The sequence below is a fragment of the Clostridium perfringens ATCC 13124 genome (assembly GCF_000013285.1).
Taxonomy (GTDB): domain Bacteria; phylum Bacillota; class Clostridia; order Clostridiales; family Clostridiaceae; genus Sarcina; species Sarcina perfringens.
Genome location: NC_008261.1, coordinates 2,710,559 through 2,768,229, shown reverse-complemented (window position 1 = coordinate 2,768,229; position 57,671 = coordinate 2,710,559). Strand labels below are relative to the sequence as shown.

The following is a 57,671-nucleotide window of genomic DNA, read 5'->3' as shown; positions in this document are numbered from 1 at the left end:
GATAATGCAATAAAAACTTGTAAGATGAGAAAGGCAGATAAAATAGCCATTGCAGGTGGAGTTGCTTCTAATAGTGCTTTAAGAGAAAATCTTCTTAGAGAAGGAGAAAAGAGAGGAATAAAGGTTTTATTCCCATCACCAATACTTTGTACAGATAATGCTGCCATGATAGGAAGTGCTGCATATTTTGAATTATTAAAGGGAAATGTATCTGAAATGAGTCTTAACGCAAAACCTAATTTAAGATTAGGAGAAAGATAGGGGCTGAATTATCAATGAGGTTTATTCCGTACTCAAATGGATTTCATAAAATGAACAAGAATATAAAAATAAAGCCTATAAACGTAATTAGGAATATTTTTATATTTATATTAGCTCTAGTATTTATAGGCTTTGCTTATCAAATGATATTAAACAAAATCGATAGTAAAAAAATAGAACCAGATACCAAGTATGTAAGAATTGATAGTAAAAAAAATTATTATAATTTCCAAGGAGAAAGTAAACCAACTATAATAATGAGTTCTGATATAGGTTTAGGATTAAGTGAATGGAGTAAGGTTCAAGAGCTTATAGAAAAGGAATATGGGTATAGAACTTTTTCTTATGATAGACCAGGATATGGTTTTTCAGAATCAGTAAAGGATGATGGTGTTAAAGAACAAGCTCAGCATCTTAGAATGATTCTTAAAAAATCAGGTATTGGTGGACCATACATACTTGTTGGAGAAGGATATGGTGGATTAGTAATGTGTAACTTTGCTGAACTTTATCCTGACTTAGTTCAAGGAGTTATTCTCGTAGATCCAATAAGTGAAGAAGCTTTAAGTAAAAATAAAGACTATATGAAACAGTATTCAAGTCAAAAAATCAGTAGATTTATACAAAAGTATGGTTCATACTTTGGATTAACATCAATAATGAATAAATTTGGTATGTTAAAAAATCCAAATGGTTTAGGGGAAAATTTAAGTAATGAAAATCTTAAGGTTTATAATATTTTAAGAACAAAAAGTGATTATAATAGTGGATACTATAGTGAGCTTACAAATATTTTAGAGCAAAGTAGTAATTCACAAAAATCTGGTTTATTAAATGGTAAACCTTTGAGCATAATAGTTAATGATAATGCTTTTACTAAGGAGCAAGAAAGTTTAAAGAAACTCACTTTAGACAATAAAGTTCAAATAATAAATGCTAAGAATAAGACAGATGTTATACCTTTAGAAAAGCCAGAATTATTTTTAGATAGCATAAGATTTATTCAAGATAATAGCTTGGAAGAGCAGAATTAGCCTAAGAATATAGACATATCCTATGACATAGAAATGACATAAACATGACATATAAATGACACAAAAAATGGTTATTATAAACATGTGGAAAACAAATGTTTAGGAGGGTATGAACAATGAGTGATTTCAATAAAAAAGATGAAAACTTAAATGACTACTTTGGTTTTGATGATAAAGAAAATAAAACTTTAGATTCAGATAAGGACATAAAAGACAAAGAAAATATAGAGTCAAATAATGATACGAAGCAAACTAACATAGATGAAACTCAGCAATTAAATATAGATAATGAAATTAATTCAAAAGATGAAGTTAAAAAAGAGGATGATAAAAACTTCTCTGACGTAAAATCAAAAAGCTCAAAAGAATCTAATGATAATAGTAAAAACAAAAAAGTAAAGAAAAAGAGTGGATTTAAAAGAGGAATAGCTCTAGTAGCAGGTGCTGTCATAGTTGCTATAATAGGAGGAGCTATAGGTGCTGGCGGAGTTTATTATGCTTTTAAAAATAGCATACCAGTAAGTACACTAGAGAATAATAGTAATACCTCAGTTAATCCACCAGCCTTTAAAGGGGAAGATGGAGCATTAACTGTTCCACAAGTAGTTGAAAAAGTTACACCTGCCGTTGTAGGAGTATCCACAAAGAGCTTAGTAAGAGACCAATTCTTTAATGTAAAAGAACAAGAAGGATTAGGATCTGGATTTATAATAAATGAAGATGGATATGTAGTTACAAATTACCATGTTATAAATGGAGCTCAAGAAGTTAAAGTAATATTCTCTGATGGAAAAGAAGTAAATGCTAAGGTTGTAAATTACGATGCAGAAAGAGATATCGCAGTAATAAAAATAACAGACGATGTTAAAATGCCTGGAATAGCACAATTAGGAGATTCATCTACAGTTAAAGCTGGTGAAGAAGTAATTGCTATAGGAAATCCTCTAGGAAAAGAATTTAGTTCAACAGTAACTAAGGGTATAGTAAGTTCACCAAATAGAAAGATGAAGACTGAAAACGGAAATGTATTAGATTATATACAAACAGATGCAGCTATTAACCCTGGTAATAGTGGTGGTCCATTAATAAACTCTAAGGGAGAAGTTATTGGAATAAACACTGCTAAAAAAGTTGGTGAAGATATTGAAGGTATAGGATTTGCAATTCCTATAAATGAAGTTAAAACAAGATTAGGTTCATTATCAAAGCCAATATTAAAACTTGGTATTACAGCTAGAACTGTTACTCCAGAATTAGCAAAAGAAAATAAGCTAGAAGAAGGAGTTTATGTTGTAGGAGTACAAGAGTTTAGTCCAGCAGAAAAAGCAGGATTAAAAATAGGTGACTTAATAGTTGAATTTGGTGGAAAAAGAGTAAAAACTTTAGAAGAATTAAATCAAGTTAAAAGTCAATATAATGATGGAGATTCAGTACCAGTTGAAATAATTAGAGATGGTAAGAAAGTAAACTTAAATTTAACATTAGTTGCTAATTAGTTTAATAAAGGATGTATATCAAATAATTTTATTATTTTGATATACATCTTTTTTATTGAAAATAAAATGTAAAATTTTAGATAAAAATCAAATATATTCAAAGAAATTCATTGTTAATTATTATATTTGACTATAGAATAGTAGTAATAGTCATTTTAAATATATATTTTATCTAAAATAAAAATACATGGTGTAAGCAAAGAATGGTATTAGTTTAGGAGGATTATATATGAAAAAAGTAGTATTATTATGTACACTAGGAATGTCTACATCTTTATTAGTTTCTAAAATGAGAAAAGCTGCAAAGGAATTAGGAATTGATTGTTCTATAGTTGCAATAGGAGAATATGAGCTTAAAAAATATGAAAAAGAGGCAGATATAATAATGTTAGGGCCTCAAGTAAGGTATTTATTTAATAGTTTAAGAAAAAAAGTAGATAGTAATATACCAATAACTCTTATAAATAGTGCAGATTATGGAACTATGAATGGGAATAGGATTTTAAATCAAGCCTTAGCACTAATGGATAATAAGGAATTATCCACAAATAATTTGTAATAAATTTCAATAGGGAATCGTATAAGAAGTCTTTTTAAAAAGGGCCTTATACGATTTTTATTTATATATTTAATAAATTGAAAATTTAAATATATATATATTGAATTGAATAAGTTAGTCAAATATACTAAAAAAATAGTGAGGTTTTAAGGAGGAGAGTATTTGGAGAAATTAGTGCTTGGTATAATAGGTATTTTCTTTGTAATTAGTGGATTTGATTACATAAATAATAATAAATTGGGGTTGGGAGATAAATTTAAAGAGGGAATGATATCTATGGGATCAATAGCTATATCCATGGTAGGGATATATTCTCTTTCGCCTTTAATAGGAGAAGGCATAGGATTCTTATTAACTCCAATAAGCAATTTTCTAGGAATTGATTCATCCATATTTCCATCAATGTTTTTAGCTGTAGATATGGGAGCCTTAGGAATTGCAGAAAGTTTATCATCAAATATTCACATGTATTGGATTTCTGGGGTAATAATAGCTTCGACTTTAGGGGCTACCATAAGCTTTTCTATTCCCTTAGCTTTAGGAATTATAGAGGAGAAGTATCTTGAAGACCTAACAACAGGTTTATTATATGGAATAATGACTTTACCTATAGCGCCAATAGTTGCAGGTTTATTTTTAGGAGTTGATATTAAATTATTACTATTTAATATTTTGCCATTAATAATATTTGCTATATTATTAGCAGTTTTTATGAATAAGTTTAAAGATACGACAGTAAAATTCTTTATTAAATTAGGTAAGCTTATACAGCTTGTTAGTATATTGGGGCTTTTAGTTTTAGGATTTTTATCTATTATAGGAATAAAGCCTATAGGAAGTATTTTACCTATAGATGAGGCTTTAAGTGTGGTTGGTAAAATAGCTATATTCTTAGGAGGAGCATATCCTTTAATTAATTTTATAACAGAAAAGTTTTCAAAGGTCTTAAGTAAAATAGGAGAAAAGATAAATATAGATGAGTTTTCTATTGCGGCTTTTTTAGGAACTCTTGCTTCAAATATAATATTATTCCAAAGTTTTAATAAGATGAGCTCTAAGGGAAGAATAGCCTTAACTGCCTTTAGTGTAAGTGGAGCCTTTGTAATTGGAGGACAGCTAGGTTTTGTATCTCTTAAGACACCTGAGATTATAAATATTTATATAGCATCAAAATTAATAGCTGGTATAACTGCCATGGTTGTAGCTTTAATAGTACATAGAAAGACAGAAGAAAACTTAAATGATGAAAGTCAAAGTGAAGAAAATATTCCAGTTTTAGAATCTTAATTTTTTAAGGGTAAAGTCCTATAGTTTTTTTATAAACATTTAATTAGAACATAGCTTTTTATTTAAAGGAAATATTAATTTTAATAAAAAGCTATGTTTTAATAATTTATATAAATTTTTGTTTAATTTGCTATTTTAAAAGAATTATCAAGTAATTTAAAATTATTTTTTAGTCCCTTTGATATGAAGATTTCTTTAGATTTAGTTACAAAAATACCTTCTATTTCAGGAAGTGATTCAATTAACTCTAAGCCATCTGAAAGGCCCATACCAAAGGTTGAGGTTGAAAGGGCATCACCATCTATAGATTTTGAAGAAACTATGGTTACAGAAGCTAAATTATTATCATAGGGATATCCGGTTTTAGGGTTTAAAATGTGATGATATTTAGTATTATTAATTTCTAAATAACGTTCATAGATCCCAGAGGTAACTACTGATTTATTACATATACTTAAAGTTCCTAGGGGAGCACCTCTGTTTTCAAAAGGATTTTGTATTCCTATTGTCCAATTTTCATTTTTATTTTTCTCACCTAGGGCAAAAATATTGCCACCTAAGTCAATAATAGCCTTAGATACACCTTCCTCTATTAATATATCTGAAATAAGATCTGCTATATATCCCTTAGCTATAGCACCTAAGTCTAAAACCATATTTTCTTCTTTTAAAAATACAGTGGTATTTTCCTTATCTAAAATAATATTTTCATAATTTATTAATTTTATGGTATCTAATATTTCATTATTATCAGGAACTCTTGCATCTTCACTTCCTATTCCCCATAGATTAACTAAAGGCCCAATAGTTATATCAAAGTTTCCTTTAGAAGCTTTAGAGTATTCTAGTGATTTTTCTATTATGTCAAAGGTGGTTTGGGTAACCTTTACTGGTTCTATACCAGACTTTTCATTTATTTTATTAATTTCAGAGTTTTGTATATTTAAACTTAATAATGATTCAATTTCACTTATTTTATTAAATGCCTTATCTATGATTCCTTCATCAAATTTATCATATAAAGTTATATTTACTATTGTCCCCATAAAAAAACTAGATTTACTTATAGGTTCTTTTTTTATGGAGCATCCATTTAAAGTGAAAGTTAAAACCATACATAGAAAAATACAAATATGTCTTAAGTTCTCCATTTTACCCTCCTAGAAATAAGATAATATGTTTTACCTAGTCTACTAAAGTTGCTTCAGTTTTTCCCTCTTCAGCATTCTTTAATACTTTCTCAGCTAATTTTTTGAATTGATTAGAAGAACTTGTTGCTCCTGTAATAACGTCTATGTCAGAAGATTGTTTTTCTATTAAGGCTTTCTCAAGTTGAGGTTCATATTCAGCAGGTCCAATTCCTGAAACTCCTGTCATTTTTTCATTATAATCTTTATCTTCACGTTTCATAGCATTAGTTTCACCATTAAATTCATTATATTTTGCTTCAGTTATTTTACCATCTGAAACTTTTATACTTAGTTTAGCTTTATAGCCATGGTCATCAGCCTTAGCAGTTTCTACAGTATAGTCCCCATCTTTTAATTTAGAGTTGTTTGAAGCTCCACAAGCAATAAAGTTAGAAGCTACTAAAGTAGATAATATAAGAGCAAAAAATTTCTTTTTCATAAATTCCTCCTAAATAATTTTGTTACTATAAATATACTTTTTAATATTAAAAAAATTCCTTAAAGAGCAATAAAACAAATAATTTTAACTTTAAAATCATATATACATAACAAGGAACTGTTAATAGGGGAGAGTTTATTATGAAAAAGTGGGATTTGATTATAATTATAGTTTTAATAATTCTATCTTTAATGCCTATTAGACTTCTTATTTCAAGTAATAATAGTGGAGATTTAAAAAGAGTAATTATAAGTGTTAATGGAGAAGAATATGAAAGTTTAGAGCTTAAGGAAAATCTTAATAAGATTATTAAAATTGAAGAGGGATTAGAGATTAATGAGATTTGTATAAATAAAGGGCAGGTATATATGAATCATTCAAATTGTACAGATAAAGTGTGTATGAGACAAGGAAAGATAAGTAAGATAGGAGAAAGTATAGTATGCCTACCTAATAGGGTTTTTATTGAAATTAAAGGTGATGAAGAAGGAGAGTGCATATTATCTTACTAAGAAATTAAGTTTAAATCAAAAAGCTTAGGATTTAAATTTTATAATACTATAGAATTTTAGTAACAAAATTTAGTATTTAATAAAATAGAATTCTAATAAGGTGCAACAGATAAGACGACTAAGACAATGAGGTGTTTAATAAAATAAAATTCTAATTGGAGTATTAATAATTAAAAAGGGGAGTTATATATCATGAAGACTAAAAAGTTAATTTATATAGGGGTATTAGTTGCACAAGCTTTAGTTTTATATATTTTTGAAAGTATGATACCTATGCCTTTTATTACTCCAGGAGCAAAGTTAGGATTAGCTAATTTAATAGTGGTTATAGGACTATATACCTTAGACAATTATAAAGAATGCCTATGGTTAATATTTTTGAAATTAATTTTATCAACCCTTATTATGGGATCAGTTTCTACATTTATTTTTGGATTAGGAGGAACGATTTTAAGTTTCTTAGGAATGATTTTAACTAAGAATATATTAAAAGAAAAGGTGTCGGCTATTGGAGTTAGCACTGTTGGGGGAGTATTTCATAATTTAGGACAATTAATTGTTACAGCTATTGTAATTAAAAATATAGGCATATTAAGTTATCTTCCTTTTTTATCTATAGCAGGTATAGGAACTGGCATTTTTATTGGAATAACAGCTAACTACCTATTAAAGCATATGAAAGCTTTAAATAACTTAGATTATCATAGAAACATGGCAAATTAAATTGCTTTTAGGAAAAATTATAAAGTTATCAATTAAAATATCTTTATGAAAATAAAAACTTATAAATAATATTAAGAGAATATTTAAATGAATTTTAGACATTAAGCTAGTTTATAAAATAATTCTTTTAAAGGTTTTAAATTAAACTTTAGACTTTTAGTTAAAATTCATTAATTCTCCTAATATATTTATAAGTTTTATTTATTAACTATAATTTTTGAAAAAATAAATTTTTATGCTTTTATTAATGAGTTTTTAGAGATTTCTACTACCTTTTTATATACCTCTAAGGTTTTCTTTGCTGTTTTTTTCCAAGTAAATTCTTTGCTTCTTTCAAAACATATATCTTCTAAATTATTTCTAAGTTTTGAATCATTTAATAGATTTTCTAGTTTTGAAGATAATTCCTTGGGGTTATTTGGATTAACTAAGCTTTCTTTAAATGGAACTACTTCAGGAATAGAAGTTATATTTGAGGTTAAAACTGCAGTCTTACAACTCATAGCTTCTAAAGGAGGTAAACCAAAACCCTCATATAGAGAAGGATAAACAAAGAGGGTAGTTGCGTTATATAAGGTTGGTAAATATTCATCCTCTATAAATCCAGTGAAAATAACCTTATCTTTTATAGGTAAACTTTCAGTATAGGCCTTTAATTTTAATCCCTCGTCTCTTAATCCGCCTACAATTAAAAGTTTATAATTTTCATCAATATTTTTATGAATACTGTTAAAGGCATCAACTAGTCCCTTAACATTCTTTCTTAAGCTAAAGCCACCTATATACATAATAAATGGTCCATTAAAATCAAATCTCTTATTAACATCAAATAGGCATTTTTCCTTATCTAAAGGTTTATAATTTTCATTAGCTGCCAGTGGAGTTACAAAAATATTTTCAGCAGGAAAGTGTGGGAAAAATCTTAGAATATCACTTTTAGAGTATTCTGATACAGTGATTATTCCTGTTGAATTATCAATTATTTCAGGCATACTTTGAAGAAATTTTTTTAAGTAACCTTTACCAACGGTTTCAGGTAAAATGTAAGGAATTAAGTCATGAATAGTAACCAATTTTGCAAAGTTTCCTTCAGAGGAAAGTCCAAGTCCATTTTGAGGAAGGTGAAGTAAATCTATATTTTCTTTTATTCCATAGGATGGTATATAGTAATCTTCAAAAAAACGTTGATGTTTTCTAGAAGACATTATTATTTTAGTATTTTCAGTTTCAAACTCAGGTATTTTTTCTCCAGAGCATAATAAATCATAAGATGAATCCTTATCTAATTTTAATATGTTTGTTAATAGGTTATATGTGTATGTTCCTATACCTGTCCCTCTATACCAAGTTGCACCTCTTGCATCTATTAAGTTATACATTAAGATTCCACTCCTTAGAAATATAATCATTATAATTAATAATATTAATAAATAATATAAAATGTGCATGTAACAAGAAGAATTTAAGGAACATATACTAATTAAAAAGTGAAAGTAGGAGTAAGTTTATGGAACATGATTATATAAAGGATAAAATCTTACTTAACTATGGTATAGAAGTCAAAGAAGTAATAAAAGTGAAAAACACATATAAAATTATAACCAGTGATGAGGAGTATTGTTTGAAGGTAATAAAGTATCAATATCCTCATTTTTATTTTATAGTTTCTGCTCAAAAGCATCTTATAAAAAATGGCTTTAATTCAATTCCTAAAATATTAGATACTATTGATGGAAAAGATTATATAAAGCTAGGTGATAAATTAGCTTACTTAACTCCTTGGGTAAAATGTAGAGAATGTGATTATAAAAATAAATTAGATTTAAGCTTAGCCGCTGAAAAGCTTAGTGAACTACATAATAGTAGTGAAGGGTTTGTTATAAATAGAGATCTTAAGCCTAGAATAGCATGGGGTAAGTGGTATAAGATCTTTGAGACAAGGGGAGAAGAAATTCTTGATTTTAAGAAAAGAATATATCAGAAAGCATATATGTCAGACTTTGATAAGTTATATCTTTCTATTATGGATGAGGAGTTAAAAAGAGTTGAGAGAACACTTTTTCATATAAAAACTAGTGGATATTTTGACTATATGAAAAAGGAAGTTAAAAAATTAGGCTTTTGTCATCATGACTATGCAAATCATAATGTGCTTTTATTAGAAAATAATGAAATAAATATAATAGACTTTGATTACTGTATTTTAGATTCTCACTTACATGATTTAAGTAGCATATGCATTAGAACAATGAAAGAGGGGAGATGGGACTTAAATTTATTTAAATATATAATAGAGAGTTATTCAAAGAATAAAGAAGTAAGAAATGAAGATTTCCCTATTATGGCTTCTTTTATTGAATTTCCTCAAGCTTATTGGCAATTAGGACTTCAATATTATTGGGAACAACAGCCTTGGGAAGAAGAACATTTTTTAAAGAAACTAGGTAAATACGAAAAAGATAGAGAGTTTAGACAGAACTTTGTTGATGAATTAAGCAATTTTACTTTGAGGTGATTTAAATTTGAGTGAAAAATTAGAATTGTTTTTAAGAGAAAATAATATAGAGGTATTACCTAGAAAAGAAATAGAAAGAGAAAAAAGGGAATTAAGATTTTATGATCCATTAGAGTATTTAAATACTCTAAGTGAGATTCACAAGGAATTTTTAAAAGAGGAAAATAGGATAAGATTTAAATTTAGAAATGATATATGGAAACAGGTTCAAATTTTTAAACTTTGGAGTAGAAGAGTAGAGAGAATAGAAGAAAGTAATGGATTGATTAATAAGGTCTTAGATGCCTCAAAAAAAAGCTTAGAATGTATTTATAATATTAGTTATAAAGAGCTTATAAGAAGAGCTATGGAAAGGGAAGAAGTATGTATTGGTAGGATATATTATGAAGTTAAGAATGGAGATAAAAGGATTTTTATAAAAAATACAGAGGATATAAAATTTAATATGGTGGAAGATGATTATTATAACTACTTAAAAAAGATAAGAGGAAACTATAAGGATGAATTAAAGGATTTACTTCTTGAAGTAGTAGAGAAAGAAAACTTAGATTTTAAAAGTTATGTTTATATAAACTCATTGATTCAGTATCCATATAATTCAATGAGGTATTTGCAAAATAATTATATAAAGAATTTAAAGATTAAAAGTAATGAATTAGAAGAATTATTAGTTAAAGATTATCTTATATAGTAGGGGGAGAGGTTTATGAATAAGATTAGATATAAAGATGAGAAATATTTATGTAGATATGATCTAGATATTAAATTATTTGAAGCTTTAGGACTAGATATATTTGATTTAAGACCAAATAGAAATGTATTTTTATTAGATACAAAGCAAGGTAAGAAGATTTTAAAGATGATAAATTATGATGATGACAGATTAAACTTCATAATCCATTCAACAGAGTACTTAAGGGAAAGATATGATAGTATATTAAAAATAAATAAGCTTCCAAATGGAGAGTGGAGATTTAAGTGGAAGGGAAATGATTATATATTATTAGACTACTTTGAAGGAACTGAATTTAATATAGCTAATCCAATAGAATTAGAAATAATAACAGAGGCAGTAGCTAAACTTCATAATGCGGGAATGGGAATTCAAGAGGCTACTTCAAAGGAAATGAATGAAAAAAATAGTGAGCTTTTTAAGTTAAAAGATTATTTTAAAAATAGTAAAAAAGATTTAGAACGACTAAATGAAATAGTAGAGAGCTATAAGTATAAAAATGAATTTGATGAAATCTTTATAAAAGAAGTAGATTATCATTTAAGTGATGTAGAGAAATGTATAGATTTATTAGAAAAGAGTAAATATGAGGACTTATGTAGAGATAAAGAAAAAATAACTTTATGTCATAATGATCTTGCCTATCATAATATATTATTTAATCAAAATAAGGTAAGCTTTATAGACTTTGATTATTGCAATATAAATTTAAGGGTTATAGACTTATGTAATTTTATAATTAAGAGTATAAAAAGATTTGGATTTAGTTTAGAAATGTATGATTCAATTATAGAAAAGTATGATAAGTTAAATAACTTATCAAAGGAAGAAAAAGAGTTAATGTATATATATTTAAGATTCCCTCATGATTTTTATACTGTTTCAATGCAATATTATTATAAATTAAAGGATTGGAAATATGAGTCATTCTTAAATAAATTAGAGAGAAAATTAGAGTACACAAAGGAAAAGGAAATTTTATTAAATCATATAAATAAATAATAAAACTAAGAAAAAGGTACTGTATAAAATAACTAATAAAACTTATAAATTGATTCTTAGAAGTAAGAAATTCTATTAAAGTTTATAAGTTTTATGTTTAAATTTTTATACAGTACCTTTTCATTTTAAAATAATAAATTTTTTTATAAGACATATTAAAACTAAATTTTAGAGGGTATATTTTAAATTTGTGAAGAAATATGTTTGTAGACCTCAAGTGTATTATAAGCAGTCTTTTTCCAATTAAATTTACTTGAATGACTTAGCCCTTTATAAATCATAAGGGAATAAAATTTATGGTTATTTAATAAAGTCAGTATATTTTCCTTTATTTCATCAACATCATAAGGATCAACTAAAAGAGCAGCATCTTGGCATACCTCAGGCATTGAGGTTAAATTAGATGCTATTACAGGAGTACCGCAGGCCATGCATTCTATAGGAGGTAGTCCAAAGCCTTCATAAAAAGAAGGATAAACTAATGCTTTACTAGCACTATAGAATATAGGCATATCATCTATAGGAATAAATCCAGTAAAAATAACAGATGAAGATAAATTTAACTCATCTACTTTTTTTCTGTAAATTTCATATGAAGGTCCCTTAGTTCCTATAATAACAAGCTTTAAATCTCTTTTATAAGAATTTTTTACTAAGTTAAAGGCTTCAATAAGTCCTAAAATATTTTTTCTAGGACTAAAACCACCTACATATAATAAAAAATCCCTATCTATACCATAGTGTTTTTTTAGATATTGAGATGAGTGGAATTTATTTAATGGAGTATATATTTCTTCAGCGGCCAAATGAGTAACAAATATTTTTTCCTTTGGGTAGGAAAAAGTTTTACTTATATCTTCTTTAGAAAAGTTAGAAACTGTAATAATTCCATCTGTGTTATCTAAAATATTTTGTATATTTTCATTAAAAATTTTTAAAAAGGTTTCACTAACTGTATCAGGCATTTTCATAGGGATAATATCATGTAGGGTAATTACGGTCTTTATATCCTTAGGTTTTGAAAAGCCTATACCATTTTGAGGAATATGATATACATCACCTATAATATTTTCTTTAGGATTTTTTGCATTTATAAATTCCCAAAAGTTTTTCTTATCATTTGTACTTGAGGATAAATAATTAAAGTTATTCTTTTTAGGTAATTTTAGAGAGGATGCTTCTGGAGTAAGTATGTTATATTCATTTAAAAAATCTATCTGGTGTAGATTATTTATTATTTGATAAGTGTAGTTACCAATTCCAGTACCACGGTATAAGGTAGCTGCCCTTCCATCAATACATATTTTCATAGCATATGTCCTTTCAGTATAAATATATATTATTATATTTATATATGGAATAAAATGTTAATAAAACAAGAGGTTGTTACATATAAATATGGTAGGGGGTGAATAGATATGATGAGAGAGTTTGAAATAGAAAGACAATTTGATATTAAAATAGAAAAATTAAAACCTAATAAGGGTGTATATTATTTAAAGAGTAATAAGGGTGACAGGTGTTTAAAAAGGATAAACTATGGAACTCAAAAACTTCTTTTCGTTTATGGAGCAAAGGAGCATTTGGCTAAAAATGGATTTGAACATATAGATAGATATTTCTTAAATATTGAAGATGAACCTTATGCTCTAGTAAATGAGGATTTATATACTCTTTCAAATTGGATAAAGGGAAGAGAGTGTGATTTTACTAACATAGAAGAGGTTAAATTAGCTGCTAAAAAGTTAGCTGAATTACATGAAGCCAGCAAGGGATATGATCCACCAGAAAACTCAAAATTAAAAAGTGATTTAGGAAGATGGCCATATCTTATGGAGAAGAGAGGCAAAGCCTTAGAAAAAATGAGAGGAATGGCTAGAAAGAAGAATTTAAAAAAAGATTTTGACATTATTTATATAAAAAATGTTGATTTTTATAAGGAGTTAGCAATAAGAGCCACAAAAATATTAAATAATTCAAAGTATTTAAGTTTATGTGAGGAAGCAGAGGCTGAGAAAGTATTTTGTCATCATGATTATACTTATCACAATATAATAATTGGAGATGATAATGAAGTATATATAATAGACTTTGATTATTGTAAAAGAGAAATAAGAACATATGACATAGCTAACTTCATGAAGAAGGTTTTAAAAAGAGTTGACTGGAATATTGAATATGCAGAGGCCATAATAGATGCTTATAATACAGTAAGTCCATTAAGAGAAGAAGAATATGAGGTATTATATGCATACTTGTTATTCCCACAAAGATATTGGAGACTTGCAAATAGATACTATTACAATGAAGTTATGTGGGGACAAAATATCTTTATAAATAAAATAAACAACATAATTAATGAGAAAGAAAGTTATATGAAATTTATTGAAGAATTTAAAAGTAAATATAATCAAGTTGGATAATTATATTTTAGGTGCCTACTAATTAGGCACCATTTTTTATTTTGATTTATAGTTGATTTAATATTATATTGGATTTTTAATAGATATTTTTTAATTTAAATAAAAAAACAATAAATTACATGAGTATATAGTATCAGCACACTTACAAATAAATCTTCATATTATGATAATAGGACTATATAAGTTAGGAGAAGATATATGAAAGTTGGAGATTTAGTAGTAAGAAAATCATATAGTAAGGATATAACTTTTAAAATTATAGATATTAAAGAAAATGAGGAAGGAATAACTTATATTTTAAAGGGGCTTCATATAAGGATAATAGCTGACTCTAAGGGAGAGGATTTAGAAAAAGTTGAGGATGACTTTGCTGGAGATAAGGATAAATCCTTTGATTCTAAAATGAATGATATCATTAAAAAAGTAATTTTGAGTAGAGAACAGAAAAATAATCAATTAATGACAAGAGGAAGTGAAGAGGATAATTTAAAAAGGACAGAAAAAGAAAAAGGGTTGGTATTTGGAAGACCTGGGAGAATACTTCATATAGATGGAGATCCATCATATATGGAAACCTGCTTAAAGGCGTACAAGCAATTAAACTTAAATGCTGTAGGAATAGCAGTATCTGAAAGAGAACAACCTTTAAAAATTTTATCTTTAGTTAAGGAATATAATCCAGATATAGTTGTATTAACTGGCCATGATGGGGTTCTTAAAGATTCCAAGGGAATGCTTGATTTAAATAATTATAGAAACTCAAAGTATTTTATTGAATCTGTAAAGATTTTAAGAAATTATAATTCAAGTTATGATGAGCTTGTTATTTTTGCTGGTGCTTGTCAATCTTGTTATGAAAGTATTTTAGAAGCAGGGGCTAATTTTGCAAGTTCACCTAATAGAGTACTTATACATTGTTTAGATCCAGTTTTAGTATGTGAAAGAGTTGCATATACAAGAATAGATGAAATTGTTTCAATAAAAGATGTTATAGAAAATACAATAACTGGAATAAAGGGAGTTGGTGGATTACAAACTAGAGGAAAATATAGAGAAGGTTATCCAAAATCCCTATATTTAAATTAATAGAATAAAATAAGACATTTAAGTTAATAATATAATTGGATGTTTTAGTTTAAATATAGTATATTTTTGTTGACAAGACATGGACTTATATAGTAAAATTATTTATTTATTGAAAAAACATCCCCTTTAGTGTATAATGTATAATAGAAAGAGGGTGTTAAAATGAGTACCAGACTTACATTGAATTCCATCAGAAAAAGCATAGAAGATCACGTAGGTGAGAAAGTTAAGCTAAGAGCTAATGGTGGAAGAAAAAAGATTTTGGAAAATGAAGGAATACTAGAAAGTGTTCACCCAAGTATTTTTGTAGTTAGATTACAAAAAGACACCCAAAGGAAAGTGACATACAGTTATTCAGATGTACTTACAAAAACGGTTCAACTAGATTTTGTTGGTTAAATAAAAAAGTTAGCTAATTAATTAGCTAACTTTTTTGTTTTATTTATTTAACAAAAAAAAGAAAGATGGTGGGTTTCCATCTTTCAACTATGGTATAAAAGGGTATTGAGAATTTATGAGAGGTTATATGGTCAATAACCATCTTTATAATACGACATATTTTTTAGTATGTCAACACTTTTAATAAAAAAATGTCGAAAAAAGATAAAAAATTTTAATTTTACTTTAAAAAGTTATGTAAACGTTTATAAAATATGGGTTTCAATAAAAAAATAAATAAAGTATCAATAATAAGAATTATCATAAATTAATTATCATACATATATATTATAGTATTAGATTATTTAGGAGGGATACATTTGGTTAATTTAGATATTATTAAAGAAAGTCTTGGGTTTGAGAAGGTCTTAAGTGAAAACTCTTTAGATATACCTTTTAGAGAAGAATACTTAATACCAGATACTCAACCAGATGTTCATGATGTACTTTCAGTTGATACTAAAGTATATGTGCTTAACAGAGAAGTTCAAAGTGATAGAGTATTATTAGAATATGAAGTTGAGTGTAATATTATGTACTTAGCTAGAGAAGAAGAAGGTTTAGGGATAAATAGCGTTATTTATAAAGAAAAAAATTCTAGCTTTATTGATATAGCTGGGGCTGAACATAGTATGATGTGTGATATGGAATGTGATTTAGAACATATCGATGCGAACATAATCAATGAAAGAAAGATAAGAGTAGAAGGAAAACTAAGAACCAAGTACAGGGTTTATAAAGAAGAAAAAATAGATGTTGTTAAAGAATTAGATGGTTTAGGTGATTTACAAATAAAAAGAAAACCAGAAAGTATAGAGAAAAATATTACAAATATGGTTTGTTCAATGAGTGGAGAATTACCTATAAACGTAGGTATGGATAAACCTCAAATAGGAAAAATAATAAAATGTGGATATATGCTTCATAGACAAGAGATAAAATTAGGAGAAGATAAAGTACAAGCATCTTGCTTGGCTAAAATTAACGTTCTTTATAGAGCTTATGATTCTAGAGAGGTTGTAGCTTTAGAAGAGGATTTATATTTATCTAATGATGAAGAGGTTGTAGGTGTAAATTCAGATATGAATTGTAATGGATATTTTGAAATCAAAGGTCATGATGTGAAGATTTCTCAAAATGATTTAGGGGAAAGTAGAATAATAGATGTTAATTTATCTGTTGATGCAAATGTTGCAATATCAAAATTAGAATTTGCAGAAACAGTTGAGGACTTATATTCACCAACGCAAAATGTAATGCCTTTAAAGGAAGTTTGCAAGATTAATATGGCTGTTAGTGAAAATTCAAATGAATCAGTAATAAAAGGAAATATAGACTTAGGAAAAAATGGAGTAGATGCTACTCAAACAGTTGATTGTAAAGGTAAAATAGTAGATATGGAAAGCTATTTTATGGATCAAAAGGTTGTTATAAAAGGTAATTTATCTGTTGAATCAATATACAAGACAACTGATGAGGAAAAGGGACTTAATAAAGTAAGTGGAGAAATTCCTTTTGAAGTTGCTTTAGATATGCCAAATTCTCAGTCTGGTATGACTTTTGATACTAAGGCTAATTTAGAAGATTTACAATGTAGTATAGAAGGAAATAGCTTAGCAGTTAAAGCAGTAGTATATTTTTATGCTAAATGTTCAGATGTTTTTGATAAAGAATATGTTAAAGACATTGAACAAAATGATGACACTGTTGAAAAGAAAGCATCCATTACTATATATACAATTCAAAAAGGTGATACTTTGTGGAATTTAGCAAAAAAATATAAGACAACAATAGATACTTTAGTTAAATTAAATGATATAGAAGATCCAGATTCTATATATGCTGGCGATAAAATTATGATTCCAGGAAGAGCAGTTTTATAAAAAAAAGAGTTTTACGATATTATGTCGTAAAACTCTTTTTTATGAATAAATATAAATTTTATGGCAAAAATAAGAAATGCATGATTTGAGGTGAATAATTTGAAAAGTAGTAGTAAAAAAAATTTAATAATAATAGGTGGAGCAGAAGATAAGAAAGGGGAAAAGATTATATTAAATTTTGTAGCAGATAAATTTAAAGAATCTGAAGGAATTATGTTGATTGCAACCATAGCTACAGAATCACCTAATATAGTCATAGAACAGTATAAAAATATATTTTCAAGTATGGGAATAAGAGAAATCAAAGAGCTTCGTGTCATAGAAAGAGAAGAAGCTTTTGATGAAAATAATATTTCTTTAGTAAATGAGGCTTCAGTAATATTTTTTACTGGAGGAGATCAGCTTAGAATAACTAGTTTAATTGGGGGAACTCCTCTTTATGATACATTACAAAAAAGAAGTAATGAGGGATGTTACTTTGTAGGAACATCAGCAGGGGCTTCTGTTATGAGTGATGTTATGATAGTTGGTGGAGAAGAAGAGGAATCACCTAAAAAGAGTACACTAAATATGTCTGCAGGATTAGGTTTAATTAAAAATACTCTTATAGATCAACACTTTGCTCAAAGAGGAAGAATAGGTAGATTATTATCAGGAGTGTGCCAAAATCCTGAAGTTTTAGGAATTGGTATAGATGAAGATACTGCTATAGTAATTAATGATGATGAATTAACTGTAATTGGTAGTGGAGCAGTTTATTTTGTAGATGGAAGAAATATTGAATATACAAATGTATCTGAGAAAAAACAAGATGAGGTATTTAGTATATTTAATATAAAGTTACATGTATTAACAGCAGGCAAAAAAATGAATTTATCAACTAGGGTGCCTTTTGAGGAGGAAAGAAATAAAAATGAAGATAAATAATCAACGTATCTTTGAGGGAAGAAACATATATTCACATAGAAAATGTATTAGATTAGATGTTGATTTAGAGGGATATTGTGAAACTCCTACTAAAGATATTGATGGATTCAATGAAAGGTTATTAAGTTATGTTCCAGAGTTATATACTCATAGGTGTGGAATAGACATAGAAGGTGGATTTGTTCAGCGTTTAAAAGAGGGAACATACTTAGCTCATGTTTGTGAACATACAATTATAGGAATACATAATAAACTAGGTATAGATATAAAATACGGAAAAGCAAGAGAAATAAAGGATGATTTTTATTACATAATATTTGAATATAAATTAAAAAGAACAGCAATATTAATAGCTGAATTAGCCATAGATCTGATAAATTCAATAATAAAGAAAAAAGATATTAACTTTGATGAAAGAATAGAAATAATAAAGAGAGTTATTATGGAAGAGAGCATAGGGCCATCAACAAAGGCTATATGTGATGCGGCTAAAGAAGTTGGTCTTCCTATAATTACAGTAGGAAACGAAAATTTATACCAAATAGGTTATGGAAAAGCAGGAAAGAGGTTTAGTGCCACTATTGGCAATAATACAAAGGGAATTGCTATAGATATAGCCTGTGATAAAATGCTTACAAAAGAACTTTTAGATATACAGAACTTGCCTGTTGCCAGAGGAGAAAAGGTATTTAACACAATACATCTTCTTGAAGTGGTTAATAGAATTGGGTATCCTGTAGTATTAAAACCACAATGGGGAAGCAAGGGGAATGGAGTTTTTGTAAATATAAATAGTGAAAAAGAACTTTTAAGAGCCTATGCTGAAATCACAAAAGAATGTAAAGAAATAATGATAGAAGAATATAAGGTTGGAAATGACTATAGAGTAATGTTAGTGGATTATAAGGTAGTAGCAGTTTCTTTAAGAAAACCTCCATATATAACAGGTGATGGAGTAAGAACTATTAGAGATTTAATAGAAGCTATGAATGCTAATCCACTAAGAGGAGAAGGACATGAAAAACCTTTAACAAAGGTTAAAATAGATGAAGAATTAATAAATAGATTAAGCAAGCTAGGATATTCTCTAAACTCAGTTTTAGAGTATGGAGAAAAAGTTACCTTAAGAGGAAATGCAAATCTTTCTACAGGTGGAAGTGCTGAGGACTATACTGACTTAATATGTAAAGAAAATATTGAAATTTGTGAAAGAGCAGCTAAAACTATTGGATTAGATATATGTGGTATAGATATTTGTGCAAAATCGATAGCAGAACCTCTATATGAAAATGATGGAATAATCTTAGAAGTTAACGCAGCCCCAGGAATAAGAATGCATCATTTTCCTACTATAGGCAAAGAAAGAAATGTAGGAAGAAAAATTTTAGATAATATGTTTAAAGAGAATTATTCTAATATTCCTGTTATTTCAGTTACGGGAACAAATGGAAAAACTACTACAGTAAGATTAATATCTTATGTTTTAAATTTAATTGGATTTAATGTAGGGTGTACAACGACTTCCGGAGTTAAAATAGGAAATAAGTATATACATAAAGGTGATGACACAGGATATAATAGTGCAAGGTCTGTATTATTAAATCCAGAGGTTGATATAGCAGTTTTAGAAAGTGCAAGAGGTGGCTTGGTAAGAAGAGGATTAGCTTATGATTTAGCAGATGTAGGAGTAATAACTAACATAAGAGAGGATCATTTAGGAATAGATGGAATAAATGATATGGAAGATTTGTCTTTTGTAAAATCTTTAGTTGGTGAAGCTGTAAAAGATAATGGATATTCAGTTATAAATGCTGATGATGAATGGAGCTTAAAAGTTTTAGATAGAATTAAAAAGCCTAAAATATTATTTTCAATGAATGAAAATAATAAATATCTACAGGAAAATTTAAAACATGGAAATCCTATTGTGTTTTATAGAGATGAAACTATATATGTAAAAAATAGAAGTAAAGAATACAAAATAGCTTCTGCAGAGGAAATGAAGTTTACTATGAATGGTAAACTAAAGCATAACATAGAGAATGCTATGGCAGCTTGTGCAGCCTTAGTTGGGATAGAAGTTGATTATTGCATCATATCTAAAGGGCTGAAACAGTTTAAATCTTGTGAAGAAGACAACAGAGGAAGATTTAATATGTTTGACGTTAATGGTATAAATGTAATATTAGATTATGGTCATAATATTGATGGATACAAGGTGGTTATAGACTCTCTTAAAAATCTTGGTTTAAAAAATATAACTGGAATAATAGGGGTTCCTGGAGATAGAGATTTAAATACTATGAAAGAAGTCGGTAGAATAAGTGGAGACTTTTTTGATTCCATAGTTATAAAAGAGGATAAAGACTTAAGAGGAAAAGATAAAGGTGAGGTTGCTAGTATAATAAACGAAGGTGTATTATCATCAAATAGAAAAGATTTAAATGTAAAAATCATATTGTCAGAGGAAGAAGCACTTAGAGAAACTTTAAAGTTAGCTAAAAAAGGTGAAACTATTATAATGTTTTTTGAAGATTACGAATCTCTATATGATATAATAAATGAATTTAAAAATAAGGGCACAAAAGATTTAAAAAGTGCTAGCATATAGTAAAAATAATTTAAAAGAGAAATCTTCTAGTAGGTAATTTAGAAGATTTCTCTTTATTTTAATTAACTCTTTATGTTTTTAGAAGAAAATAATATAATTATATTTAGCTTTAATTAATGTAAGAAGGGTGATTATATGAAAATGAAGGCTTATGCAAAAATAAATATAGCCTTAGATGCTATTGGAAAAAGAGAAGATAACTATCATTTATTAAGAATGATAATGCAAACAGTAGATTTGTATGACGTTATAGATATAGAGAAAAGTAATGATAGTAATATAAGCATTTCTTGTAATAAGCATTATGTCCCTACAGATGAAAGAAACTTAGCATACAAAGCGGCAGTGTTATTTAGAGATGAATTTAATATAAAAGATGGTGTAAAAATTAATATTAAGAAGAATATACCTGTAGCTGCAGGTATGGCTGGTGGAAGTACTAATGCGGCGGCAGTTTTAGTTATAATGAATAAGCTTTTTAATGTAAATGCTAGTTTAGAAGTGTTAAAAGAAATAGGACTAAAAATAGGAGCAGATGTTCCATATTGTATTGAAGGTGGAACTGCTTTATGTGAAGGAATTGGAGAGATTATAACACCTTTAAAACCTTTTGAAAATAAAATATTAGTTGTATTAAAACCTAATTTTGGGGTATCTACTAAAGAAGTTTATACAAATTTAGATATAAATAAGATAAGAAAACATGTTAATATAGAAGGCTTAATTCAAGCTATGGAAAATGATGATTTAGATTATGTATCAAAAAATATGAAAAATGTTTTAGAAAATGTAACTTTAAAGAAGCATACTATATTAAAAAATATAAAAGAAGATATGAGAAAAAGTGGAGCCTTAGGTGCAATGATGAGTGGAAGTGGACCTACTGTATTTGCTTTTTTTGATGATATGCTAACAGCTCAAAGAGCTTTTGAATTTTTAAAAGGAAAATATAAATATTCAGATGTATATATAACAAGAACTATAAATAGCAATAATTTATAAAAAAATATTTTTTTATTGTATATAAAAAATACTCCTTGGTAATAATCAAGGTATCAGGGGGTGTTTGTTATGAAAAAAATATTATCAGTTTTATTTTTAGGAGTTATATGTTTATTTATAGTAGGAAGTTCTTTAAATATTAAACAAGCTTTAGGTGTTACAGAGGAAAATGTTGTTGAGGATATAAGTGAAAAGTTAATAAGATTTCATGTTTTAGCCAATAGTGATAGTGATATAGATCAAGACTTAAAACTTAGAGTTAAAGATGAGGTATTAAAATATATTTCACCTATATTAAATGAATCACAAAGTTTAGAGGAATCTAGAGAAATATTAAAAAGAGAAGATAAAAACATTATAAAAATAGCTGAAGATTATATTAAATCACAGGGATTTGATTATACTGTTGAAACAACATTAACAAGAGAAAATTTTCCTGTTAAAGAATATGGCAATATAGTTTTACCACAAGGAGAATATGAGGCTTATAGAATACTAATTGGCGAAGGAAAAGGTCAAAATTGGTGGTGTGTTATGTTTCCACCTTTATGCTTCATAGATGTTACTAAGGGACAAGTTGCCTATGATGAAACAGAGAAAAAGATGAAGGATGTATTATCAGAAGAAGAATTTAAGAGTGTTAATAAAAAGGAAAATAACGTAAATTTTGAATTTAAGGTAATTGATTTATTTAAATAAAAGAATTAACATATGATAATAAAGTGATTTTTAGGAGGAAAAAATATGACTAGAGCATTAGCCATGGTTTCAGGTGGATTAGATAGTATATTAGCTGCAAAGTTAATAAAGGATCAAGGAATAGAGGTAATAGGAATATGTTTTAAATCTTATTTCTTTAATGAAGAGAATGCAAAGAGAATGTGTAAACAAATAGATATGCCTTTAGAGGTAGTAGATTTTTCAGAAGAACATTTTGAAATGGTTAAGGACCCTAAACATGGTAGAGGAAAAAATATGAACCCATGTATAGATTGTCATGCAATGATGATGAGATATTCAGGAGAATTATTAAAAAAGTTTGACGCTGACTTTATAATAACTGGTGAAGTTTTAAATCAAAGACCAATGTCTCAAAATAGACAAGCATTAAATACTGTTAAAAAAGAATCAGGATTTAGTGAAAAAATCTTAAGACCATTATGTGCTTTAAACTTAGAGCCTACAGAGATGGAGTTAAATGGCTTAGTAGATAGAGAAAAATTATTAAAAATATCAGGTAGAAGTAGAAAGACTCAAATGGAGCTTGCTGAAAAGTGGAATATAGTTGATTATCCATCACCTGCAGGGGGATGTAAATTAACAGAGCCTGGATATGCAATAAGATTAAGTGATTTACTTGATAATCAAGAAACAGTAGCTAAGGATGAAATTGAAGTTCTTAAGTATGGTAGACATATGAGAATATCACCAAAAAATAAAGTTATAGTAGCTAGAAATGGTGAAGAGTGGAAAGAAATAGTTAAGTTTAAAAAAGAAGATGATATTTTAGTAACATCTAAAAATTCTACTGGGGCTCCTGTTATATTAAGAGGAGAATTTAATAAAGAAGATTTAGAAACTGCTGCTAGAATATGCGGAAGATATTGTAAAGAAAAAGATAGCGACGCTGTTGAAATAAATTATGAGAAAAATGGAGAGATTAATACAATAACAATAACTCCATTTAAAGATGAAGAACTTAAAAAATATATGATAAATCAATAATTGATTTAGAAAGGATATTATTATGAGTAAAAAAGCTATAATATCAATATGTAGCACTCAAGATATTGGAGAAAAAGAAAAAATAGAAGTTGTAACTGTTGGAGAATTTTCTATTAATGGAGATGAATTTATAGCTACTTATGATGAAACTGAGATATCAGGAATGGAAGGAACAAAAACAACTCTAAAAATAAAGGGCGATAAAGTTGTATTACATAGAGAAGGAACAACTAGCACAAAGATGGAATTCCAAAAAGATAATACACAAGTGGCTCTTTATAATACTCCTTATGGAATGTTAGAGCTTAAGACATCAACAAAAGAGTTAGATTTAGATGTTAATGAAAAGGGAGGAAATATCTCTATAAAATATCATCTAATAGCTGGTGGACAAGAACCTATAAAAACAAATCTTGATATGAAAATAAAAGTAGAAGATTAGTCTATAAATAGATAAATAAGGCTGTACCTTTTGGTACAGCCTTATTTTTATAAATTATTTATTTTTAAAATAAAAAAAGTTGAAACTAATTTCAACTTATGAATTCCAATATTAATAATTAATTTTATTAAATGTGAGCAAAATATAAATAGTAAACGTTCTATAAATAAAAAATTTAAAAAACACAAAAAAAGTACTAGACTTCTACATTAACTTTTGATAGAATATCTACTATGTTATTAAAACAAGCAATAAAAAACCCATTCTAAATGAGGTAATTATCATTATAAATGAAATAAAGAACGATGTCAAGAATAAATTTACATTAGGAGGAAGAGATATGAGCAAAAATACTAAGTATGTATTTGTAACAGGTGGAGTTGTTTCTTCATTAGGAAAAGGAATAACAGCTGCTTCATTAGGAAGATTATTAAAAAACAGAGGATTAAGTGTAAGTATTCAAAAATTTGATCCATACCTAAACATTGACCCAGGTACAATGAGCCCATACCAACATGGAGAAGTTTTCGTAACTGATGATGGTGCTGAAACAGACTTAGACTTAGGTCACTATGAAAGATTCATAGATGAAAACTTAACTCAAAACTCAAACGTTACTTCAGGTAGAGTTTACTGGTCAGTAATATCAAAAGAGAGAAAAGGTGAATACTTAGGAGGTACTGTACAAGTTATACCTCACATAACTAATGCTATAAAAGATAGAGTACATAGAGTAGGAAAAGAAAGAGATGTAGATGTAGTAATCACTGAGATCGGTGGAACAATAGGTGATATCGAATCATTACCTTTCTTAGAAGCTATAAGACAAATCAAGTATGATGTAGGTAAAGAAAATGTTTGTTTCATACATGTTACATTAGTACCTTACTTAGGAAAAGCTGGTGAGTTAAAAACAAAACCAACTCAACACTCAGTTAAAGAGTTAAGAAGTATAGGAATTCAACCAGACATAATAGTTTGTAGATCAGAAAAAGAATTATCAGAAGATATCAAAAAGAAAATCGGATTATTCTGTAATATAGATGCAAGCGAAGTTATCCAAAACTTAGATGCAGAGCATTTATACGCTGTTCCTCTAATGTTACACAAAGAAGGATTAGATAGATTAGTTTGTGAAAAATTAGGTCTTGGATGCAGAGACATAGATAATGCTGAATGGATAGACATGGTTCATAGAATAACTCACTTAACTCATACAACTAAGATTGCTTTAGTTGGTAAATATGTTGAGTTACATGATGCATACATATCAGTAGTTGAAGCTTTAAATCATGGTGGATTAAGCAATGACACTAATGTTGAAATAGAGTGGATAAATGCTGAAGATGTAACTAAAGAAAATGTTGATGAATTATTAAGTGGAGTAGATGGAGTTCTAGTTCCAGGTGGATTCGGAGACAGAGGAGTAGAAGGAAAGATCGAAGCTATAAGATGGGCTAGAGAAAACAAGAAACCATTCTTAGGAATATGCTTAGGAATGCAATGTGCTGTTATAGAATACGCTAGAAACGTATTAGGATTAGAAGGAGCTCATTCATCAGAGTTAAATCCAGAAACTCCATTCCCAGTAATCGACTTAATGCCTGAGCAAAAAGATGTTGAGGATTTAGGTGGAACAATGAGATTAGGATTATATCCATGTAAATTAGAAGATAATACATTCTGTAAGGATGTTTATGCTTCAGATTTAATCTACGAAAGACATAGACATAGATATGAGTTCAACAATGAGTACAGAACTCAATTAATAGAAAGCGGATTAACTATAGCTGGTACTTCACCAGATGGAAGATTGGTTGAGTGTGTAGAAGTTAAGGATCATCCTTGGTTCGTAGCAGTTCAATATCATCCAGAGTTAAAATCAAGACCAAACAGACCTCACCCATTATTCGTAGGATTTGTTGGTGCTGCATTAAACAATAAATAATTTTAGAAATATTAAGGATATCTAACTTAAATGTTAGGTGTCCTTTTTTTATTTAATAATATTAGAAATAAAATCTTATAAAAATATACTATATGTAGATTAGATTTTATGTGATATGATAATAATATAAATATTTAACATAAGAAATTTATACATTTTTAAATAGGATATTCGAAAGTTTCTATATATAAAAGTCTTAAGGCAATCTAAAACAACTTTTCTTTACCTTATTCCACTAATTAAAAAAGCAGGAGGTGCTTAAATTGAATATAGAACAATATGAAAATATGACTTTAGTTCAGCTAAAAGAGCAGGCTAAAGAATTAGGAATAAAAAATATAAGTAAAAAGAAAAAAAGCGAATTAATTGAGGAATTAAAAGCTGAATTCAATAAACAAAATAGCAATACTAAAGTAATACATAAAGATGGTGTTATTTTAAGAGAAAAAATATCTCAAAAAGAGCAAGGTGGAAATAAAGAAAGTTTTTCTGGTGAAAGAGTAGTTAGAAATAGCAATAATTATAATAACAATAATAGTAATTATAATAATTCAAATGATGAAGGAAAAAAAGAGCAATTAAAGGACATGATAAGTTCATCAGACTCTGCTAAGGGAATACTTGAAATACTAGATAATAATAATTTTGGTTTTTTAAGATGTAGAAATTATTTAACAAGTGAAGATGATATATATGTTTCTCCATCACAAATAAGAAGATTTGGATTAAGAACTGGGGACGAAGTCCAAGGTAAAGTTAGAATACCAAAGGATGGAGAAAAGTTTAAAGCTTTACTTTATGTAGAGAGAGTAAATGGTGAAAGTCCTGAAAAAGCAGTTGGAAGAAAAAAATTTGAAGAGTTAACACCAATATATCCAAAAGAGAGATTAAGACTTGAGACTGAAAATGGAAGAGATTTAAGTTCAAGACTTATGGATATAATTTGTCCAATAGGTAAGGGACAAAGGGGGATGATAGTTGCACCACCTAAGGCTGGAAAAACAACTCTTTTAAAAAGAATAGCTCAAAACATATCAAAAAATAATCCTGAAGTTAAACTTATAGTACTTTTAATAGATGAAAGACCAGAAGAAGTAACGGATATGAAGAGAAGTATAGATGGAGAAGTAATCTATTCAACTTTTGATGAAGAACCACAAAACCATGCTAAAGTTTCAAGTATAGTATTAGAAAGAGCTAAAAGAATGGTTGAACAAGGAAGAGATGTAGTTATCTTAATGGATTCTTTAACAAGATTATCAAGAGCCTATAACTTAACAGTTACTCCATCTGGAAGAACTTTATCAGGGGGACTAGATCCAGGGGCACTTATAATGCCTAAGAAATTCTTTGGAGCAGCTAGAAATTTAGAAGAGGGCGGAAGTTTAACAATTTTAGCAACTTCTTTAGTTGATACAGGAAGTAGAATGGATGATATGATTTTTGAAGAGTTTAAGGGTACTGGAAATATGGAGGTACACTTAGATAGAAAGCTTCAAGAGAGAAGAATATTCCCAGCTATAGATATTTATAAATCTGGTACTAGAAAAGAAGATTTATTATTTAATGAAGAAGAAAGAGAAGCTTCATATAAAATAAGAAGAGTATTACAAAAGGAAAATAATATAGAGGATGTAGCTGAAAAGCTTATAAATTTATTATCAAAAACAAAAAATAATAAAGAGTTTTTACAAGTTGTTTTAAAAAGCAATTTAGAAAATTAAATAAGTTTTCAAAACAAAAGAAGATATTAAAGTCTATAAACTTTAATATCTTCTTTTATTATAAGAATCATTTAGCATCTTAGTGCAAAGTTTAATTGTCCCTTCTAGAGAATAAGAACTTAATACATCTAAAATACTTTTTCTCATATTAATTAATTTATCATTATCTTTATTTAAATCATTAATTACCTTATTTAATTCTTCCAAGTGGTTGATAGTAATTGCACAATTACTTTTAGATAAAAATTCTCTATTTTCACTTTCTTGACCTGGAATTATAAATGGAATTATCATTGGTAAATGACTTAAAAGTGATTCTGTAGTAGTTAGTCCACCAGGTTTTGTAATAATTAAATCCGAACTTTTCATTATCTTAGGTATTTCATTTGTGTATCCTAAAATATTTAACTTTTTATTACCCTTTATATGCCCATATTCTTTACACAATTCTTTCTTTAACTCAGCGTTGTTTCCACAAACAATAGTTAAATTTAAAGGGTTCTCATTTTTGATTAGGGTTTTTAATACTTTAGATATGTTATCTAACCCCATACCGCCTCCCATTAAAAGAATATTTAATGGTGATTGGATAATATTTTCTACATAGTTATGGTAATCTTCTTTATAAAAATCTTGCTTTACAGGTATACCAAAAGGAGATATTTTTTCTTTAGGTATTCCCTTTGAGGCTAGATTTTCTTTTGTAAAATCACAAGCAACTATGTAATGATCAATTATTTTAGAAACATAAGTATAATGACATTTAAAATCAGTAACAACAGAAATAACTGGTACTTTTATAATTTGTCTTTTCTTTAAATAAGAAAGAATACTTACTGCTAAAGGATGGGTTGTAATTATTAAATCTGGATTAAAACTATCAATAAATTTAGCTAATTTATTTGCAACTGGCAAAAATAAAAAACTAACTAAATTATTTATAAATTTTATATTACTAATTTTGTAAAGTAGACCATAAAGAGTTCCAAGGGAACTTGCACATAAATCGTATCCATTTACTATTGATCTATCAAAGAAACGGTTCTCCTTAAGAAAATCGTGTACAAGAATTTCTGTATCATCATTCTTTATAAGTTCCATTAAAGAGTTAGCTGCTTGATTATGACCATAACCAGTAGATGTACTTAAAATAAGAACTTTTTTCATCATATCCACTCACTTTTACTAAAAATCTATTTGCAAAAACAAACTTTATTTGAAAAATATGCCTTATAAACAAAAATGGGAAAGATTTGAGTCTTTCCCATAAAGAAATTATTTATTAAGATTAAATCTCTTGTTGAATTTATCAACTCTTCCGCCAACATCAACGATTTTTTGTTTTCCTGTGAAGAATGGGTGGCACTTAGAGCATATTTCAACTTTAAGTTCTGGTTTAACTGAACCAGTTGTGAAAGTGTTTCCACATGCACACTTAACCACTGTATCGTGATGGTATTCTGGATGTATGCCTTGTCTCATGTAATTCACCTCTTTCAAAAATAAAAAAATGTTGCTAAACAACTATTAACAAGTATATCATGGGGATATTTAATCGTCAATAGTTTAAAAGCTTTCTTATTTAAGTTATAATCATATTTAGAATATTATAAAAGGATAAGGAGTTTAAAGTTAAAATGAGCAAATTATATTTTAGATACGGAGCTATGAATTCAGGTAAATCTACACACCTTATGCAAGTAGCACATAACTATGAGGAAAGAGGTATGGAAGTTATAATAATTAAACCATCTACTGATAAAAAAGGTGGAGATAAGGTTGTTTCAAGACTAGGTGTTGAGAGAGTTGTAGATATTTTAATAGATAATGATGAGAATATTATAGAAACAATTGAAGATAGACTTGAAAAAGGAAGAAAAATAGATTGTATAATAGTTGATGAAGTTCAATTTTTAAAAGCTCATCACATAGATGAATTATTTGAAATTGCAGTTGGTAAGGGAATACCAGTAATTTGTTACGGATTAAGAACAGACTTCCAAATGAATGGGTTTGAAGGAAGTGAAAGACTTTTATTATTAGCACATAGTATAGAAGAAATGAAAACTATATGTAGATGTGGAAGAAAAGCTATATTAAATGGAAGAATGATAAATGGAAAGTTCACATTTGAAGGAGAACAAGTGGCTATAGATTTAGTTGATAATGTAGAATATCAATCTCTATGTGGACAATGCTATTTTAAATATAAATATGGTAAGGATTCTGATAAGTAGTTAATGAAAGGATAGGGTTCAAATTATGAGAAAATGCCAAGTAGGCGGTCAAGCAGTATTAGAAGGCGTTATGATGAGGGGATCAAAAGGAACAGCCACAGCAGTTAGAACTCCAGAGGGAGATATAGAGGTTTCTTTTGAAAAAACTATACCATATACAAAGAAAAATAAAATTTTAGGACTACCTTTTATAAGAGGATTTGTAACTCTTATAGAGTCTTTAATTGTAGGATTAAAATCATTAAATTATTCAGCAAGTTTTTTTGATGATACAGAACCATCTAAATTTGAAGATTGGTTAAATAATAAATTTGGTGAAAAAGCTAATAATGTAATAATTACACTTACAATTATGCTTTCCTTTGTATTTGCCATAATTTTATTTGTAGCAATACCAACTGGAATTACTTTTTTACTTAAAAAACTTAATCTTCCAGATTGGAGTTTAAGTGCTATTGAAGGAATCATAAGTATTGGTATGCTTTTAGGATACATGTACTTAATGGGAAAAGTAGATGATATAGAAAGAGTATTTCAATATCATGGAGCAGAACATAAGACTATATTCTGTTATGAAAATGAAGATGAACTTACAGTTGAAAATGTAAGAAAATATCCTAGATTTCATCCTAGATGTGGAACAAACTTTCTGTTTTTAGTTGCTATTGTAAGTATATTTATATTTTCCTTTACTAAATGGGATTCAGTTGCTCAGAGAACGGCTATAAGAGTAGCAATGTTACCAGTAATATCAGGAATAACTTATGAACTTATAAGATGGCTTGGCAAATCTCAAGGAAATTTTGCAAAGATAATAGCAGCGCCAGGATTACAATTGCAAAAATTGACTACAAGGGAGCCTGATGATTCACAAATTGAAGTAGCGATAGCTTCTTTAAGGAGGGCTGAAGGATTGAAAGAACCAAATAAAAAAGTTGGAGAATTGTTAAATTTAGGAAATGAAACTTTAAAAGAAGTGGGTATAGATACATATATATTAGATACTCAATTATTATTAGGAAAAGTTTTAGAAAAAGATAAAATATGGCTTATAACGAATAAAAGTGAAGAAGTTAAAAAGTCAGATGAAATACATTTCTTAAACTTATTAGAAAAAAGAAAATCAAAAATGCCTATGCAATATATTTTAGGAACTTGCGAATTTATGGGATTAGATTTTTATGTAGAAGAAGGAGTTTTAATTCCAAGAGGAGATACTGAAATAATTGTAGAGGAAGTATTAAACAATATAGATGAAGATGCAGAGATTAATGTATGTGATTTATGTTGTGGAAGTGGAGCTATAGGCTTATCTTTAGCTAATTATAGAAAAAATATTATTGTAGATTTAGTAGATATAGATGATATACCAGAAAAAGTTACAAGAAAAAATATAAGAGAATTAGAATTATCAAAAAGATGTGGCTTTATTAAGAGTGATCTTTTAAGTGAGGTCATTAAAAAAGGAAATAAGTATGATATTCTAGTTTCTAATCCACCATATATAAGAACGGAAGTCATAAATACTTTAATGGAAGATGTTAAGGATTATGAGCCGCACTTAGCTTTAGATGGGGGAGAAGATGGTTTAATATTCTATAGAAGAATTATTGATGAATCTTTAGAAATATTAAAAGAAAATGGTATATTAGCTTTTGAAATAGGACATGATCAAGGTGAGGATGTTAAAAATCTTATGATTGAAAAAGGATACTACGATGTTAAGGTCATAAAAGATTTAGCTGGTTTAGATAGATGTGTTATAGGAAGAGTAAGCCTTGAAAGATAGCATAGTAGTGTGCTATAATTGTAAAATATGAAAATCTGTATACGGAGTGATAATAGATGATACTTGATAGATTAAATTTTATTGAAAATAAATATGATGAACTTTCAGTTAAGATTAGTGATCCTTCAATAATGGCTAACCAAAAAGAGTGGAGAAAGCTTTGTAAGGAACACGCTGACTTAGAAGTTATAGTTAATAAGTACAAAGAGTACAAAGAAGCGACAGAAGAATTAGAAGCTAACAAAGAGATGCTTTCAGAAGAAAGTGATCAAGAAATGAGAGAAATGATAAACTCTGAAATCAAGGACTTAACAGAAAGAAAAAAAGAATTAGAGGACGAAATACAAATTCTTTTACTACCAAAAGATCCTAATGATGATAAAAACGTATTTGTTGAAATCAGAGGTGGTGCTGGTGGAGATGAAGCAGCACTATTTGCAGCTAATCTTTTCAGAATGTACACTAAATACGCTGAAAAGAATAGATGGAAAGTTGAACTAATGAGTGCAAATGAAACTGACATTGGAGGTTTCAAAGAGGTTGTATTCATGATAAAAGGAGCAGGTGCTTATTCAAAACTTAAATATGAGAGTGGAGCACACAGAGTTCAAAGGGTTCCTGATACAGAAAGTTCAGGAAGAATACATACTTCAACTGCTACAGTAGCTGTTTTACCAGAAGTTGATGATGTAGAAATAGAAATAAACGATAAAGATATTAAAATAGACGTATTTAGAGCATCAGGTAATGGTGGTCAGTGCGTTAACACAACTGATTCAGCTGTAAGAATAACTCACTTACCTTCAGGATTAGTTGTTTCATGTCAGGATGAAAAATCACAGCTTAAAAATAAAGAAAAAGCTATGAAAGTATTAAGAGCAAGATTATTCGAGCAAGCTGAAGCTGAAAGATTAGCTGGTATTGCTGAAGATAGAAAGAGTCAGGTTGGTACTGGAGATAGAAGTGAAAGAATAAGAACTTACAACTATCCACAAGGAAGAGTAACTGATCACAGAATAAACATGACTTTATATAAATTAGATAGTTTCTTAGAAGGTGACATAGACGAAATATTAAATGCTCTAATTACTGAAGATCAAGCTCAAAAGATGAAAGCAATGGGTAATACTGAATTTTAATATACAAAGCCTTACATGAATAATGTAAGGCTTTAAAAATACATAGTTTTAAAATGGTAATTAAAGAGGAATATAATTATGGATATAGATAAAGCTATAAAAAAACAAAAAAAATCATATAAAAGATTCATGTTTGTTATGGTAATACTTCTAATATTATTACCTCTTTTGGTTTGTTTTTTTGAAGTTTATAAGGATTTTCTTATAGTATATTTAATCTTTTTAGAAATTTTTATAGTTATTGTTATGATTAAAAATTTTAATAATATAAGATTAGAATATACTTGTGAAAATGGAATTCTAAGAATAAAACCTAATGTGTTATCTAAATATAAGTATATATACTGCGATAGAGTAGGTTTAGTTCATACAGAAAATGAACTTGAAGATATGAAAATTATAATTGTCTTTACTAACAAAGGAAGAAAAGGTAAATTTGGAAAGCAAGTAGGAGAGTACTTTTGTAAAGTTCATCCTGGACTAAGCAAGGATTATAATAAGATGATTAAATTAAACAAGGAAACACAATGGTATTATATAATAATAAAAAGAGGGGCTTTAAAGAAATTTAAACTTTTAGATGACATTTATAAAAATTGTGTTACAGCAACTTATACAAATGATAGTATTGAAAATATAAAGATCGCAAGAGGTCAGAAGAATTTATAAAAGATGAAGGTGATATTGTTTTATGAAAACAAAAGTACAATTCATAAAAGATATAGATAAAGATATAAAATATTTAGAGGAAGCCGCTGAAATAATAAAAAATGGTGGTATTGGGGCATTTCCTACTGAAACAGTTTATGGATTAGGCGCAAATGCTTTAGATGGAGAAGCTGTTAAAAAGATTTTTGTGGCAAAGGGAAGACCGCAGGATAATCCTTTAATAATACATATAGCTGATAAAAAAGATATAGATAAATATGTTGCTGAAATACCTAAATATGCACAGGAGTTAATGGATAAATTTTGGCCAGGTCCTTTAACAATAATATTAAAGAAAAAAGATATAGTTTCAGATGTTACATCAGCAGGTTTAGATACAGTTGGCGTTAGAATGCCAAATGATGAAATAGCCTTAAAGCTAATAGAACTATCAGGAGTTCCAATAGCAGCACCATCAGCTAATATATCAGGAAGACCAAGTCCTACAGATATAGAAAGATGTGAAGAAGACTTAAATGGAAGAGTTGATTTTATAATAGGAGCTAAAAAAAGTGAAATAGGAGTAGAATCAACTATAGTAGATGCAACTGGTGAACATTTATGCGTTTTAAGACCTGGAGGCATAACTTTAGAGATGTTAAAGGACATAGATGAAGGAGTATATATAGATAAAGCTATATTAACTACTTTAGACAAAGACACAAAACCTAAGGCACCGGGAATGAAGTATAAACATTATGCACCAAAGGCAAAAGTTAGAATGGTTCAAGGTCCAATAAATAAAATGGTTGAAAAAATTAAAGAAATAGTGCATAATTACATAGATGAAGATTTAAAAGTCGGAATTATGGCAACTGATGAAACAATTTCTATGTACAATGAAGGAATAGTAAAATCATTAGGAACTAGAGAAGACTTAACTTCTGTAACAAAAAATTTATTTGAAATGCTTAGAGCTTTTGATGACTTAGGGGTAGATGTTATAATAACTGAGGCTTTTGAGGAAAAAGATTTAGGTGTAGCCATAATGAATAGATTAAAAAAATCCTGTGGATTTGACATAACAATAGTTTAAGAATATATATGGAAGGAGCTAGATAAAAATGAAACTTTTGAGAAAAAGGAACTGTTTTGAATTTATATTTTTTAAAAATTCTATATTTGTTTTTTTTGAAAGTTTAATACCTTTATTTAGTGTTCTTCCAGTTAATAAAAAAAGTGCTTTTTTATTTGACTTACTATTTAATTTTTTAAATTAAGTAGTGTTATTAGTCATTGAAAAAGCACTTTTTTTAAAATAATATATTAAAACAAACAGGTATAATGGAGGTTAATGAAATGAAAATAGCAATTGGTTGTGATCATGGTGGATTTAATTTAAAAAACACAGTGATAAAACATTTAGAAGAAAAAGGTATTGAGGTAAAAGATTTTGGTACATACAGCACAGATTCTTGTGATTACCCTGATATATCTATACAGGTTGCAGAAGCTGTAGCTAAAAAAGAATTTGAATATGGTATATTAATCTGCGGAACTGGTATAGGAATATCTATAGCAGCAAATAAAGTGCCAGGAATAAGAGCAGCATTATGTTCTGATACATTTAGTGCTCATGCAACAAGACAACATAACAATGCAAATATTCTAGCTATGGGTGAGAGAGTTGTAGGACCAGGATTAGCGTTAGATATAGTTGATACTTTCTTAAATTCAGAATTTGAAGGTGGAAGACACCAAAATAGAATAGATAAAATAACAGCTATTGAAGAAAAGTATTCAAAATAATTTGATAAAAAATATTTTTATATAAATTTTAGGAGGAAGATACAATGAGTAAAGTAACAGAAATAACACATCCACTTATATTACATAAGTTAGCGTTTATAAGAGATAAAAATACAGGGTCTAAGGATTTTAGAGAACTAGTAAGTGAAGTTTCTATGCTTATGGCTTATGAGGTAACAAGAAATCTTCCTATGGAAGAAATAGAAATAGAAACTCCAGTTTGTAAAACTAAATGTAAAGTTTTAGCTGGTAAAAAAGTTGCTATAGTTCCAATATTAAGAGCAGGATTAGGTATGGTAGATGGTATGCTACAACTTATTCCAGCAGCAAAAGTAGGGCATATAGGATTATACAGAGATGAAGAAACTCTTCAACCTGTAGAATATTTCTGTAAGTTACCACAAGACATAGCTGAAAGAGATGTAATAGTTGTTGATCCAATGTTAGCTACAGGTGGTTCAGCTGCAGATGCTATAACTCTTTTAAAGAAAAGAGGAGCTAAGCAAATAAGACTTATGTGTTTAATTTCTTCACCAGAAGGAATAGAGTTTGTACAAAAAGCTCATCCAGATGTTGATATATATGTTGCATGTATTGATGAGAAATTAAATGATCATGGATATATCGTTCCTGGATTAGGTGATGCAGGAGATAGACTATTTGGAACAAAATAGTTATAATTTAAATAGCTACTTAATTTTAAGTAGCTATTAATTATTTTTGGAGGTAAATGATTCATGGAAAAGATAAAAGTTTTAACTATCTTTGGAACAAGACCGGAAGCTATAAAAATGGCTCCATTAGTAAAAGAATTAGAAAAAAGACCGGAAATAGAATCAAAGGTTTGTGTAACTGCTCAACATAGAGAAATGTTAGATCAAGTTTTAGAACTATTTGATATAAAGCCTGACTTTGATCTAGACATAATGAAAAATCGTCAAACTCTTACTGGAATAACAAATAGAGTTTTAGAAGGATTAGAAAAAGTATTTACAGAAGAAAAACCAGATATGATACTTGTACATGGTGATACTACAACAACTTTTGCGGGAGGATTAGCAGCATTCTATCAACAAATAAGAGTAGGCCATGTTGAAGCTGGACTTAGAACTTTCGATAAATATTTCCCATTCCCAGAGGAAATGAATAGAAAGTTAACAGGTGCTTTAGCTGATTTACACTTTGCTCCAACTAAAGGATCAAAAGCTAACCTTTTAAGAGAAGGAATAAATGAAAATGACATAAAAATTACAGGTAACACTGTAATCGATGCTATGGAACATACTGTAGAAGATAACTATGTTTTTGAAAATGATGAATTAAATAAAATAGATTTTGAAAACAAAAAAGTTATCATGATAACTGCACATAGAAGAGAAAACTGGGGAGAAGGTATAGAAAATATCTGTACAGCTTTAAATAAAATAGTTGAAGATAATAAAGATGTTGAATTAGTTTACCTTGTTCACTTAAATCCAGTTGTAAAAGATGTTGTTTATAAAAATCTTGATGGTAAAGAAAGAGTACATCTTTTACCACCACTTGATACAAAAGAAACTCATAACTTAATGAATAAATGCTTTATGGTTATGACTGATTCAGGTGGATTACAAGAAGAAGCTCCTCATTTAGGAAAACCAGTATTAGTTTTAAGAGATGTTACAGAAAGACCAGAAGCTGTTCAATCAGGAACAGTTAAATTAGTTGGTACTGATGTTGAAAAAATATTAGAAGAAGCTAATTCACTTATAAATGATGAAAAAGCTTATGCCAAAATGAGTAAAGCTATAAATCCATATGGAGATGGTAAGGCTTCTGAAAGAATAGTAAAAGCTATTTTAAATTACTTTGGAAAAAATGATGAAGAAGTAGAAGAATTTATAAGTAAATAAGACTTTGTTAAAAAGTTTAATAAATATAATTTGAATAAATGGTATAAATAGACAGATATTTAGAATATTATAGAAATTTTAATAAAAGACTTCTATAATAAAGCTAAATTATCTGTCTTTTTTTTCGAAAAGAGAAAAAATAATAAAAAAGATTGTTTAAAATTTAACAAAAAATATTGAAAGCTAGTAAATTTATGGTTATAATTAAATCAGTTAGAAAAAATATAGATTTTTGATAAATTTTTACCTAAATGGGAGGTTTTTGATATGAGAGAGGTAGTTATTGCAAGTGCAGTAAGAACAGCATTAGGTTCATTTGGTGGTTCATTAAAGGATGTTCCTGCTGTAGATTTAGGAGCTTTAGTTATTAAAGAAGCTTTAAATAAAGCTGGTGTAAAACCAGAATGTGTTGATGAAGTTTTAATGGGAAATGTAATTCAAGCTGGATTAGGACAAAACCCTGCAAGACAAGCAGCTGTAAAAGCTGGTTTACCAGTTGAAATTCCTTCAATGACAATAAATAAAGTTTGTGGTTCAGGTTTAAGATGTGTTGCTTTAGCAGCTCAAATGATAAAAGCAGGAGATGCTGACGTAATAGTAGCTGGTGGTATGGAAAACATGTCACAAGGACCATATGTTTTAAGAACTGCAAGATTTGGTCAAAGAATGGGCGATGGAAAAATGGTCGATGCTATGGTCAATGATGCTTTAACAGATGCATTTAATGGATACCACATGGGTATAACTGCTGAAAATATAGCAGAACAATGGGGATTAACTAGAGAAATGCAAGATGAATTTGCTGCAAATTCTCAAATTAAAGCAGAAGCAGCTATAAAAGCTGGAAAATTCAAAGATGAAATAGTTCCAGTAGTAATTCCACAAAGAAAAGGTGATCCAATAGTATTTGATACTGATGAATTCCCTAGATTTGGAACAACTGCTGAAAAATTAGCTAAGTTAAGACCAGCATTCAAAAAAGATGGTACAGTTACAGCTGGTAATGCATCAGGTATAAATGATGGTGCTGCTGCATTAGTTGTTATGAGTGCTGAAAAAGCAAAAGAATTAGGAGTAACTCCAATTTGTAAAATAGTTTCTTATGGTTCAAAAGGATTAGATCCTTCAATTATGGGTTATGGACCATTCTATGCTACTAAAAAAGCTTTAGAAGGAACTGGATTAACAGTTGCAGATCTTGATTTAATAGAAGCAAATGAAGCTTTTGCAGCTCAAAGTTTAGCAGTTGCTAAAGATTTAGAATTTGATATGAGTAAAGTTAACGTAAATGGTGGAGCTATAGCTTTAGGACATCCAGTAGGAGCTTCAGGGGCTAGAATATTAGTTACATTACTTCACGAAATGATGAAAAGAGATGCTAAGAGAGGTTTAGCAACACTTTGTATAGGTGGAGGAATGGGAACTGCTTTAATAGTAGAAAGATAATAAGTTTACCATTATTATAATATATATTTTAAAGATACTATCCTATCTTGGGATAGTATCTTTTTTTGTGAAAAATTATTTAAAATTCATGTTTAAGTTTAAAAATATATTTAAAAAAATGCACTAATTTGAGAATAAAAATTCATATTAGAAAACAGATAATTTATTTAATTTCCTATAAAAAACATGAATAATAGTAAGAAGAATAGAAAAAAATAGGATTAAAGTAAAGAAAAATATTTAAAATATTAGATTTTGAAAAAAAAAAATAAAAAAATGTGAATAAATATTAAAAAGGTTATTCAAAACCTTTTAAGTTGTATGTTTTATTCTTAATAGTGGTTTAAAATTTTTTTGATAAAAAACCCTATAAAATATACAATTTTATAACAAAAACTTTTAAAAAAGGATTTCAAAATCGAAAATAGTAATCGAAATTTAATTTAAGTTCTTATATAGTAATTTAAAAATTCAGAAAAATGAAATGATAAATTCAAAAACATTCATAAATAATTTGTAAAAGAGTAAATGAGAGTTTTTAAGAGTAAAAATGAAGGAAATAGTTAAAATCACTTTAAAATATCAGAATATTAATAAATTCAACCAAAATTTAAATTTTATTAATATTAGATTCGGGAATATAATTAGTAAAGTAACATTGCGGAACTATGGAGGTTATATGTGAACGCTAAAATTAAAAGTTTAGTTTTTTCAATTACGAAGACTAACATTTTATTAACAATAATAGCAACCCTATTAATTAGTTTATTTAATTTTAGATTTGGGGTGGCTTTTTTAGTTGGAAGTGCAATTGCAACAATTAATTTTACAGCAAATGCAATTGTAATTAACAAAGTCATAAGTAATAGAAGAGGAGCTTTAAAGATACAATTAAGTTTTGTATTAAGAATGCTTTTGATTCTTTTATTTACACTAATCTTTATGAGAGATGTTAAGGAATTAGCATTTTATTTAATAGGATTCATTTTACACCAGATATCAATATTTATTTATACTAAAAAAAATAAGGCCTTATAAAAAACAATAAATAAATATTTATATACATATATAAATTAATACTAAGATAGAAAGGGAGTGATTCCGTGGATATCTTTGCACCATTGTTTACAGTTAAGATTGGTAGTTTGACAATAAGCAGTACAATTATTTTTCAATGGGCAGCAATGCTTCTTATAATAGTTTTTGCTTTATTATCAACTAGAAATCTTAAAAATAAACCAGGTAAGTTACAAGTTGTTTTAGAATCAATCTATCAAACAGTTTATAACTTAGTAAAGAGCAACATGGGGGAAAGTTATATTGGTTTTGTGCCTTATATAGGAACTTTAGCAATATTCCTACTTGTATTAAACTTTTATGGGTTAATAGGGCTTGCACCTCCTACTCAAGATTTAAGTGTTGCAGTGGCATTAGCAATTACTTCCTTTGTTGTTGTTCATGTTAATGCTATACGTAGATGTCATATTGGAGGATATATCAAAGGATATTTTAAGCCTTATCCACTAATGTTACCTTTAAACTTAATGGAGAGAATTATTTTCCCAGTATCTCTTGCACTACGTTTATTCGGTAATATGCTAGCAGCTACCTTATTAATAGACTTAATGTATTCAGGTTTAGGACACATAAGTTGGTTTGCTCAATTAGGTATGCCAATACTAGCACATGGTTTCTTCGATGTATTTGATGGAACAATACAAATGATAGTATTTACTATGTTAACTATGGTAAATATTAAAATTATAGCAGATCACTAAGAAAAGTTAATTAAACAAATCAAAGTAACTTTATTTGATTTGAAAAAGGAGGAATTTTTAATGGATATGAAGTTATTAGCAGCAGGTATCGCTGTATTAGCAGGTATAGGAGCAGGAATAGGTATAGGTATTGCAACTGCAGGAGCATTAGAGGCAACTGCAAGACAACCAGAAGCATCAGATAAGATTCAAAGTTTATTCATCATGGGAGCTGGTCTTTCAGAAGCAACAGCTATCTATGGATTAGTTGTTTCAATAATCTTATTATTCGTTGCTTAATATCAAATTACGTACTTTTTATTAAGAACTTGTAGTAATTAATAAATAAAGATAATAGAGTTAATATAATTGACTCCGAAGGGAGGCTGTGATTGATATATGGAAATAGATTTTATGAGAATATTAGCTACAATCATTAACTTTATAATATTAATTCTTATACTAAAACATTTTTTCTGGGACAAAATCAAAAGAGCCATCGATGCAAGACAAGAGGCTATAGATGAAACTATCTTAAAGGCCGATGAAGATGCAGAAAAAGCAAGAAGATTAAGATTAGATAATGAAAGAATTCTTAAATCTGCTAAAGAAGAAGGCAGAAAGCTTAGAGAAGAACAGAAAAAAGAAGCTGATAGAATTTATAAAGAAATAGTTGATGATGCTCATAGAGAAGCTGAGGCTATAATAAATAGAGCTAATATTGAAATTCAAAGAGAAGAAGAAAAAGTAAAATACGAGTTAAAGCAACAAGTAGTTGATATTTCTGTAATGCTTTCAGAGAAAGCACTTGGAGAATCTATTGATGAATCTAAACATAGAGAATTAATAAATGATTTTATTGAAAAGGTAGGTATCTAATTATGTATGAATATTTAGATCGTAGATATGCCTTAGCTCTATATGAAGTTGCAGAAGAAAAGAATAAAGTTGAAGAATACTTAAATGATTTAAGAGAAATCTGTGATATCATTTATGGAAATAATGAACTTTATGAAATAATAAAACATCCTCAAATTAGTACTGTAAGAAAGAAAAAGACTTTCAGAAACATATTTGAAGGAAAAATAGATGATGAGTTACTTTCATTTTTAATGGTTCTTATAGAAAAAGATAGAATACTTTATCTAAGAGAAAAATTAAAAGAAATGGAAAAAATTCATCTAGAGAGAAACAATACTTTACTTGCAGAGGTAAAAAGTGTTGTTCCATTAACAGAAGATGAAGTTACAAGACTTGTAGCAAAGTTAGAAAATAAATACTCAAAGAAAATTTTATTAAAGCAAGAAATAGATAAAAGTATCATTGGAGGACTTTATGTCAGAGTTGGCGATGATGTTATAGATGGTACTGTTAAATCTAGACTTGACGATATGAAACAGATAATGCTTAAGAGAGAATAGAGGTGAGTCTATGCATATTAAACCAGAAGAAATAACTTCTATAATCAAGAATGAAATAAAAAACTATGAAAAAGAGTTAGAAACTGTTGATTCTGGTACTATCATACAGATAGGTGACGGAGTTGCCAGAGTTTACGGGTTAGAAGAATGTATGGAAGGTGAACTTCTTGAATTCCCTAATCAAGTTTTCGGTATGGCTCTTAACTTAGAGCAGGATAACGTTGGTTGCGTTCTTTTAGGATCTGAAGAAGGTATAAAAGAAGGAGACATCGTTAAAAGAACTGGAAAAATAGTTGAAGTACCAGTAGGAGAGGACTTAATAGGTAGAGTTGTTAATTCATTAGGTCAACCTATAGACGGAAAAGGTCCTATTAAAAATGATGGATACAGAGCTATAGAAGTACCAGCACCAGGTATCTTAGAAAGAAGTTCTGTTAATGAGCCTCTACAAACAGGTATCAAAGCAATTGACTCAATGATACCAATAGGTAGAGGACAAAGGGAGTTAATTATAGGAGATAGACAAACAGGTAAAACTGCTATAGCTATAGATACTATAATTAACCAAAAAGGTAAAGATGTTATATGTATATATGTTGCTATTGGACAAAAACAATCAACAGTAGCTAACATAGTTAACACTTTAACTGAAGAAGGAGCTATGGACTATTCAATAGTTGTAACTGCATCAGCATCAGAATCAGCTCCATTACAATACATTGCACCATATTCAGGATGTACAATGGGTGAATACTTCATGAATAAAGGTAAGCATGTATTAATAATATATGATGACTTAAGTAAGCACGCAGTTGCTTATAGAACAATGTCACTATTAATTAGAAGACCACCAGGAAGAGAAGCTTACCCAGGGGATGTATTCTACATCCATTCAAGATTACTTGAAAGAGCTGCTAAGTTATCAAAAGAAAATGGTGGAGGCTCATTAACAGCACTTCCAATAATAGAAACATTAGCAGGAGACGTAACAGCATATATCCCAACTAACGTTATATCAATAACAGATGGACAGATATTCTTAGAAACTGAGTTATTCAACGCAGGACAAAGACCAGCTGTTAACCCTGGTATATCAGTTTCAAGGGTTGGAGGTAACGCTCAAATAAAAGCAATGAAACAAGTTTCTGGTACATTAAGACTAGAACTTGCTCAATATAGAGAGTTAGCATCATTTGCTCAATTTGGTTCAGACCTTGATAAAGATACTCAAGCAAGACTTGAAAAAGGTAAGAGACTTATCGAGATCTTAAAACAAGATCAATATAAGCCAATGGCAGTTGAAAAACAAATTATGATAATATACGCTGCAGTTAACAATTTCTTACTAGATATCAAAGTTTCAGATATTAAGAGATTTGAAAAAGAATTCTTAGAATATATGGATACTCATCATAGAGAAATTGGTAAAGCTATATTAGATAAGAAAGTTTTAGACGATGAATTAAAATCTGCTTTAGAAAGTGCTATAGTAGAATTTAAAAAAATATTCTTAATGTAAAATAAGAGCATAGCTTTTTAATTAAAGCTATGCCCACATTTTTAAGAATGGAGGTGGAGCTTAAATGGCAGGTGCAGGACTTTTAGAAATTAAAAGAAGAATAAAAAGTATCAAAAACACAAGAAAAATAACAAAAGCTATGGGACTTGTTGCCACTTCTAAGTTAAGAAAAGCTAGACAAAAACTAACTGAAAACAATCAATATTTTAGTAGTCTAGATGAAATTGCTAGAGAATTAATCGGATCATTAAATAGCAATAATAATCCTTTACTTAAACCCAATGATAATCCTAAAAAGTTAATAATATTATTAGCATCAGATTCAGGATTATGTGGTGGATTTAATGGTAATACTGCGGCTTTTGTAAGAGATAACTATGAAAATAATCTTGAAAACATAGAAGCAGTAGTAGTAGGAAAAAAAGGTATCCATTATGTTAAGAAAAACAAGATTTCTACTTTAGCAGAATATGTTGATTTAGGAGATACACCAAACGTTGGTGATGCATCAACTATAGTGAATAAAGCTGTTAAAGAATTTACTGATGGAAATTTTGGAGAAGTAAGTTTAGTTTATACTAAATTCTTTTCACCTGTTAAGCAAGAGGTTGTTGAAGAAAAATTATTACCACTAGACTTAACTGGAGAAAAAGGTAAAGTTTCTTTCTTAATCGAACCTGATGAGGATGAAATAATAGATTCATTAGTTTCATCATACTTAAAAGGTAAATTCATGAATGCTATGTTTAATTCAAAAGCTAGTGAACAAAGTGCTAGAATGCAGGCAATGGACGGAGCAACTAAAAATGCCGATGATTTATTAAACTCATTAGATGCTAAGTACAATAGAATAAGACAAAGTATCATAACACAAGAGATATCAGAAATCGTTGGTGGAGCAGAAGCACAAAAATAAGGAGGTACTCAAAATGTCTAATAATATAGGTAAAGTAGTTCAGGTTATTGGACCAGTTGTAGATATAAAATTTGCAAATGATGAACTTCCTAATATATTTAATGCAATACACATAAAAATGGACGATGGAAAAATCTTAGTTTGTGAGGTAGAGCAACACGTAGGAGACGATATAGTTAGAACTATAGCTATGGAAGCTACTGAAGGACTAAGAAGAGGTGTAGAAGCTGTTGATACAGGAGCACCTATATCAGTACCAGTTGGTGAATGCGTATTAGGAAGAATATTTAACGTATTAGGTAAACCACTAGATAGTGGAGCTGAAGTTAATAACGAAGAAAAATATCCAATTCATAGACCAGCTCCATCATTTGAAGAACAATCAGTTGTTCCTCAAATGTTTGAGACAGGAATAAAGGTTATCGACCTTTTAGCACCTTACCAAAGAGGGGGAAAAATCGGTCTATTTGGAGGTGCAGGTGTTGGTAAAACAGTTCTTATCCAAGAGCTTATAAACAACATAGCTAAAGAGCACGGTGGACTTTCTGTATTCACAGGAGTTGGAGAAAGATCAAGAGAAGGTAATGACCTTTACTATGAAATGATGGAATCAGGAGTTATAAAAAATACAGCATTAGTATTTGGACAAATGAACGAACCACCTGGAGCAAGAATGAGAGTTGCTTTAACAGGACTTACTATGGCTGAGTACTTCAGAGACCAAGGTCAAGACGTGTTATTATTCATAGATAACATATTCAGATTCTCACAAGCTGGATCAGAGGTTTCAGCTTTATTAGGAAGAATACCATCAGCTGTTGGTTACCAACCAACTCTTGCTACAGAGATGGGAGCTCTTCAAGAGAGAATCACATCAACTACCCATGGATCAATTACATCAGTTCAAGCGGTATACGTACCAGCCGATGACTTAACTGACCCAGCTCCAGCTACAACATTCAACCACCTTGATGCTAAAACAGTTTTATCAAGAAGTATAGCTGAAATAGGTATTTACCCAGCTGTTGATCCTCTAGATTCTTCATCAAGAATATTAGACCCAAGAGTTGTTGGAGAAGAACACTATGAAGTTGCTTCAAAAGTTAAGCATATATTAGAAAGATATAAAGAACTTCAAGATATCATAGCTATCCTTGGTGTTGATGAGCTTGCAGATGAAGATAAATTAATAGTTGCTAGAGCAAGAAGAATACAAAAATTCTTATCACAACCATTCACAGTAGCAGAGCAATTTACTGGAATGCAAGGTAGATATGTTCCAATAAAAGAAACTATAAGAGGTTTCAAAGAAATATTAGAAGGTAAACATGACAATGTTCCTGAATCAGCTTTCTTATTTGCTGGAACAATAGAAGAAGTACTAGAAAAAGCTAGAGCAATGGCCCAATAAAAGGGGTGAATAAAAATGAATAAATTTAAGTTAATTGTTACAACACCAGAAAGAGTTCTTATTTCAGGTGAAGTTTCAAGAGTCTTATGTAAAAATGCTGTTGGTGAGTTTGAAATATTAGCTGGTCACCAACCTTATTTAACAGCAACTGTTCCTACTGTTACAAGAATAGATGATGAGAATGGTGAAAGTAAATACTTATTTACTTCAACAGGATTAATGAAGGTTCAAAATAATGAAGTTACTTTTTGTGTAAATTCAGCAGAATGGCCTGAAGAAATCGATGAGGCAAGAGCTATGAATGCTAAGCAAAGAGCAGAGGAAAGATTAAAAAATAAGACTGATGAACTAGATGAAAAGAGAGCTAAGTTAGCCTTAGCAAGAGCTATGTCTAGATTAAAGTTAAAAGAAATGTAATTTATATAAAGCATACAGGAAACTGTATGCTTTTTTTATTATGATTATTCTTCTTAATAAATATTTTTATGTAATTAATAGAACTTTTTCAGATTATTATAATATATTGATAATATAACAGGAAGTAAATGTATAAAAATACTACTCTTGACAATAATTAGATTGGAGGGGTGGTATATTAATGAATAATAATATTTTTATAGCAGCATTATTTTGTTTCTCGCTTATTTTTAGTCCAAGCACTATGAACTTAGATAACAAAGTTTATTCTAAGGTGGAAGAGGAAATTTGTAATATAGAAGAGTATGGTATGAAAATAGAATATATTACAGATGAAAATATAAAAGATGAGTTTAACAATATTAGTGATTATATTAAAATTGAAGATTTTGATAGTATAGTAGAAAAAGAAAATGAGATATATTTAAATACTTCAAAAGAGCAATTTAATTTAGATATTAATCTAATAGAAGAAAATTCAAAAAGTAGAGTTCAAATAGTAATTGTTTCTAAAAATAGAATTGATTTTAATGATATTAAGGAATATTTTCAAGTTATTCATAATAAAAACATGAAAAATATAAAATATTATACTTATATAAAAGGGAATATTAGAGAGAATAATAATATAGATGAAATTGAAGAAAAACTTATAAAATCGATTGGTAAGAGTAAGGTAAAGAAAAACAAAAGAATAAATCTAGAGAAAGGCACTACAGGAATAATTAATCTTAAGAGTGATTACCAGTTTAATTACTCCATTATGACATATGAGGAAGATAGGAAGTTGATTTTAGGAACTCCTATTATATTCACAACATATTAAAATAATTTTAATGGAGGATAATATGGATAAAATAGTAGTAAAAGGTGGAAAGAAATTAAAAGGAGAAGTAAATATAAATACAGCTAAGAATTCAGTTTTACCAATAATCGCAGGAAGTATATTAGCTACTGATGGTGTACTAATAAATGAATTACCAATGTTACAAGATGTTTTTACAATTTGTAATGTTATGGAGCAATTAGGATATGATTTGAAAATAGATAAGAAAGAAAATAAATTAATTGTACCACCATTAAATAAAGATCCTTTAATTCCAAGTGAGGATTTAGTTAAAAAAATGAGAGCTTCATTTTTAATAATGGGGCCAATGATAGCTAAATATGGGGAGTTTAAATTAGCTAGGCCAGGTGGATGTAATATAGGTTCTAGGCCTATAGAATTACATTTGAAAGGGCTTAGAGCATTAGGTGCTGAAGATAGTAATTGTGGCAATGGATTTGTATGTATAAAGGCAAAAAAATTAACAGGAAGTAAAATATATTTAGACTTTCCATCAGTTGGAGCAACAGAGAATATAATGATGGCAGCAACTATGGCTAAAGGGACTACGGTAATTGAAAATGCAGCTCAGGAGCCAGAAATAACTGATTTAATTAATTTTTTAAATTCTATGGGAGCTAAAATTTATATTGAAAAACCAGGTAAAATAATAATAGAAGGTGTTGATTCATTAACTTCAACTGAGTACACTCCTATATATGATAGAATAGAAGCTGGAACATTTATGGTTGCAGCAGCAATAACAGGATCAGAAATAAAAATAAATGGAGTAAATAAAGATCATTGTTCAGCTATAATATCTAAGTTAAAAGAAGCTGGAACAGAGTTTTTTGATATCCATAATGATGAAAATAGTATAATAGTAAAGGGTAATGAAGAAATAAAGCCAATTAATATAAAAACAATGCCTTATCCAGGATATCCTACTGATATGCAATCACAAATGATGAGTTTATTGAGCATAGCAAAAGGAAGCAGTATCATAACTGAAAGTGTTTTTGAGAATAGATTTATGAATGTAGATGAATTAAGACGTATGGGTGCAAACATACAAGTAGAAGGAAGAACGGCTTTAATTGAAGGAGTAGATAACCTCACTGGATGTGAAGTTAAGGCAACTGATTTAAGGGCAGGAGCTGCTTTGATTTTAGCTGGACTTGTAACAAAGGGAGAGACAATAGTTACTGATATATATCATATAGATAGAGGTTATGTTGAAATAGAAAATAAGTTCAGGGCCTTAGGTGCTGACATAAGTAGAATATAAGTCAACAGCAGTGCTGTTGACTTTTTTTACTTTAAATAATTTTATTATAAGTTCGAGTTTTAGAAAACTTAGCATATACATAAACTGTATTAATAAGTTTTAGGAGGATTTATGATAAATAGAAAAATTTTAGAATCAGTAATTTTTATTGTAACAATTATAGTGAGTATAGTTTTTATACCAATACTTTTTGGTTTTTTATCTAGTTCAAGTATGGCTGAAAGTAATAATAAAGTAGAGAAAGTTAAAAATAAAAAGTTAGTTGATGTAGTTAACTTAAAGGAAGTTGAAGTTTACATATCTAAAGAAAATAAAGTGGAAAAAGTACCATTAGAGGAATATGTCTTATCTGTAGTTTCAAGTGAAATGCCAGCTACTTTTCATGAAGAGGCATTGAAAGCTCAGTCTATTTTAGCAAGGACATTTGTTATAAATAAATTAATTACTGGATGTAACAATATAAAGGAAGGAAATATATGTGATACTACTCATTGTCAAGCATATTTAAATATTAATGAAAAGAAAAAAGCTTGGGGTAAAGATGGGGATGAATATTTAAAAAAATTAAAAAAAGTTGTTAAAGAAACAGAGGGGAAAGTTCTATCATATAATGATCAGTTAGTAAAATATCCTCAATATTTTTCTACAAGTTCAGGAAATACAGAGGATGCAGTTGCTGTATTTTCAGAAGATGTACCTTACTTAAAGTCAGTTGAAAGTCCAGGGGAAGAAATATCACCTAAATATGAGAGTGAAATCAGTATTTCTATAAGTGATTTTAAGAGTAAAATTAAAAAATCTATTCCTAATAGTGATTTAGGAAATAATATAACTGAAGAAGTTAAAATATTAAATAGGAACACAGGAGGAACTGTAAATGACATAAAAATAGGGGAAGCTACCATTAAGGGGAAGGAATTTAGAAAAATATTTGGACTAAATTCTGCCAATTTTACATTGGAAGTTTTAGATGACAACATAAAAATAAAATGTTTAGGATATGGACATGGTGTTGGCATGAGTCAATGGGGAGCTAATGTAATGGCAAAGGAAGGCAGTAAATATGATGAAATATTAGAACATTATTTTAAAGGAAGTAAAATTGAAGAAAGTAATAAAATTTTAATAGAGTAATAAGAAGAACAAGCAAATAAATTTTGCTTGTTCTTTTTTTATAAAAAAGATTTATATAGGTGTATTAATTTAGGATAAATGGACAGAATTAGAAACGGAGGTGTTGAAAATGAATAAAAAAGACCAATTTAAGAGATTTATTAAAAAGGATGGATTTTATGTAGTTTTATTTGTTTGCCTATGTTTAGTAGCAACAGTTGGAGTAGTGGTAGCAAATAAAAGCACAAATAACACAGTAGAAGAAAATATAGCAGAAAACACTATAGAAAATACAGAGGATAATAGCACTACAACTGGTAATACTTTTGATGATGCTGAACTAGTTGAAGGAAAAACAGATATAGCAAATGATTCAGAAGAGATTGCATCTAATGAAGCTAATGGTGAAGAAGTAAAACCTGAAGCAAATAATGCTGATAAGTCAGTTGCAACTTCAAGCCAAAGTCAAAGCTTTACATCACCAATTAAGGGTGGAGTTATAACAAGATTATATAACTTAGAACCTAGATTAAATGAATCAGGTCAAAGTGCATCTGTTTATAAAGGAATAGATATAGAAGCTGCTGAGGGAACTGAAGTTTTAGCAATTGGTGATGGTAAAGTTGTAGAGGCTGGAAAAGGAAACTCAAAAGAAGGTTGCTTTGTTAAAATAGAGCATCAAAACGGTATTGTTGGTTTTTATGGAAACTTAGATCCAGAGATTAAAGTTAAAGAAGGGGATAATGTTAAAAAAGGAGATTCTATAGGTAAGATTGGAAAAACTATTCAAAATAGTCCAAGTGATAGAGTTTCTGAAAATTATTTAATGTTCCATATGGAAAATTCTAAGGAGCCAGTAGATCCACAAAAATACTTAAAAGATATTCCTGTAAAAGAATAATTTAATACATAATCAGCTGCTTATAAAAAAAGCAGCTGATTAAAAATTTAAGAATATTTTTAAGGAGGTAAGGTTCTTGAAAGATTATATTGAGGAGAGAGTTTTAGAAGTGGCTCAGTACATTATTTATTCAAGGGCTACTATAAGAAAAACAGCTAAAGTTTTTGGTGTAAGCAAGAGTACTATACATAAAGATATGACTGAAAGATTGCCTAAGATAAATCCTGATATAGCTGAAGAAGCAAAAAGTATATTAGATTTAAATAAAGCTGAAAGACATATTAGAGGTGGAAAGGCAACTAAGTTAAAATATAAAGTTGTTGAATGATGAAAATATTCCTTATATAATAAAAGTTAGTATTTATGTATATTTTTATAGAAATTAATAATTATTATTATATATTAGGGAGTTGTAAACATGTGGTTTTGGAGAAAAGGTACAGATATGGGTATAGACCTTGGAACAGCAACTGTTCTTGTCTATATGAAAGATAAAGGTATAGTCTTAAAAGAGCCCTCAGTAGTAGCCATAGACAAAAATAAGAACAAAGTTCTAGCAGTAGGAGAAGCTGCAAGACAGATGATAGGAAGAACACCAGGTAATATAGTAGCATTAAGACCTATGAGAAATGGTGTTATATCAGATTACGAGATGACAGAAGCTATGTTAAAGTATTTTATCAAGAAGGGTGTTGGAAATAGAAGAATATCCGCCCCTAAAGTAATGATATGTATACCTTGCCAAGCGACTGGGATTGAGAAAAGAGCAGTTATAGATGCTGCAAAGAATTCAGGAGCTAAAAACGTATATCTTATAGAAGAACCCTTAGCTGCTGCAATAGGAGCAGGACTAGATATATCAAAGGCTAGTGGGCATATGGTTGTAGATATAGGTGGAGGAACTGCAGATATAGCTATAATATCCTTAGGCGGAATTGTTATAAGGGAGTCTGTAAAAGTAGCTGGAGATAGATTTGATGAAGCTATAATTAAATTTGTTAGAAGTAAATATAAACTTATGATTGGTGAGAGAACAGCAGAGGAATTAAAAATAAATGTTGCCACAGCTGTTGAAGGCAATAGAAAAGAAAGTATGGAAGTAAAGGGAAGAAATCTAGTTACAGGTTTACCAGGAATAATAACAGTAGATAGTGAAGAACTTAGAATTGCTTTAAAAGATGATGTTAGCATAATTGGTGAAGCTGTACATTCTGTTCTTGAAAAAACACCACCTGAGTTAGCAGCTGATATAATAGAAGAAGGAATTCTTATGACTGGTGGAGGCGCTTTATTAAATGGCTTAGATAAGTTTATTGAACAAAGGACAGGCGTTAAGGTTAGAGTTGCTGATGATGCTGTAAAATGCGTAGCTGAAGGAACAGGTAAAGTATTGAAAACATTTGAAAAATTAAATTTAGGCATGGATGATTTAGAAGTGAAATTAATTGATGAGTAAAATTAACTATATATCTCTTAATATTAAGAGATATATAGTTAATTTTTTTTGTTTTTTAAATAATAGGAGTGGATTAAAGAATCTACAATAACTTTAGACATGTCTAATATAAAGCTTAACCTAATTGGTCTACTTGTAAATAGGTCTATATTTTCGGAGGAATCAACTATAGCTATTATAGACATATCTCCAACACTTCTTAAGGATTTACCAACGCCTTTTCCAGGATGAATAGGTTCATATCTAGCATGAATTTCACCAATAGAGTTAGAATCTCCTAGGCAAGCATCTATGGCTAGTATTTTATAACCAGGATAAGTTTTTAATATTTCAGTTATTTTTTTGTCAAGATTAAGAGCATGTATAGGAGAATCAAGTGTACCAAATACTTTTAAAGGAAAGAATTTTTCTCTTAGTAGGGTACCAACTAATGGACCTAAGCAATCACCTATACATTTATCAGTTCCTATACATACTATAATGGTTTTTTCATCTATATGATTTTTTAAAAAATTTGAAATCTCGTAATATGCCAAATAATTTTTGTAGTAAGTTTTTATTTTATTCAAGGCTTCACCTCCTCATTAATTATATGAAGGAAGTGTTAGAAATATTAAATGGAAGTATAAAAAAGATTTTAGGTGGTAATTATTAAAATGGAGGTGAATATACTTATGAATAAAGGGCTTTTAAGTTTTTTAGTACTATTTTTTACTACATTAATAATGGGAGCAATGACGTATTTTGTTAACTTAAATTATGAAGAAGCTAAATTAAAAGCAGAGAGTGTAAAAAGTCAAAAGAATGAAATTTTAAATATTAATGAAGAGGAAAATGGACAAAAGGCTATAGAAAACAATAAAGAAGAGTTAAAAGAAGATAGAGAGAAAGAAAATATAAGTGAGAATAACAATAAGCAAAGTAATGAGTTAGATAAATCTCAATTAAAAGAAGAAAAAGAAATAGAAGGTAAGTCTAAAGAAAATGCTACAAATATCAAAAAAAATGAAAAGTATAAAGAAAAGGTAGCTGAGGAGAAATCATCAAAAGAAAGCAAAGAAGTATTTAAAGTAGATAAATATTCAATTCCTAAAAAGATAAATAAAGCAGATAAGTTTAAATTAATGTCTATTGCTAAGAATTTATCTTTAACTGATTACGGAGTTTTATTAGAGCATATTAAGAGAAATGATGAGTTAGATGCTGCTATTGATATATTTAAAATACTTAAGGATAAATTAGAAGAGAAAGAATATAAAGAAATGAAAGATATATTAAGTCCATACATAAATATTGAGTTAATTGAAGAGAAAATATAAATGAAAAAAGAAGTAAAATAAAGAAATTGTGAGAAATTTAAAAATAGATTAACATAATGTTTGAAAATAGCCTAAAATTGAGTTTGAAATAAAAAGCATAACAATATATACTAAGTCTTGTCGATTGGCGATGAGCCAAAACGACAGAGAAAAATAATGAATGTGCTGGTGTGGCTCAATTGGCAGAGCAGCTGACTTGTAATCAGCAGGTTATCGGTTCAAGTCCGATCATCAGCTCCATAAGTGGTGGAATTCCCGAGTGGCCAAAGGGGGCAGACTGTAAATCTGTTGTCGGACGACTTCGAAGGTTCGAATCCTTCTTCCACCACCAATAAGGTCGCATAGCTCAGCTGGGAGAGCACCTGCCTTACAAGCAGGGGGTCACAGGTTCGATCCCTGTTGCGACCACCATTAAAACATAATAAATGCGCTGGTGTGGCTCAATTGGCAGAGCAGCTGACTTGTAATCAGCAGGTTATCGGTTCAAGTCCGATCATCAGCTCCACAAGTGGTGGAATTCCCGAGTGGCCAAAGGGGGCAGACTGTAAATCTGTTGTCGGACGACTTCGAAGGTTCGAATCCTTCTTCCACCACCATTTATAAAAAACAAAATATTGATATGCTGGTGTGGCTCAATTGGCAGAGCAGCTGACTTGTAATCAGCAGGTTATCGGTTCAAGTCCGATCATCAGCTCCATATGTGGTGGAATTCCCGAGTGGCCAAAGGGGGCAGACTGTAAATCTGTTGTCGGACGACTTCGAAGGTTCGAATCCTTCTTCCACCACCAGAAAGAGACACTATTAATTAAGTGTCTCTTTATTAAAATAATATCTTAATAAAATAGAATAATTAGTATTTATATACTCTTATCCAGAGAGGTGGAGGGAAAAAGGCCCTATGAAACCCGGCAACCAGTGAGAAATCACTACGGTGCCAATTCCGGTAAAGAAATTCTTTACAAGATGAGAGAAGATAAATTTAGTGTATAACTAAAATCTCTTCTTAAATCTTTAAAGGTTTGAGAAGAGATTTTTTTATTAACAAAAATATTTTAAAGGCGCGCATTAAAATAAAGTTTGTTAATTAAGCTTTAAAGATATTATTTTGAATCGTGGGAAGATAAATTAAGTTATTTGTTTAAATAAACAGGGTTGGAATAAATAAAAATGAAAGGGGTGAATTAGCTATCTTATTATGATAGTAAGATAGCCTTAGCCATGAGAAGATTATTTACATCAGAATCAGTTACTGAAGGGCATCCAGATAAAATATGCGACCAAATTTCAGATGCAGTTTTAGATGCTATATTTGCAAAAGATCCAAACGCAAGAGTTGCTTGTGAAACAGCTGTTACTACAGGATTAGTAATGGTAATGGGAGAAATAACAACTAATTGTTATGTTGATATCCCTAAAATAGCTAGAGAAACTATAAAGAACATAGGATATGATAGAGCTAAATACGGTTTCGACTGTGAAACTTGTTCAGTTATGACTACAATAGATGAGCAATCATCAGATATCGCTATGGGTGTTGATGAAGCTTTAGAATCAAGAGCTGGAGAAAAAATTGACATAGATGCAGTTGGAGCAGGAGACCAAGGAATGATGTTTGGTTTTGCTACTAATGAAACTGAAGAATTTATGCCAGCACCAATAGCTATGGCTCATAGATTATCAAGAAGATTAACAGAAGTAAGAAAGAACGGAACTTTACCTTACTTAAGACCAGACGGAAAAACACAAGTTACTGTTGAATATGAAAATGACAAACCAGTTAGAATAGATGCAATAGTAATTTCAACACAACATGGTCCAGAAGTATCTCAAGAGCAAATACAAGCTGATTTAATGGAACATGTTATAAAAGCTGTTATACCAGCAGAGTTATTAGATGAAAATACTAAGTATTATATAAATCCAACAGGAAGATTCGTTATTGGTGGACCTCAAGGAGATGCTGGATTAACAGGAAGAAAGATCATAGTTGATACTTACGGTGGATATGGAAGACACGGCGGTGGTGCTTTCTCAGGAAAAGACCCAACTAAAGTTGATAGATCAGCTGCATACGCTGCTAGATGGGTAGCTAAAAACTTAGTTGCTGCAGGAATCGCAGATAAATTAGAAGTTCAAGTTGCTTATGCTATAGGAGTTGCTAAGCCAGTATCAATTATAGTAGATACTTTCGGAACTGGAAAAATATCAGACGAAGAAATAGTTAATATAATAAACAAAGTTTTCGATTTAAGACCAGGAGCTATAATAAGAGATTTAGATTTAAGAAGACCTATATATAGACAAACAGCTGCTTATGGACACTTTGGAAGAACAGATTTAGATCTTCCATGGGAAAACTTAAACAAAGTTGAAGAAATAAAGAAATATCTTTAATATATAGAAAAGCTTAGGATTTTATATCCTAAGTTTTTTATTTTTCTATAAATTTATTATTTTAAGATGAACTAGTAATTTTAAAATTAAGATAAAATAAAAAAGCACTTTGAAAAATCAAAGTACTTTTTTATATTAAGCTTTATGAACTAATTTTCCATTAACTATTACATATTTTATATCTATATTATCATCAAAAATAATTAAGTCAGCATCATAGCCTTCTTTAATTAATCCTTTTTTGTCATCAACTTTGCAGTGTTTAGCTCCGTTATAAGTAGCCATTTTTATAACTTCATTAAGTGGATAATTAGTGTTTTTAAATATATTTTTAACTGCCACATCTAAAGTTAAAATTGATCCTGCTAAAGAACCACTTAATAATCTTGCAGCTCCATTTTTAACTTTAACATCTTGTCCTCCTAATGAATACATTCCATCAGGCATACAGCAAGCCATCATAGCATCAGTTATTAATAAAACCTTATCTGTTCCTTTTTGTTTGTAGGCAACTCTTAAGCTTGGATATGCTATGTGAATACCATCTGAGATTGTTTCAGTAGTTATTTCACTATCAAAAACAGCACCTACAACTCCAGGTTCTCTATGAGTAAATGGAGTCATTGCATTGAATAAATGAGTGGCATGAGAGCATCCACACTTTATTCCTTCCATAGCTTCTTCATAAGTAGCTTTAGTATGTCCCATTGAAACAACTATACCTTTTTCACTTAAGAATTTAGTAAGTTCTTTAGCGCCTTCTACTTCAGGAGCAAGAGTTATTGAAACAACATCATCTTCATGTTCTCCAACTAATTTATAGAAGTTTTCTTTTGTTGGAGGGATTAAGAAATCAGGATTTTGAGCACCTATTGCACTTGGGCTTATAAATGGACCTTCTAAGTGAGCACCTAAAACATTAGCTCCATCTGTTCCTTCAGTTTTTGCTTTATGAATAGCTTCCATTGACTTGCATACGTCTTCAGCAGCTACAGTCATTGTTGTTGGTAAAAATGAAGTAGTACCATGTTTAACTATAACCTTTGATATTTCATTTATAGCTTCGTAAGTACCATCCATAGTATCGTGACCACCAGCACCGTGTATATGAACATCTATAAATCCTGGAGATAGGAATAAGCCTTCTCCGTCAATTACTTCACAATCACATTCTTCTTTAGGATTTATAGCCTTTATCTTTCCGTTTTCTATAAGTATATTTCCTTTTTCAATCTTATCTAAATATACTATATTACAGTTTTTTATTAACATACGAATCACCTTCCTCATAATAATCTTAAAATTTTAATTTGTGTAAGTCAACAAAATAAGCACTATGATTTAAATTTAATAATTGTGATATAATTAATAGTAATAACAATTCAAGAGAAACCTTTTAGGAGGTAATATGGAAGCATTAAATGGAATAGTTGAGAGTATAGTATTTAAAAGCTCAGATACAGGGTATACAGTTATAAAATTTAGAGAAAATAATATTATTCATACAGCAGTGGGAGTTTTACCACATGTAAAAGAAGGTCAAAATTTAAAAATTACAGGAAGTTGGGTTAACCATTCCCAGTTTGGAAAACAATTTAAGGTAGAAGAATGTGAAGAGATATTACCTACTTCAAAGGATGGAATAGAAAAATATTTATCTTCTGGGATAATACAGGGAATAGGACCTGTTACGGCAAAAAAAATTGTAAATAAATTTGGAGAAGATACTCTTAATATTTTAGATAATAATATTGAGAGATTAAAAGAAATAGAAGGAATAGGTAAAAAGAAGTTAGAGACCATAATTGAGTCTTATAGAGAACAAAGAGAATTAAAAAATATAACTATATTTTTGCAAACCCATGGATTAAGTGTAAATCAATGTTTGAAGATTTATAAAAAATATGGAGCTAGTTCAGTTGATACAGTTAAAAATAATCCATATATACTTTGTGATGAAATTTCAGGAATAGGATTTAAGACTTCTGATAAGATTGCTAGAAGTTTAGGAAT

The 57,671-nt window shown here is 28.9% G+C and carries 57 protein-coding genes, 7 tRNA genes and 1 riboswitch (2 of these 65 running past the window's edge); of the genes, 56 read left to right on the top strand and 8 right to left on the bottom strand.

Annotated features, from left to right (window positions below; all coding sequences use genetic code 11):
* The 5 genes from tsaD to eutH form a co-directional block, all read left to right on the top strand.
* On the top strand, nucleotides 1-261 hold the 3' portion of the coding sequence (gene tsaD / locus CPF_RS12175; RefSeq protein ID WP_003452273.1) for a tRNA (adenosine(37)-N6)-threonylcarbamoyltransferase complex transferase subunit TsaD. It extends 759 nt beyond the left edge of the window; the window shows 261 of its 1,020 coding nt (coding positions 760-1,020); its start codon lies beyond the left edge, outside the window; the stop codon is at nucleotides 259-261.
* Nucleotides 262-275: 14 nt separating this feature from the next.
* Nucleotides 276-1,295 (top strand): alpha/beta hydrolase, encoded by a 1,020-nt coding sequence (locus CPF_RS12170; protein WP_041702724.1) that lies wholly within the window; start codon nucleotides 276-278, stop codon nucleotides 1,293-1,295.
* 116 nt (nucleotides 1,296-1,411) lie between these two features.
* The gene (locus CPF_RS12165; protein WP_011591080.1) at nucleotides 1,412-2,791 is read left to right on the top strand and encodes a S1C family serine protease; all 1,380 of its coding nucleotides are present in this window, start codon (nucleotides 1,412-1,414) and stop codon (nucleotides 2,789-2,791) included.
* A gap of 229 nt (nucleotides 2,792-3,020) precedes the next feature.
* A complete protein-coding gene (locus CPF_RS12160) occupies nucleotides 3,021-3,350 on the top strand; it encodes a PTS sugar transporter subunit IIB (RefSeq protein ID WP_003470977.1) in 330 nt (109 codons plus the stop codon).
* 162 nt (nucleotides 3,351-3,512) lie between these two features.
* The gene (gene eutH / locus CPF_RS12155) at nucleotides 3,513-4,637 is read left to right on the top strand and encodes an ethanolamine utilization protein EutH (protein WP_011591079.1); all 1,125 of its coding nucleotides are present in this window, start codon (nucleotides 3,513-3,515) and stop codon (nucleotides 4,635-4,637) included.
* 122 nt (nucleotides 4,638-4,759) lie between these two features.
* Here the strand turns inward: eutH and CPF_RS12150 are convergent, their stop codons facing one another.
* Together CPF_RS12150 and CPF_RS12145 are read right to left on the bottom strand one after the other, a co-directional pair.
* A complete protein-coding gene (locus CPF_RS12150) occupies nucleotides 4,760-5,788 on the bottom strand; it encodes an FAD:protein FMN transferase (protein ID WP_011591078.1) in 1,029 nt (342 codons plus the stop codon).
* A gap of 34 nt (nucleotides 5,789-5,822) precedes the next feature.
* Nucleotides 5,823-6,266, bottom strand: a complete 444-nt coding sequence (locus CPF_RS12145) for an FMN-binding protein (RefSeq protein ID WP_003457393.1) — start codon at nucleotides 6,264-6,266, stop codon at nucleotides 5,823-5,825.
* Between the two features lie 140 nt (nucleotides 6,267-6,406).
* Between CPF_RS12145 and CPF_RS12140 the strand changes: the two genes are divergently transcribed.
* Together CPF_RS12140 and CPF_RS12135 are read left to right on the top strand one after the other, a co-directional pair.
* Nucleotides 6,407-6,778 carry a NusG domain II-containing protein gene (locus tag CPF_RS12140; protein WP_011591077.1) on the top strand — a complete coding sequence of 124 codons (372 nt, stop codon included), beginning with the start codon at nucleotides 6,407-6,409 and terminating at the stop codon, nucleotides 6,776-6,778.
* Between the two features lie 192 nt (nucleotides 6,779-6,970).
* The gene (locus CPF_RS12135; protein WP_003457337.1) at nucleotides 6,971-7,501 is read left to right on the top strand and encodes a Gx transporter family protein; all 531 of its coding nucleotides are present in this window, start codon (nucleotides 6,971-6,973) and stop codon (nucleotides 7,499-7,501) included.
* 233 nt (nucleotides 7,502-7,734) lie between these two features.
* Here CPF_RS12135 and CPF_RS12130 read toward each other — a convergent pair whose 3' ends face one another.
* Nucleotides 7,735-8,880: a glycosyltransferase family 4 protein gene (locus tag CPF_RS12130; RefSeq protein WP_011591076.1), complete on the bottom strand. Its 1,146-nt coding sequence runs from the start codon at nucleotides 8,878-8,880 to the stop codon at nucleotides 7,735-7,737.
* Between the two features lie 128 nt (nucleotides 8,881-9,008).
* Between CPF_RS12130 and CPF_RS12125 the strand changes: the two genes are divergently transcribed.
* The 3 genes from CPF_RS12125 to CPF_RS12115 are packed head-to-tail and all read left to right on the top strand — an operon-like array spanning nucleotide 9,009 to nucleotide 11,751.
* Nucleotides 9,009-10,016 carry a CotS family spore coat protein gene (locus CPF_RS12125; RefSeq protein ID WP_011591075.1) on the top strand — a complete coding sequence of 336 codons (1,008 nt, stop codon included), beginning with the start codon at nucleotides 9,009-9,011 and terminating at the stop codon, nucleotides 10,014-10,016.
* A 7-nt stretch (nucleotides 10,017-10,023) separates the two neighbouring features.
* Nucleotides 10,024-10,707: a hypothetical protein gene (locus tag CPF_RS12120; protein ID WP_011591074.1), complete on the top strand. Its 684-nt coding sequence runs from the start codon at nucleotides 10,024-10,026 to the stop codon at nucleotides 10,705-10,707.
* Between the two features lie 15 nt (nucleotides 10,708-10,722).
* Nucleotides 10,723-11,751, top strand: coding sequence for a CotS family spore coat protein (locus CPF_RS12115; RefSeq protein ID WP_011591073.1), 1,029 nt, complete (start codon nucleotides 10,723-10,725; stop codon nucleotides 11,749-11,751).
* A 182-nt stretch (nucleotides 11,752-11,933) separates the two neighbouring features.
* Here CPF_RS12115 and CPF_RS12110 read toward each other — a convergent pair whose 3' ends face one another.
* Nucleotides 11,934-13,061, bottom strand: a complete 1,128-nt coding sequence (locus CPF_RS12110) for a glycosyltransferase family 4 protein (RefSeq protein WP_011591072.1) — start codon at nucleotides 13,059-13,061, stop codon at nucleotides 11,934-11,936.
* A gap of 108 nt (nucleotides 13,062-13,169) precedes the next feature.
* Here CPF_RS12110 and CPF_RS12105 point away from each other — a divergent pair, with 108 nt between their 5' ends.
* From CPF_RS12105 to rho, 12 genes are all read left to right on the top strand, one after another.
* Nucleotides 13,170-14,174, top strand: a complete 1,005-nt coding sequence (locus CPF_RS12105; RefSeq protein WP_003457404.1) for a CotS family spore coat protein — start codon at nucleotides 13,170-13,172, stop codon at nucleotides 14,172-14,174.
* 198 nt (nucleotides 14,175-14,372) lie between these two features.
* The gene (gene yabG, locus CPF_RS12100) at nucleotides 14,373-15,260 is read left to right on the top strand and encodes a sporulation peptidase YabG (protein ID WP_003452445.1); all 888 of its coding nucleotides are present in this window, start codon (nucleotides 14,373-14,375) and stop codon (nucleotides 15,258-15,260) included.
* Nucleotides 15,261-15,422: 162 nt separating this feature from the next.
* Nucleotides 15,423-15,659, top strand: coding sequence for a Veg family protein (locus CPF_RS12095; protein WP_003462688.1), 237 nt, complete (start codon nucleotides 15,423-15,425; stop codon nucleotides 15,657-15,659).
* 359 nt (nucleotides 15,660-16,018) lie between these two features.
* The gene (locus CPF_RS12090; RefSeq protein ID WP_003457329.1) at nucleotides 16,019-17,581 is read left to right on the top strand and encodes a DUF3794 and LysM peptidoglycan-binding domain-containing protein; all 1,563 of its coding nucleotides are present in this window, start codon (nucleotides 16,019-16,021) and stop codon (nucleotides 17,579-17,581) included.
* A 99-nt stretch (nucleotides 17,582-17,680) separates the two neighbouring features.
* Nucleotides 17,681-18,508 (top strand): cyanophycinase, encoded by an 828-nt coding sequence (locus CPF_RS12085; protein WP_025648404.1) that lies wholly within the window; start codon nucleotides 17,681-17,683, stop codon nucleotides 18,506-18,508.
* Nucleotides 18,495-21,119, top strand: a complete 2,625-nt coding sequence (cphA, locus tag CPF_RS12080; RefSeq protein WP_011591070.1) for a cyanophycin synthetase — start codon at nucleotides 18,495-18,497, stop codon at nucleotides 21,117-21,119. The genes CPF_RS12085 and cphA overlap by 14 nt, the downstream gene beginning before the upstream one ends.
* A gap of 135 nt (nucleotides 21,120-21,254) precedes the next feature.
* Nucleotides 21,255-22,121 (top strand): 4-(cytidine 5'-diphospho)-2-C-methyl-D-erythritol kinase, encoded by an 867-nt coding sequence (ispE, locus tag CPF_RS12075; protein ID WP_003471015.1) that lies wholly within the window; start codon nucleotides 21,255-21,257, stop codon nucleotides 22,119-22,121.
* A 69-nt stretch (nucleotides 22,122-22,190) separates the two neighbouring features.
* Complete coding sequence (spoIIR, locus tag CPF_RS12070; RefSeq protein WP_011591069.1) at nucleotides 22,191-22,820, top strand: stage II sporulation protein R; 630 nt, start codon at nucleotides 22,191-22,193, stop codon at nucleotides 22,818-22,820.
* A gap of 45 nt (nucleotides 22,821-22,865) precedes the next feature.
* On the top strand, nucleotides 22,866-23,846 hold the full coding sequence (locus tag CPF_RS12065) for a tRNA 4-thiouridine(8) synthase ThiI (RefSeq protein WP_011591068.1): 981 nt from the start codon (nucleotides 22,866-22,868) through the stop codon (nucleotides 23,844-23,846).
* Nucleotides 23,847-23,868: 22 nt separating this feature from the next.
* Nucleotides 23,869-24,288 carry a DUF1934 domain-containing protein gene (locus tag CPF_RS12060; protein WP_003452275.1) on the top strand — a complete coding sequence of 140 codons (420 nt, stop codon included), beginning with the start codon at nucleotides 23,869-23,871 and terminating at the stop codon, nucleotides 24,286-24,288.
* Nucleotides 24,289-24,628: 340 nt separating this feature from the next.
* Nucleotides 24,629-26,236: a CTP synthase gene (locus CPF_RS12055; RefSeq protein WP_003452392.1), complete on the top strand. Its 1,608-nt coding sequence runs from the start codon at nucleotides 24,629-24,631 to the stop codon at nucleotides 26,234-26,236.
* A 263-nt stretch (nucleotides 26,237-26,499) separates the two neighbouring features.
* Entirely contained in the window at nucleotides 26,500-27,960 is a 1,461-nt protein-coding gene (gene rho, locus CPF_RS12050; RefSeq protein ID WP_003452426.1) for a transcription termination factor Rho, read from the top strand.
* Nucleotides 27,961-28,002: 42 nt separating this feature from the next.
* Here the strand turns inward: rho and CPF_RS12045 are convergent, their stop codons facing one another.
* Nucleotides 28,003-29,127: an MGDG synthase family glycosyltransferase gene (locus CPF_RS12045; RefSeq protein ID WP_003457423.1), complete on the bottom strand. Its 1,125-nt coding sequence runs from the start codon at nucleotides 29,125-29,127 to the stop codon at nucleotides 28,003-28,005.
* Nucleotides 29,128-29,235: 108 nt separating this feature from the next.
* Complete coding sequence (gene rpmE, locus CPF_RS12040; RefSeq protein WP_003452406.1) at nucleotides 29,236-29,442, bottom strand: 50S ribosomal protein L31; 207 nt, start codon at nucleotides 29,440-29,442, stop codon at nucleotides 29,236-29,238.
* A gap of 155 nt (nucleotides 29,443-29,597) precedes the next feature.
* Here rpmE and CPF_RS12035 point away from each other — a divergent pair, with 155 nt between their 5' ends.
* From CPF_RS12035 to CPF_RS11920, 24 genes are all read left to right on the top strand, one after another.
* Nucleotides 29,598-30,197: a thymidine kinase gene (locus CPF_RS12035; protein ID WP_003452353.1), complete on the top strand. Its 600-nt coding sequence runs from the start codon at nucleotides 29,598-29,600 to the stop codon at nucleotides 30,195-30,197.
* 25 nt (nucleotides 30,198-30,222) lie between these two features.
* A complete protein-coding gene (prmC, locus tag CPF_RS12030) occupies nucleotides 30,223-31,986 on the top strand; it encodes a peptide chain release factor N(5)-glutamine methyltransferase (protein ID WP_003457428.1) in 1,764 nt (587 codons plus the stop codon).
* A gap of 56 nt (nucleotides 31,987-32,042) precedes the next feature.
* Nucleotides 32,043-33,125 (top strand): peptide chain release factor 1, encoded by a 1,083-nt coding sequence (gene prfA, locus CPF_RS12025; RefSeq protein ID WP_003452315.1) that lies wholly within the window; start codon nucleotides 32,043-32,045, stop codon nucleotides 33,123-33,125.
* Nucleotides 33,126-33,203: 78 nt separating this feature from the next.
* Nucleotides 33,204-33,794: a hypothetical protein gene (locus tag CPF_RS12020; protein ID WP_003452379.1), complete on the top strand. Its 591-nt coding sequence runs from the start codon at nucleotides 33,204-33,206 to the stop codon at nucleotides 33,792-33,794.
* Nucleotides 33,795-33,816: 22 nt separating this feature from the next.
* Nucleotides 33,817-34,869: an L-threonylcarbamoyladenylate synthase gene (locus CPF_RS12015; protein WP_003457388.1), complete on the top strand. Its 1,053-nt coding sequence runs from the start codon at nucleotides 33,817-33,819 to the stop codon at nucleotides 34,867-34,869.
* Between the two features lie 263 nt (nucleotides 34,870-35,132).
* Entirely contained in the window at nucleotides 35,133-35,582 is a 450-nt protein-coding gene (rpiB, locus tag CPF_RS12010; RefSeq protein WP_003457391.1) for a ribose 5-phosphate isomerase B, read from the top strand.
* A gap of 44 nt (nucleotides 35,583-35,626) precedes the next feature.
* Nucleotides 35,627-36,256: a uracil phosphoribosyltransferase gene (gene upp, locus CPF_RS12005; protein ID WP_003452430.1), complete on the top strand. Its 630-nt coding sequence runs from the start codon at nucleotides 35,627-35,629 to the stop codon at nucleotides 36,254-36,256.
* Between the two features lie 63 nt (nucleotides 36,257-36,319).
* The gene (gene wecB / locus CPF_RS12000) at nucleotides 36,320-37,474 is read left to right on the top strand and encodes a non-hydrolyzing UDP-N-acetylglucosamine 2-epimerase (RefSeq protein WP_003452343.1); all 1,155 of its coding nucleotides are present in this window, start codon (nucleotides 36,320-36,322) and stop codon (nucleotides 37,472-37,474) included.
* A gap of 267 nt (nucleotides 37,475-37,741) precedes the next feature.
* On the top strand, nucleotides 37,742-38,920 hold the full coding sequence (locus CPF_RS11995) for an acetyl-CoA C-acetyltransferase (protein WP_003457425.1): 1,179 nt from the start codon (nucleotides 37,742-37,744) through the stop codon (nucleotides 38,918-38,920).
* A 681-nt stretch (nucleotides 38,921-39,601) separates the two neighbouring features.
* Nucleotides 39,602-39,958: an ATP synthase subunit I gene (locus tag CPF_RS11990; RefSeq protein WP_003482158.1), complete on the top strand. Its 357-nt coding sequence runs from the start codon at nucleotides 39,602-39,604 to the stop codon at nucleotides 39,956-39,958.
* A 65-nt stretch (nucleotides 39,959-40,023) separates the two neighbouring features.
* A complete protein-coding gene (locus tag CPF_RS11985) occupies nucleotides 40,024-40,698 on the top strand; it encodes a F0F1 ATP synthase subunit A (protein ID WP_003452429.1) in 675 nt (224 codons plus the stop codon).
* A gap of 60 nt (nucleotides 40,699-40,758) precedes the next feature.
* Nucleotides 40,759-40,977: an ATP synthase F0 subunit C gene (atpE, locus tag CPF_RS11980; protein ID WP_003452423.1), complete on the top strand. Its 219-nt coding sequence runs from the start codon at nucleotides 40,759-40,761 to the stop codon at nucleotides 40,975-40,977.
* A gap of 99 nt (nucleotides 40,978-41,076) precedes the next feature.
* On the top strand, nucleotides 41,077-41,556 hold the full coding sequence (locus CPF_RS11975; protein WP_003452454.1) for a F0F1 ATP synthase subunit B: 480 nt from the start codon (nucleotides 41,077-41,079) through the stop codon (nucleotides 41,554-41,556).
* 2 nt (nucleotides 41,557-41,558) lie between these two features.
* Nucleotides 41,559-42,098 (top strand): F0F1 ATP synthase subunit delta, encoded by a 540-nt coding sequence (locus tag CPF_RS11970; protein WP_003457416.1) that lies wholly within the window; start codon nucleotides 41,559-41,561, stop codon nucleotides 42,096-42,098.
* Nucleotides 42,099-42,108: 10 nt separating this feature from the next.
* Complete coding sequence (atpA, locus tag CPF_RS11965; protein ID WP_003452357.1) at nucleotides 42,109-43,617, top strand: F0F1 ATP synthase subunit alpha; 1,509 nt, start codon at nucleotides 42,109-42,111, stop codon at nucleotides 43,615-43,617.
* 64 nt (nucleotides 43,618-43,681) lie between these two features.
* Nucleotides 43,682-44,533: an ATP synthase F1 subunit gamma gene (gene atpG / locus CPF_RS11960; protein WP_003452288.1), complete on the top strand. Its 852-nt coding sequence runs from the start codon at nucleotides 43,682-43,684 to the stop codon at nucleotides 44,531-44,533.
* Nucleotides 44,534-44,546: 13 nt separating this feature from the next.
* Nucleotides 44,547-45,944 (top strand): F0F1 ATP synthase subunit beta, encoded by a 1,398-nt coding sequence (gene atpD / locus CPF_RS11955; RefSeq protein ID WP_003452277.1) that lies wholly within the window; start codon nucleotides 44,547-44,549, stop codon nucleotides 45,942-45,944.
* A gap of 15 nt (nucleotides 45,945-45,959) precedes the next feature.
* A complete protein-coding gene (locus CPF_RS11950; RefSeq protein ID WP_003452358.1) occupies nucleotides 45,960-46,361 on the top strand; it encodes a F0F1 ATP synthase subunit epsilon in 402 nt (133 codons plus the stop codon).
* A 181-nt stretch (nucleotides 46,362-46,542) separates the two neighbouring features.
* Entirely contained in the window at nucleotides 46,543-47,187 is a 645-nt protein-coding gene (locus CPF_RS11945; RefSeq protein ID WP_003457349.1) for a hypothetical protein, read from the top strand.
* 22 nt (nucleotides 47,188-47,209) lie between these two features.
* Complete coding sequence (gene murA, locus CPF_RS11940; RefSeq protein ID WP_003457368.1) at nucleotides 47,210-48,475, top strand: UDP-N-acetylglucosamine 1-carboxyvinyltransferase; 1,266 nt, start codon at nucleotides 47,210-47,212, stop codon at nucleotides 48,473-48,475.
* Between the two features lie 111 nt (nucleotides 48,476-48,586).
* Entirely contained in the window at nucleotides 48,587-49,609 is a 1,023-nt protein-coding gene (gene spoIID / locus CPF_RS11935; RefSeq protein ID WP_003457347.1) for a stage II sporulation protein D, read from the top strand.
* A 109-nt stretch (nucleotides 49,610-49,718) separates the two neighbouring features.
* Entirely contained in the window at nucleotides 49,719-50,489 is a 771-nt protein-coding gene (locus CPF_RS11930; RefSeq protein WP_003457419.1) for a M23 family metallopeptidase, read from the top strand.
* A gap of 76 nt (nucleotides 50,490-50,565) precedes the next feature.
* Nucleotides 50,566-50,817 carry a sporulation transcriptional regulator SpoIIID gene (gene spoIIID / locus CPF_RS11925; protein ID WP_003452341.1) on the top strand — a complete coding sequence of 84 codons (252 nt, stop codon included), beginning with the start codon at nucleotides 50,566-50,568 and terminating at the stop codon, nucleotides 50,815-50,817.
* A gap of 90 nt (nucleotides 50,818-50,907) precedes the next feature.
* Nucleotides 50,908-51,945 carry a rod shape-determining protein gene (locus CPF_RS11920; RefSeq protein ID WP_003452335.1) on the top strand — a complete coding sequence of 346 codons (1,038 nt, stop codon included), beginning with the start codon at nucleotides 50,908-50,910 and terminating at the stop codon, nucleotides 51,943-51,945.
* A 38-nt stretch (nucleotides 51,946-51,983) separates the two neighbouring features.
* Here the strand turns inward: CPF_RS11920 and yyaC are convergent, their stop codons facing one another.
* A complete protein-coding gene (yyaC, locus tag CPF_RS11915) occupies nucleotides 51,984-52,514 on the bottom strand; it encodes a spore protease YyaC (RefSeq protein ID WP_003457351.1) in 531 nt (176 codons plus the stop codon).
* An 87-nt stretch (nucleotides 52,515-52,601) separates the two neighbouring features.
* Here yyaC and CPF_RS11910 point away from each other — a divergent pair, with 87 nt between their 5' ends.
* The 9 genes from CPF_RS11910 to metK all read left to right on the top strand — a co-directional run bounded on the left by CPF_RS11910 (nucleotide 52,602) and on the right by metK (nucleotide 55,658).
* Nucleotides 52,602-53,264: a hypothetical protein gene (locus CPF_RS11910; RefSeq protein WP_003457339.1), complete on the top strand. Its 663-nt coding sequence runs from the start codon at nucleotides 52,602-52,604 to the stop codon at nucleotides 53,262-53,264.
* 164 nt (nucleotides 53,265-53,428) lie between these two features.
* Nucleotides 53,429-53,504 (top strand) — tRNA-Thr (locus CPF_RS11905).
* Between the two features lie 5 nt (nucleotides 53,505-53,509).
* A tRNA-Tyr gene (locus CPF_RS11900) sits at nucleotides 53,510-53,595 on the top strand.
* 4 nt (nucleotides 53,596-53,599) lie between these two features.
* Nucleotides 53,600-53,675, top strand: a tRNA-Val gene (locus CPF_RS11895).
* A gap of 18 nt (nucleotides 53,676-53,693) precedes the next feature.
* A tRNA-Thr gene (locus CPF_RS11890) sits at nucleotides 53,694-53,769 on the top strand.
* Between the two features lie 5 nt (nucleotides 53,770-53,774).
* Nucleotides 53,775-53,860: transfer RNA gene (locus CPF_RS11885), tRNA-Tyr, on the top strand.
* A 25-nt stretch (nucleotides 53,861-53,885) separates the two neighbouring features.
* A tRNA-Thr gene (locus CPF_RS11880) sits at nucleotides 53,886-53,961 on the top strand.
* A gap of 5 nt (nucleotides 53,962-53,966) precedes the next feature.
* A tRNA-Tyr gene (locus CPF_RS11875) sits at nucleotides 53,967-54,052 on the top strand.
* A 76-nt stretch (nucleotides 54,053-54,128) separates the two neighbouring features.
* Nucleotides 54,129-54,234, top strand: a riboswitch (SAM riboswitch).
* 248 nt (nucleotides 54,235-54,482) lie between these two features.
* Complete coding sequence (metK, locus tag CPF_RS11870) at nucleotides 54,483-55,658, top strand: methionine adenosyltransferase (RefSeq protein WP_003452418.1); 1,176 nt, start codon at nucleotides 54,483-54,485, stop codon at nucleotides 55,656-55,658.
* A gap of 135 nt (nucleotides 55,659-55,793) precedes the next feature.
* Here metK and nagA read toward each other — a convergent pair whose 3' ends face one another.
* Nucleotides 55,794-56,930, bottom strand: coding sequence for an N-acetylglucosamine-6-phosphate deacetylase (nagA, locus tag CPF_RS11865; RefSeq protein WP_003457417.1), 1,137 nt, complete (start codon nucleotides 56,928-56,930; stop codon nucleotides 55,794-55,796).
* A 136-nt stretch (nucleotides 56,931-57,066) separates the two neighbouring features.
* On the opposite strand from nagA, the gene CPF_RS11860 reads away from it, so the two are divergent.
* Nucleotides 57,067-57,671: the start of an SF1B family DNA helicase RecD2 gene (locus CPF_RS11860; RefSeq protein ID WP_003457380.1), read on the top strand. It continues 1,630 nt past the right edge of the window; only the first 605 of its 2,235 coding nucleotides appear in the window; the start codon lies at nucleotides 57,067-57,069; the stop codon falls past the right edge of the window.

What these genes read in the sequence shown, in the direction of transcription:
- CPF_RS11975 (WP_003452454.1), top strand. Translation starts at nt 41,077, where the DNA reads ATGGAAATAGATTTTATGAGAATATTAGCTACAATCATTAACTTTATA.
- CPF_RS12015 (WP_003457388.1), top strand. Translation starts at nt 33,817, where the DNA reads ATGAAAACAAAAGTACAATTCATAAAAGATATAGATAAAGATATAAAA.
- nagA (WP_003457417.1), bottom strand. Translation starts at nt 56,930, where the DNA reads ATGTTAATAAAAAACTGTAATATAGTATATTTAGATAAGATTGAAAAA.
- murA (WP_003457368.1), top strand. Translation starts at nt 47,210, where the DNA reads ATGGATAAAATAGTAGTAAAAGGTGGAAAGAAATTAAAAGGAGAAGTA.
- rpiB (WP_003457391.1), top strand. Translation starts at nt 35,133, where the DNA reads ATGAAAATAGCAATTGGTTGTGATCATGGTGGATTTAATTTAAAAAAC.
- atpE (WP_003452423.1), top strand. Translation starts at nt 40,759, where the DNA reads ATGGATATGAAGTTATTAGCAGCAGGTATCGCTGTATTAGCAGGTATA.
- CPF_RS12130 (WP_011591076.1), bottom strand. Translation starts at nt 8,880, where the DNA reads ATGTATAACTTAATAGATGCAAGAGGTGCAACTTGGTATAGAGGGACA.
- CPF_RS11950 (WP_003452358.1), top strand. Translation starts at nt 45,960, where the DNA reads ATGAATAAATTTAAGTTAATTGTTACAACACCAGAAAGAGTTCTTATT.
- CPF_RS12095 (WP_003462688.1), top strand. Translation starts at nt 15,423, where the DNA reads ATGAGTACCAGACTTACATTGAATTCCATCAGAAAAAGCATAGAAGAT.
- prfA (WP_003452315.1), top strand. Translation starts at nt 32,043, where the DNA reads ATGATACTTGATAGATTAAATTTTATTGAAAATAAATATGATGAACTT.
- CPF_RS12135 (WP_003457337.1), top strand. Translation starts at nt 6,971, where the DNA reads ATGAAGACTAAAAAGTTAATTTATATAGGGGTATTAGTTGCACAAGCT.
- atpD (WP_003452277.1), top strand. Translation starts at nt 44,547, where the DNA reads ATGTCTAATAATATAGGTAAAGTAGTTCAGGTTATTGGACCAGTTGTA.
- spoIID (WP_003457347.1), top strand. Translation starts at nt 48,587, where the DNA reads ATGATAAATAGAAAAATTTTAGAATCAGTAATTTTTATTGTAACAATT.
- upp (WP_003452430.1), top strand. Translation starts at nt 35,627, where the DNA reads ATGAGTAAAGTAACAGAAATAACACATCCACTTATATTACATAAGTTA.
- CPF_RS12145 (WP_003457393.1), bottom strand. Translation starts at nt 6,266, where the DNA reads ATGAAAAAGAAATTTTTTGCTCTTATATTATCTACTTTAGTAGCTTCT.
- CPF_RS11920 (WP_003452335.1), top strand. Translation starts at nt 50,908, where the DNA reads ATGTGGTTTTGGAGAAAAGGTACAGATATGGGTATAGACCTTGGAACA.
- ispE (WP_003471015.1), top strand. Translation starts at nt 21,255, where the DNA reads ATGAAAATGAAGGCTTATGCAAAAATAAATATAGCCTTAGATGCTATT.
- CPF_RS12035 (WP_003452353.1), top strand. Translation starts at nt 29,598, where the DNA reads ATGAGCAAATTATATTTTAGATACGGAGCTATGAATTCAGGTAAATCT.
- CPF_RS12140 (WP_011591077.1), top strand. Translation starts at nt 6,407, where the DNA reads ATGAAAAAGTGGGATTTGATTATAATTATAGTTTTAATAATTCTATCT.
- CPF_RS12065 (WP_011591068.1), top strand. Translation starts at nt 22,866, where the DNA reads ATGACTAGAGCATTAGCCATGGTTTCAGGTGGATTAGATAGTATATTA.
- CPF_RS12020 (WP_003452379.1), top strand. Translation starts at nt 33,204, where the DNA reads ATGGATATAGATAAAGCTATAAAAAAACAAAAAAAATCATATAAAAGA.
- CPF_RS11970 (WP_003457416.1), top strand. Translation starts at nt 41,559, where the DNA reads ATGTATGAATATTTAGATCGTAGATATGCCTTAGCTCTATATGAAGTT.
- CPF_RS11945 (WP_003457349.1), top strand. Translation starts at nt 46,543, where the DNA reads ATGAATAATAATATTTTTATAGCAGCATTATTTTGTTTCTCGCTTATT.
- atpA (WP_003452357.1), top strand. Translation starts at nt 42,109, where the DNA reads ATGCATATTAAACCAGAAGAAATAACTTCTATAATCAAGAATGAAATA.
- CPF_RS12150 (WP_011591078.1), bottom strand. Translation starts at nt 5,788, where the DNA reads ATGGAGAACTTAAGACATATTTGTATTTTTCTATGTATGGTTTTAACT.
- CPF_RS11930 (WP_003457419.1), top strand. Translation starts at nt 49,719, where the DNA reads ATGAATAAAAAAGACCAATTTAAGAGATTTATTAAAAAGGATGGATTT.
- CPF_RS11910 (WP_003457339.1), top strand. Translation starts at nt 52,602, where the DNA reads ATGGAGGTGAATATACTTATGAATAAAGGGCTTTTAAGTTTTTTAGTA.
- CPF_RS12170 (WP_041702724.1), top strand. Translation starts at nt 276, where the DNA reads ATGAGGTTTATTCCGTACTCAAATGGATTTCATAAAATGAACAAGAAT.
- spoIIR (WP_011591069.1), top strand. Translation starts at nt 22,191, where the DNA reads ATGAAAAAAATATTATCAGTTTTATTTTTAGGAGTTATATGTTTATTT.
- atpG (WP_003452288.1), top strand. Translation starts at nt 43,682, where the DNA reads ATGGCAGGTGCAGGACTTTTAGAAATTAAAAGAAGAATAAAAAGTATC.
- CPF_RS12045 (WP_003457423.1), bottom strand. Translation starts at nt 29,127, where the DNA reads ATGAAAAAAGTTCTTATTTTAAGTACATCTACTGGTTATGGTCATAAT.
- CPF_RS12165 (WP_011591080.1), top strand. Translation starts at nt 1,412, where the DNA reads ATGAGTGATTTCAATAAAAAAGATGAAAACTTAAATGACTACTTTGGT.
- CPF_RS12110 (WP_011591072.1), bottom strand. Translation starts at nt 13,061, where the DNA reads ATGAAAATATGTATTGATGGAAGGGCAGCTACCTTATACCGTGGTACT.
- CPF_RS12115 (WP_011591073.1), top strand. Translation starts at nt 10,723, where the DNA reads ATGAATAAGATTAGATATAAAGATGAGAAATATTTATGTAGATATGAT.
- CPF_RS12125 (WP_011591075.1), top strand. Translation starts at nt 9,009, where the DNA reads ATGGAACATGATTATATAAAGGATAAAATCTTACTTAACTATGGTATA.
- wecB (WP_003452343.1), top strand. Translation starts at nt 36,320, where the DNA reads ATGGAAAAGATAAAAGTTTTAACTATCTTTGGAACAAGACCGGAAGCT.
- prmC (WP_003457428.1), top strand. Translation starts at nt 30,223, where the DNA reads ATGAGAAAATGCCAAGTAGGCGGTCAAGCAGTATTAGAAGGCGTTATG.
- metK (WP_003452418.1), top strand. Translation starts at nt 54,483, where the DNA reads ATGAGAAGATTATTTACATCAGAATCAGTTACTGAAGGGCATCCAGAT.
- cphA (WP_011591070.1), top strand. Translation starts at nt 18,495, where the DNA reads ATGAAGATAAATAATCAACGTATCTTTGAGGGAAGAAACATATATTCA.
- CPF_RS12055 (WP_003452392.1), top strand. Translation starts at nt 24,629, where the DNA reads ATGAGCAAAAATACTAAGTATGTATTTGTAACAGGTGGAGTTGTTTCT.
- yabG (WP_003452445.1), top strand. Translation starts at nt 14,373, where the DNA reads ATGAAAGTTGGAGATTTAGTAGTAAGAAAATCATATAGTAAGGATATA.
- rpmE (WP_003452406.1), bottom strand. Translation starts at nt 29,442, where the DNA reads ATGAGACAAGGCATACATCCAGAATACCATCACGATACAGTGGTTAAG.
- CPF_RS12060 (WP_003452275.1), top strand. Translation starts at nt 23,869, where the DNA reads ATGAGTAAAAAAGCTATAATATCAATATGTAGCACTCAAGATATTGGA.
- CPF_RS12105 (WP_003457404.1), top strand. Translation starts at nt 13,170, where the DNA reads ATGATGAGAGAGTTTGAAATAGAAAGACAATTTGATATTAAAATAGAA.
- CPF_RS12160 (WP_003470977.1), top strand. Translation starts at nt 3,021, where the DNA reads ATGAAAAAAGTAGTATTATTATGTACACTAGGAATGTCTACATCTTTA.
- CPF_RS11995 (WP_003457425.1), top strand. Translation starts at nt 37,742, where the DNA reads ATGAGAGAGGTAGTTATTGCAAGTGCAGTAAGAACAGCATTAGGTTCA.